Source organism: Candidatus Lokiarchaeum ossiferum (genome assembly GCA_025839675.1).
GTDB lineage: Archaea > Asgardarchaeota > Lokiarchaeia > Sigyniarchaeales > Promethearchaeaceae > Lokiarchaeum > Lokiarchaeum ossiferum.
On the sequence record CP104013.1, the window covers coordinates 4,323,548 to 4,381,218 of the forward strand.

Consider the following 57,671-nt stretch of genomic DNA (forward strand, 5'->3'; position numbering starts at 1 on the left):
GCTTCTGGGAATGGAATTGATATTATTGCACTCCAAAAAGGCCAAGCCCCTATTGAAAAAAGATACGAAATCACTGATATTGACATCCGTGACAATAAAATTGAAAATAAGAAAAAAAAAGTTTCCAAAAAAAAAACGACGAAATCTAAATAATTTTTTTCTTTTCACCTTTTTAGGGATTCCCCATGTATCAGATCCTGATTGATCTCAGCCATAACGAACAATTGGCCTCCTTACCGGATGAAATTTTTGTAAATCAAGATCTTTTATTTTCGTTTACTCGCCCCACCGATGATTTAACCAGTCTGGAATTTTTGCAACAATATGATATGATTTTTATGGGCAATCCAAAACCCGTTTCCGAAGATCGATTATTATTTACTCCCGATGAATTAAAAACATTAAAACAGTATGTTGCTGAAGGGGGAAATCTATTTCTGACTTCTGGAGCACGTGGCGATTATAATTTTTCTCATGAACTTGGTTCCTTACGGGTTTTTTATAATTTAACTGGAATAATTCAATATCATTATGCAGTGTTATTTCATACTGATCCCCAGATTTATCGAACAAAGAAATGGAATATTAAAATCTCTCAATTTCCGTCTCACCCCATTTTTACTAATTTTTCAACAAAAGATTATCTGGTTTTTGGAAAATCAACGTTTTTTTCCCTTGGGGAAGATCTTGATGTTGTACCTCTAATTCTTGCTCCTGAAAAAACACAAGCGCATTTTTATCAAAATAAACAAAAAACTCCCATTCGGCAAGAATCATTAATGGTTGCAAATGAGTTTCATAAAGGAAAAGTGATTTCTCTAAGTTCCTCTTCGTTATTTACGAGAAATGCTCATAATGGGTATTTAGCGGGTGCAAATCAGAAATTGATTAATGGCATCTTTGATTGGCTTCTTGATAAAGTTGAGTAACAATAAAAAAGCAAAAATAAATTAAAAAAGAAAGACTAAACACTTAGTTGGGCATGTAATGCTTGTTGAATGGATTGAATATCAATATCCAGTGAATCCGCATCTTCATCGCTTAACATTGCTTCTTCATCTTCATAGACATCTTCTTCTAATTTCTTTACCCATTCATAAATTTTGGCAACGGATTGATCATCATCACTGGTGATGCGAGTTAACCGTGAATAAGTATCTTCCAATTTGATTTTGGCACTTGAAGCCCGATATCGGAGCAAGCAAATGTTCGATATTTCCATTAAATTACGGGTGATGGCCATAACATCCATTGTTTTATTACGTTCTTCACTTTTGATTTTTCGCATCATATTGATTTCTACAAATAATAATTCAATCATTTTCGCCAGCAATCCCGTCAATTGACCTGCTTCATTGCACCAAACACGAATTTCCAATGTTGAACTTGATCCGTTGATATATATTCGGGTAATAACTCTTCCCCCTGTAACTTTAGCTTCACTGCTAAACCATGCTTCGGCTTCATAGTTTCCCGATTTATCATCTTCATAGGATGCCACATTTGTAACGTCAAATTGACCTACGGCTCGATGAGCGGCACTATAGGCCATTTGTGGAGGTAGATCTGCAATGAGAAATGCTCGAGCATCACTAGGTAGTGATTGGATGGCTTTTTGACAATCTTCAATGGTGTCCAAGCTTTTAATTAAAAGAGGGCATTTGATTTGGACATCTTTGGGATTGACATTCATGGTGTTTATTTTTCCCATGGCATCCTTGTAGATAACTGTGCCTCCAATTGTAGAGATCCCACATTCCGCAGGTTCTAAATAGAAATCCACTCCATGGGTGTTGCCCGGATCAATAACAGGGATTGTGATAAGTTCTCTCGCCCTTCGATAGGAGCTGGGCACATCTAATATAACTTTTATATCATGAATTGCCATATTAGATTTGTTGCGTACTACCACTTTGAAATGAAGTTGCCCCCCAACAAAATCATATTGACGGACTACTTCAACCTCTCCAATTTTGGAAGGCATTTGGGGAGTTGCTGAAGCGTTTGTTGATGTATGAGGTGCATGAGAACTGAAGGATGTCACCGGTTGTTTCCCATCAGCTACAAATTGTCGTTTGGCCATATCAATATAACCATTAATAGATCCTCGAGAAATTAAAGTGGCTAACCCCTCTTCAACACGTTGTTCGGTAATTGCCAGTTTTTTCGCCAAATCACCAATGGATATTGTTCTATAAGCACGGGCAATGGCTTTGATTTTTTCACTTAGTTTTTCTTCTGTAAGAAATTCGTGATTTTGGGTGAAAATACCGCGGATAGTTCCTTTTTGGATCAATTTAAATAGGGCTCTTCTTGCTAATTCAGGTGCAATTTGTAAATGGGTCGCTAAAGCATTAATCATGAAAATTCCATTTTTAAGACAGAAGTTTTCAATTTCACTCTCCAATTCTTGTTCGGAAAGGGTAATTTTTCCTCCATCAGCAAAAAAGGCGACAATAATTTTATTGCGCATCATGTTCATGATATAGTTTTTAACATTTCCTTCTGGAATTTCGAATTTCTGAGCCAGATCATAATGTACAACCTTTCCGTGGGTCTTGATCTCTTGCAGAATTAATTGAGTTAGTCCTTGTTCCAAATAATATCGTGTTTTTTTATGGTTAAATGTCCCACGAAGCTTATTTTTCCGGATCAATTCGATCATAATTCGGGTAGTAGTGGCCGTACTGGCACTCATATTCTGCTGGAGTTGATCTAAGTCTACAAATCCTTGAGATTGGAGATCGCTTACCAAACGAGCTTCCATTTCTGTAGTAAGAAAGATGAAGATTTGTTTTTTTGAATCTAAAAATCCCTTGATTTGGTTGCGTTTAAGTAACTCTTCAATGGTTATCTCAATTTCTACATTATTAAGACCATAACGCAATTGTAATGTCCGAAAGTTTGTTTCTATTGCTTCTTTCAAATCATTGGTGAAGCAATTTAAACAAAACTCTCTACCTTTACTTCGTCGCAATTTTTCATTGCATTTATCGGGGTGGCGAGCTAAACCGTATTTTTCCGCTTCTCGCTCAATATATTTTTCTGAAGTGCCCATTATGATGGGGGAATTTGTTCGAGAATTCCAAGAACATTTAGTACACTGAAGATAGAGTTGACCTGAAGGTAAAGTAGTATATTCAAGTAAATCTCCACACGTAGGACATTTACTTTTTTCTAATATATGGCATCTATTTTTCCGAATGCTTGCTTGAATGCGATTTAATTTAATTTGAGGATGTTTTTTACAAATATAACTGTCCGTGGAGCCTGTGTGGTTAAAACAAAAACTCTCGCCGCAATTGGGGCAATTATAATCTGTATCTGTGGATGAACAATATTTACATGTTGCGATTGTGGGTAGCCTCCGAAGATGAATGCTTCTATTCCTTATTAACTATAAGGATTCTTTCTCCTATTTATTTTATTTTTTTATGTTCTTTATGTTTTGGGGAGGCCAAAATATATGCGGACAATTTTTCTATGGACAAAGCATATCAATGTTTGTGCACCAAAATGAAGTTGAAAATTTAAAAATAAGCTTCTATTTGCAAATTTCATTGGCTATTTTCATAGTTGGTGGGTAAATCGCTGGTTTAATTTCTTCTACTACCACTGTTGTATGAGTATTCATGATCGGATACTTCTCATACAGATGTTTTAAAAAATTATTCAACCCTTTAAGCCCTCTAGTCCTTACAATGGCAAGTAAACCTGCTTCATTACCAGTTCGGTAGAGATCAATAATGTTAGGCTCTTTTACCAGTCTATTTGCTAACATCGTATACTGACTCATTTGTTCTGGTTGAATTTGGAGATAAAATTTGGTGGAAAAGTCCGGTTCTTTATAGATCCGTTCACCTCCAGAAATCAAGGCTCGTAATTTTTCATTATTTAGAGAAATCGTAAAATCTTGGATAATATTATCTACTTGGAATCGATTGAATTCTCGGGAAAGATTGATTTTATCCAATAATTGTTGTTCTGATTCTGTGAAAAAAATTTCATTTGGGCGATCAGGCCATCGTTTAATATTAAAATTTTTTTGTAATAATTGAAGTAAGCGCCATTTTTTTTCATGATCGTCCAATTTTTTAGTGGGGTGGGAACGTTCTAAAACAAATCCCCCCACTTTGAAGATATCAATGCATTCAATGATGCGATAGGATGAAAATAAGCTTTCTGAAATATTTTCATCAATTTGGGATAAAATTTCAGCGAAATTTTTCTTGGTTTGCACTTCAAATTTGGCTATAAGAGAATATTCGCCTAATACACCATCAATGGATGCCAGTTCATCGTTTTTTTTGATCTGTTCTAATATTTTGGGTTCACTCGGATTTGTTTTAATTTCCATGAAGAAATATTGGAGATTTAAAACGAGTGGATTAATAATAAATGTCGGACGATCAATTATATGTTTTTCCCAGAGATTTGTTCTTATTTTTGAAATGGTTTGACGAGAAAGGTGAAGTTTTTCCGTCAAATGGCTTGCTCGAACCCGGGAATTGCGATATAGTTCTTCTAATAATGTTAAACGATGCGCTTTATCAACCATCATCTAAAACTAAGCTTTTATGCTTAAAAAAGATAATGTAGAAATTGATGGATTTTCATTTATTTCTATAACAATAATTACTTTAAATTTCGTTTTCTGTAAGAAATGCTAACTTTTTTATTTTCCTCATTACTCTTTCTTGTTAATTATTCAATCTATTCATGGAATGAATTATTATGTTTGATATGTCTGGAATTAAAATGGCGTGGGAACCCGATCACAAATTACCCTATAAGGTAGAAGATATCGGTCTTGCGGATTGGGGACGAAGAGAAATCTCCATAGCAGAAAAAGAAATGCCGGGTTTGATGGCATTACGAGAAAAATACGGTGAATCAAAGCCATTAAAGGGTGCTCGAATTACGGGCTCTCTTCATATGACTAAACAAACTGCAGTTTTAATTGAAACTTTAGTTGCTTTAGGTGCCAAAGTGCGATGGGCGAGTTGCAACATATTTTCAACTCAAAATCATGCTGCTGCCGCAATAGCTGCTGCAGGTGTTCCGGTTTTTGCATGGAAGGGGGAATCTGAGGAAGAATATTGGTGGTGTACCAATCAAGCATTATTATTTGAAGAAGGCGGTCCTAATTTGTTGCTCGATGATGGAGGCGATGTTACTCTTTGGGTTCATTATCGCCGTCCTGAACTCTTAGATGAAATTAAAGGTGTATCGGAAGAAACTACCACCGGTGTTCACCGTCTCTACCAAATGATGGAAGAAGGGGAATTAAAAATTCCTGCCTTTAATGTTAATGATTCTGTAACTAAAAGCAAATTTGATAATCTTTATGGTTGTCGTGAATCCCTAGTTGATGGGATTAAACGTGCGACTGATCGGATGGTTGCTGGGAAAATTGTATGTGTCGCAGGTTATGGTGATGTTGGCAAAGGTTGTACACAATCTATGCTTGGATTTGGCGCGCGTGTTATCGTTACTGAGATCGATCCCATTTGTGCTTTACAAGCCGCAATGGCTGGATTAGAAGTTGTCACAATGGAAGAAGCAGCCCCAATCGCGGATATTTTCGTCACCACTACTGGTAATAAAGGAATCATTATGGCTGAGCACATGGCTAAAATGAAGGATACTTCGATTGTGTGTAATATCGGTCATTTTGATTGTGAAATTGATGTTGCTGGGTTAAATGCTTATCCAGGAATTAAGAAAGCCGAAATCAAACCACAAGTTGATCAATATTTCTTCCCTGATGGTCATTCCATTGTATTACTTGCGGAAGGTCGCTTAGTCAATTTAGGGTGTGCCAATGGTCATCCATCATTCGTTATGAGCGCATCCTTTTCAAATCAGGTCCTAGCCCAAATTGCCCTTTTCACAGAGAAACATGAGGTTGGTGTTTATATGCTCCCTAAGTACCTGGATGAAGAAGTGGCTCGGCTACATCTCGCAAAATTAGGTGTTCATCTTTCCAAATTAACCCAAGAACAAGCGGATTATATTGGAGTGAAAGTTGAAGGTCCTTACAAACCGGAACACTACCGGTATTAATATTTTTAATTTTTTTTTTTTCTCTCCTGAAGCATTTTCTCAATTCCCTTAATTTAATTGTTTATTTTTTTAACCTTTTTTCCTCACTCCTACAACGCGTTTAAATTGAGATTGTTATTTTACGATTTGATTTTTCCCTTTTCTTTTGCCATAAAATTAATCTTTCGTGGAAAATACAAAAGGAATTGTTAGGATCAAAGGCATGCATAGACATCCATCCCCCAAGGATGTTTCTACTGTCTGCTTAAGATGAAAACTTATATATGTTGCCGACAAAAATCTAATTACGGTTGACATCTCATGTCTGCCAATCCTGAAGGTTCTGGAGAACAATTGTTAATTTTTGTGATCCTATCACCGCTCATATCAAAAAAAAGTTTGTCATCTCTGTGCGTAATGCTCCTTGATTCCCTTCGAGGTGGATCAGGAAGTGTTGAGGTCAATCATCTTTCATGGACTTTAGTTAATCAATATAATGGATGGAATGTTGAAGTAGATCAATCATTTGCATCCAAGATTTTGAATTGGCTATTCAATTAAATATTGTCACGCCTTACAGCACATGGTGCAGTTCCTTTTGGGATTTTTTTCACTTTGGTGAAAAAGGCGGGAACAGACCGCAACAGGCAGAACCATCATAAGGAGTGGCAGAACTGTGTCACCGATAGAAAATCCTTTAATTCTCATCATAATTGGGGATAAAAGAAGAAATAAGGCACGTTGCTACAACAACATGCCTTAATACACGAATTCAGTAGACGCTGAATTCGGTGATCTAGCATGAGTCAAAATCCCTCAAAAACTTTTAGGTTACACAAAAAAAAGTGTAAATCCCGTGGATCTCTGCACCTCTCTTCGAATTCAACTTTTATAGAACAGATAATTCGCTTTGGAGTTGGAATGGATGTGCATCGAGACACAGTTGTTGTCTGTATCTGTGCCCAAACGGCACAAAATGAAATTATTGTGGTAAAACAGCATTCCTTCCGCAATGTCCCAACAGGTCTTCAAGAAATGATGAACTTTCTGAAAAAGTACCGTCCAATTTCCCACTATCTAATGGAATGCACAGGGATCTATCATCGCCCAGTGTATCATGCGCTAGAACGAGCCTTCCCACAAGAAAAAGAGAAAATTATCGCAATGAACCCCCTTTTAGTCCATCGTCGTTTAACAGATTTGGGAAACAAACATGACAAAGCAGATGCTCAACGTATGGCAGAGCTATCTTTTTATGATAAATTACTCCGCCCCAGCTACGTTGGCGATCCTCAATTCTTTCATCTCCGGGATTGTCTTCGGAGTTACACTCGAAGCCGACAAGATTCAACTCGCTTTAAAAACCGGATCCACCGTGTGCTTTGCAGCATTCACTTCATGTACAAATTCGATTTGGGCAAGGAATGGTCCTTACAAATCCTTGACTATTGGATCCACCATGGAGGGGTCTTCCAAAATGCATTCCAAGCCCTTCTTTTGCACATGATTGAAGAGGGAATGCCGATCTTGATATTGCAAAAGCATAGCGATGATTTTGCACCTTTTGCATCCGTTTCTCTGACACGGGAGAGTACATTTAATTTAGCACAATTATTGCAGCAATTTCTCGAAGTAGAACGCCATGCTGCCCAATACTTGTTGCAGACAGAGCAATTTATTCTCTCGGATGCCGAATTCACAACCAATTATCAAGCATTACTTACAATTCCATGCATGGGTCCCGTATCGGCCCTGCAAATTTTAACTGAAGTTGGAGATTTTCGTCGTTTCAGAGATTGGCGAGCATTCGCAAAGTTTTGTGGCGTTGTTCCAGAGATAAAAGAAAGTGGAAGTAGCATTAATAAGGGACATGTGAATAGATACACAAATGCCCACCTTCGGAGATCATTGGTCCAGATTGCAAATTTAATAATTAACGGAAAAGCTTCTGGAACAGATCTTGATGAATTTGCTACTAAACAGTACCATTCACGTAAGTTGCCGTTCAAAAAGGCATGCATGAAGGTGGCTTTTAAATTAAGTCGAATCGTGTACAACATCCTAGTGAAAAACATTCAGTATGACCCTCACTATGAGCAAACTCAACAAAAGATGCAAAAACTACTGCGACGGAAAGCACGAACAGGCACTTTACTGCAATCCGCACAAGTGCGTGCATTGCGAAAGGATATAGGACGGTTCTTTGTAAACCATCATGAACACCTCAATTCGAAAAGTCGTTTTCTATTGACACGGGGCTTTACACAGATGATTGACAAGGTGAATAAAAAGGATCTGAATGATAAGGATACGAAGTGAGTAAAACGTGTAAAGGTTAAAAAAATATAGACCTTAGTCCATAATGGGGGCTTCATGCCCCCTGGCTAAGGTTTTTTTTAATATTTTTATTAGAAGTTAGTATACAATAATGACCTGAAACTTGAAAATGATCGATATGTTTGAAAAAATACTTAAAGTTAAATGCAATATTTACGATGTTAAAATTAACTTATAACATTGAGACAAGAGCATTTATGACCATACCATTAAAACAAAATCCTTCAAAAATTTCTCAAAAAACCCGAAAAATGCAATTTTTTTATTTAGTAAATATTATACTAATTCTTGCCCTTCTAAGTGGTATAATCTCCTGTTTAAACGTCATAGTACCCAATCAAAATCGAACTGGCTCATATTCGGATAAACTTGAACCAGGAGATCTTTACTTGTATCCGATATTACCTCATGATAATGCTTTTTCAATAACATCTTCTTCACAATTAAATGCAGTTTTTATAGATCCTTCTCAATTATCCTTATCCAATTTTTCTTCAACTAAAACTACATATCAAGTCACAAGTGAAAGATCTCAAACGATCCGCTTCTATTGTCCTGCTGGGAGTAATATTATTTTAGATTTTATAACTGGACATTCTTCTCTTGAATATAAATTATCATCTGATAGGGCACGTAGCTCACAACCTTCACAAACAAAAACTGGTAGCATAATTGGTGGTTTTTTTTTACAAGTAGATAACGTCACAATTCCAATAAGTTCTTCTGCTGAACATACTCTTGAACTAAAGGCTCCCCGTTATTCATCACAAGATGGAAGGGAATCGGGAAATATCAAAGTAGAACTTATTATTAATCGTGCTCAATATAACATCTCCAATTTTGATGAATTACAAAAAATTTCAGGTAATGGAAAACATTCTTTGGATGAAAATGATATCGGAAAAACTCTTTGTATTATAAATAGAGGTAATTCGGATTTGACTTTTGATTTAGAGATATTCCAGGATTTAGGTATTTATTGGATATTACTTGGATTATCTTTAATTTTAATAATAGGGCTCTTAAGAAAAAATGAAATGATTCATATTCGAATAAAAACAATAAAATCAAATCAAAATATTGAAATGTTGCATGAAGTTCTTTCAGATTTGAACTATTTGACCTCTCAAGAGAATTTAGGAACTTTGAAAGATATTCAATCTATACTAATCGAAAAACTTAGCATCATAAAATGCACTTGTAAAAAAAAAAGAGAATATTCGAAATGGTTTACCACAAAAAAAGGTATTTCGGTATCTTTTTATGATTTCCATAAATATAATGAAAAAATCTCTGAAACAATAGCCAAACTCCTATATAGAATATCCAACAGGTCTCACGAACCTTTGATTCAACGAGTAAAATTCTGTCATCTTTTTTATAAGCATTTCCACGAAAACCTAGGCAAACCAATAATTACTAATGGATGGTTTGCTGAACCACTTACCCATATGATAGGTCTTGAAGGAATTAGTTCATCCGAAAATATGCATCTTATTGATGCAATTCTGGCAATTCCATGTAAATTGATGCAATTGCAATTTTCCGCATTAAATTCTCTTTTGACTGATCATTTTCAAGTTCTAAATAAAACGTACAATGAAGATCTCCCTAATTTATTAAAAAATTTCAAGGAATTTGCTGAGAATTATCCCAATGTTGTTCGAGTTTTTAGATTGGATATCAAAAATGAAATTAAAGTAATAGAAATTGCCATCAAACTCCAAGTAGCGATCCAAAAATTAAGTATAGAATTTAATCATGCACATATTTTAGAATTAGTTGACGAAACTGGATGTTCGGAATCCGTATTAGAATTAAACATACCTAGAATAATATCTTATAAATTGCTAGATATTAAATATGATTCCAAGTATAAAAGAGTCAAATTTAATTTTGATATACAGGAAGAAATTGATGATTTAGTTGAAAAATTTGAAGATTGGGGACGGAATGGCAAGAAAAAGATTTGATCTTGAAAAAATGAATTTTTCATATTTCCTTTTCAAATCCTAAATTGGTAATTTAATTAACCCTATAGTCACAAACCTGATCTACTATCCAAAAAGTTGACCGATTTGAAATTATTGTATCATGATTGAAGTCCACTGGTTTAGAGAGTAAATTTATATGATAATTGACATTAAAATAAAATAAAAAAAATTTACTTCTTTTTGGTTTTCAGTACAATTCCAACGATTGTTATCACCAAAAGTCCACCACCGCCTCCAATTAAATACCATTTATTTTCAATGGCAAAATCCGCGACATTGGATACTAATGATGATGTGACTTCAATTTTTACTTGAAAACTGACAGTATTATTATCAATATCATAGAATGTGAAGTCCATGGTATAATTTCCCACATCTAAATTTGGTAAAATCATCTCCATAGGTGAGTTCGTCCAAGTGGTGGTATTATATAATGAACCATTTAAATTTATCTCCAAAATTGCTGGATTTTCATCCGTAACTGTCCAGTTCAATTGTGGGGCGTCATCTAAAAGTTTTCTATATTGAATCGATGAGGGTTGTGCAATTATTGAGGGGAATGTAATGTCAATAGGACGGTTAAATGGATACTCGTCGAAGATTTGAATTGGTTCCAGCTCCCAAACTAAATAAGTTGATTGATTTGCTGGCTTATCACTCCAATAATTTCCAATTTTTTCGTAGGACCATAAATTCGTAACTGAATCTGGATTAATTGTAGGTTTGGAGACAATTTCAATGAAGTTATTCCAATAAATGATATTTGAAGTGGAATCTTGCAAAAGAATTGCAATATCACAATTTTTGAATGTGTTTTTTGTCAATATGTTGTTTGATGATCCATAGAGCCCTATTGCTTGGGAAAAATTTTCAATGTAATTGTATGATATTTCAAAATCTTGACATAGCGATAATATTATAGCTATGCCTGATTCTGAATTTTGTATAGTATTTTCGAAAATGGTGATTTCTTTGGAATCCACCATGAGAAATATTGGAGCTGAAGAGGGATCACTAACAATATTTCTTGATATATCAGATTCAGATACATTCGTAAATTGCATAATCATTTGTAATTTTTCAAAGGAATTTCCTTGTATTGATAAGAATCTACTATCATCTACTTGGACACCGTACATGCCATCAATAATTAAATTATCTTCTAACTCACATTTCCGGCTATCAGAAATTAGGACACTCTGCCCCCAATATTTAAATTCACTATTTTCGATTTTAATATTTTCGCACTTAACAAGTTGGAATCCTTGACCACTGTAGACTGCAGTGGATTGCAATAGTACATTACGAACTACCACGTATTTATCAATGTTCACCAAATGTATTGCAGAAGTTGGTCCCGAAATGATATAGTTTTCAATAATGTATGGATTATCAGCGGTTCCATTTCCTGGCCATTCCTCTGCTATTGCTTGACTTTCGAGTTGGGAATTATTTGTTAATGAAATCGAATCATGAATTTCCGAGGCCGCTATCCCGGGGATTAATTGAGCATTATCGCCTTGAGAGATCATCGTATTTGCACTATGCAAAGAATTATTCGTTTGCCATCCCAAAGAAGAAGTGAAAATAAATATAAAAACCACTGAGAAAACTGTTCTCATTTTCAATGTTTCGTTCATATGATTATTTTTTTTCGTAAAGATTAAAATCTTCGCTTTTCTAAGAAATAATAGAAGCTTGGATAGATTTCAAGTTTAATCTCGCTTTTTGTAATAGAATTGGTGATAAAAAATTAGTATTTATTTCTTGTAAGATTATGTGAAGGTCCGCTATCTCTGGCCCGTCGTTCAAATGCTTTTGCTGCTTTAGCTTGTTTAAGCATGGATTCTTCAGGTGTTTCAATCAATCCTTTAAAAATTTTGTCAAATCTGTCTAAAAATTCCTTAAACAGCTCTTTATTCATTTGAAAAATATCAAAGCGAGAAAAACGATTTAAAAATTGGAGTAAGGCTTCATTCATTACTTCTTTAACCTTTTCTTTATTGGTGTCCTTTTCCGCGATGGAATACATTCGAATCGGAAGTAATTCTTCTGTTCCAGGTTTTTCGATCTCGTGAGTAATCATGGTAATTTGAAACTCTCCCACGGCAAAATTCTCAATGGAATCATTAAAAGCATTTTCCGATAATCCCATAATTGCCGAAAGCAATGCAGTTCTCGTCTTTTCTCCTAAAATTTTCTTGCTGGATGAAGTATAGAAAATGTTGGTGAGAATCGTTTCTCCTTGGAATAATATGGATGTTTCATAAACAGTCAGTATATGTCACCTAAGTTATAGTTCCTCTACAAATGATACTCATTTTTCAACATTTGGTGGGGCGGATGTACTAATTATATCACGAAAGATTGAAATATCTCTCTAAGTTCTGAATATCAATTTATAAAATTGAGCCAAGTAAATAAAATTTTTTCATCCTAAAAACATGTCTTTTTCCAAACAATATACAATATTGGATTTTACCTATTAAACCTAAATAAAAAATGGAAAAAAGGAATATTTTGTTTGCTTTCAGCGGGTAAACCTTCAAAAGCTATTTATATGCTACCATCGAGAAGATAATTAATGCAAACCAAAAAAATTCTTTCATGGCTGGGCATTCTTCTTTTTTCGCTTGCGACTCCCCTTATTGTCTTATTTCTCTCTGAACAAGAATCCTTTCTTCAGAATGTCTTTTTATTCATATTATTGTTTATTATGGTTTCAACTATCCTTATTTTATTATGTCCTATGATTAATGGACCCATTGTTGAAAAATTGGGGCAAAAGTGGTTATATTATCCTTTTTTGGCATTCTTATTGATTTTTCCCTTGAGTAATTGGGTTTTTATTGAATATTTTTTCCAATATTCAAGGCTGCTTTGGGGAACCTTCGCTCTTTGGTATGTCGTTCCCGTTGTTATTATGACTCTACCGACGCTTTTCATGAAACTTGATCGCATTCGTCCACTATTTTTCATATGTGGTGTTATTATCTTGGCAATTGGCTTTGATAATCGGAATACAAATATCCTTCTAAATGGGTTTAATGATATTGGTTATATTTTTAATTCTTTATGGGTTTCTGCCCTCATTTTAGTCATTATCTCTAATCAATATGATGATTTTCCAGGTTTTTTTAATTGGGAAATTCAATCAAGGAAGTTTATATTGCCCCTTACTATTTTACTCTGTGTTGGAGTAGTGATCCTTCCAATTGGGTTATTGACGGGCTTCATTGTTTGGGCTCCGATGTGGGATGGTGTAGGGATGTTAATTGTCACCTTTTTAGGGATTTGGTTTACCATTGCCCTTCCCGAAGAACTCATTGCTCGGGGAGTCATTCAGCACCAACTCATGAAATTTTCTCGAGATAATGTTAAGAAATTTGAAACTCTTCAGATCACGGTAGTTATATTGATCTCCTCCTTTATTTTTGGAGTGTCCCATTGGAACAATACTACGACGGATTTTGTGTGGATCTACATTGGTCTTGCTACTGTTGCTGGGGTTGGATTTGGTTGGTGTTGGCAGAAATCAGGGCTTTTTTCGAGTATGCTTCTCCATACTTCAATAGATTTTGTGTGGGCCATGTGTTTCGGGGGATAGTATTTTTCCTATATTATCCATATTGGAATTATTTTAAAATCTTTTAATTCAGTTTGGCTGCATTTTGCCCCCATTGTGGTGATTCAACGGAAGATAAAAGAGCATTGATTTAATTTATCTTTTTTTTTTGATAACCGATTCTTGTATTTTTTATATTTTTTGGAGTCAATCGAAATATATCATTACGAATATTTTTGCTTGAATTAAAAATGTCATTAAATCCAAATAAACCTCAATCTTCTCCAATTCTGATGGTATGATGTAATTTCTATTTAAATGAGATATTTTTCAACTTTTTTGAAGTTGGTCCGATTGTGGAGAAAAATTGATCTCAAAATCTTTTTTGGATTTCAGTTTTGCTATACGTTCGGAAATCGCTGAAAATTAGAACCTTTTATTTTTCCCTTTTAAATTTTGTGCTCCAAACTTCCCCATGTTTGTGATTTTTTTTCCCCCTTTGTTAATTTTTCAAAAAATTTTATAAAGCACAAAGAATTGGTCTAAGACATTCAATTGTTATTATTATTTTTCAAAATTCTTATTAACTTTTTGAAAAACAATTGAGTTGTTGTTGGTTGAAAAACGTTCCCTTGGGAACACAAGGCGGAATATGAGTAAAATGCCGGAAAATACAAAAATTAAAAGACAAGCACTTCTTTTTCTCGCTTCGACTTGCATGGCAAGCTATAGCGGGACTCGACGACGATACGGTCGAGAATTTAAGAAAGAAGATGTACTCGAGCAAGGAACACGCTCTGCGATATTTGAGCTGATTCGGGAAAATGAAGGATTACATTTCCGTAAAATCTGTCGGTTGCTCGACAAAAAGATGGGTGTTGTCCAATATCATGTCAGTGTATTGGAAAAGCACGGATTAATCCGTGCCATACGCGATGGAAGATATAAATGTTTTTTTGCCACTAATGGCGAGAAAAACCGAATGGTTTCACCAGATGATAGGGATCCCAAAATGGAATCTCTTCGTGAAACAATCATTACTTCTCTACGGAGAAAGACGCCTCAAGTGCTCATTCAACACTTAGTTAAAGAGAATGTTGCGAGTCACCAAGCTCTTTCGAATGTTGCACAAGTATCTCCTCAGGCGATAACCTTCCACACACAACGGTTGCAATCCTTTGGGATAATCGAATCCCAAAAAGAAGGTAGACAAAAATTCTACACTTTAAGCGACAATGCACGCCTTATTACTGACAATTTGGTTCGACGTTAAACCTTTTTTGGCACTTCTTTTTTCTTCCCTTTTCTTTCTATTTTCGATTCACTTTAAATTAGTAGAGAACGGCAAAATATCAGAGACTGTTCAAGAATAAAAAAAAAATTCATGCTTCTTTCTTTGAAGGCATAAATCCAAGAAAAATTAAGATGTATCCTGCTCCCATAATTATCCGAGCAAAGATCACATATTTTAATAAATCAGTTGGGAGAATAGAATCCATAATTGCTCCTAAACCAAAAAAAGCCCACCCAAAAGCGAGTTGAGTGATTTTTTTGATTTCTTTTGCTTCACTATTTTGAGATACCAATTTTCTTCTCATCCAAAAGAAGCCCCCACTGATGACAAAGATCAAGCTTAAAATATAGAAAGCTGTCTGATATTTTATTATATGTTCCAAATTAATGTCTAATAATTGTCCGGGAAGGGGGACCTCCGCAGAAAACATCATGTCTGTATAAAAAAACATGGCAACCCAATAATCAATACATAAAATCGAATACAAAATGGTAATAGGTATGCGATATTTAGGTTGAAATACACTAAATCCAAGGTACAACACAACTACTGTTGCGATCGGTATGAACACATAGGAAAATTTGAAATAAAGTTCTGGATCAAGATTCTCTCCATTAAACATTAGAGAAATAAACGAAATCGCGGGACCTAAATAAAAAGTTCCCATACTAAAAGCCGCAAAACCTACAAGGGGGAGCAGTTTTCTCTTTTCTTCAAAATACATTTTGAAGTAAATAGTTGCAAAAATGCCCCCAATTAATACAAGGGCAAGTGCACTCCCGCCATTTAAAATTGTTACTATTGAAACTGCCATTCTCTTAATCACCATTAGTTAATAACATTAATAGATAGTTTGTTTTTCAACTATTTAATTATATTAAATTCTCGTTTATCTGAATTCTTATGATAAAACCATAGTCTTTATCCATTCTTCTGGGGTGGTCGACGAACTTTCCTTGAAATCATCCTTGGTTCCAAACAAATATCTAGAAACTATTGTCATGATGGCGAGTGGATTGGCGCTTATTTTTGTATCCTTTTTACTGGATCAAATCTGTACTTTCATAGCTGGATAGGTTTACTCTTCGATTATTTGACGTGGGGGTGGGCTCGTTTCATTATTTGCTGCTTATTTTGGATATTAAAACCCGCTACAACAAAATCAAAAAATTGATCTTATTTTTCCTTCAAGTAATTCTTAAAATCCTGGCCACTCCAAAATTTTACCTATTCCTCGATAAATTTCCCCTATGATAGATTCTCGCTGGGATTTTCCCGGTTCTGCATTCATCATAATGATACTCGCTGAACCTGTTTGAGGGAATGCAATGATATTGGCTTGAAAACCAACCCCCCAGCCATTGGATATTACCATTGGTTCCGGGCAATCACCATCTAAAAATACACCTAACCCGACATGTGCAAAACATCCTTGACTTGTGACCATTTCTTTGACAAGCTGCACATCCGTAAGAAGTTTCCCCTTTCCTTGAAGACTGAGGGACAATTGAATTACGATCTTGGCCAATGAAGTCGGGGAGATCCATAATCCCGCGGCGGCCATATAAGGATAAATAGGATACTTGTTAGTAATTGGGTCTCCTGTGGAATTATGACCTACAACTGATTTTGAATAATCCATGGTGAGGGTAGGATCATGATAAAAGGCATCGTGAATATTCAACGGTTGGAAAATCAGTTCCTTTATAACCAAGGCAAAAGGTTTTTGTAGAATGTCTACAACAATTTGTTCTAGGACACAAAATCCTCCATCGGAGTAATGAAATTTGGTATTCGGTTCACTTTGAGCATGCACTTCCCCCTCATGGTAGGATGAGACACCTGTCAGAATATCCAAATTGGTAGGGTAAGGTGTTTGTGGGTTATAAACATCAAAACTGCCTTCGGGATCGATGATTCCTGCTTGATGACTTAATAAATGGCGAATAGTTACCGGAGTTTTCTTAGTGAATTCGTTTTCTGGAAAGATCCATGATGTCAAGTAATTTTTAATAGGGGTATCCAAATCCAGAAATTTTTGTTCAATGAGTTTCATAACTGCCAAGGCTGTAATAAATTTGCTAATGGAGCAAGCATGAAAGATCGACTTCTTGTTAATTTTAAGATCTGTTGTTGTATCACTTTTTCCATAGCAAAGATGGTGTGTTTGAATATTATTTTGGAGCAATACTATTGAGATCCCTGAGATATGTAATTCGTTCATGCGATTATGGATATTATAAGATATACTGGTTTCAGATTCATTTCCGTCTTCTGATTTCACTGGAATTAAAGTGTTTTCCAATGTTGTAACGAAGTGATTTGCACTCGGGTTCATATATCAGCTAGGTAAAAAGGGAATATTATTTTTATGCTCAACAGTTTGATACTCACTGATTTGCCATGCTGGTGAGTTCTTCTTTATGCTCATCCTTAGATTCAATAATAAAAACTGAGGCGAGAACAATCATACTGCCGAGAATTGTTCGCCAAGTAATCGCTTCCCCAAGAACAATTATGCTCGTGATGATCCCTACTACTGGCAATAAAAAGCTAATAAGGGCGAGATTTTCCGAAGGGATGGTTTCATTAGAAAGAGCGATTGTATAAAATAGTGTGGCAATTCCGCTGCAAATGATGCATAAATATGCAATAACGACCCAATCAAGGAAAGTGAGTGTTGAAATTTGTTCAACTATTCCGAAACCAAAGGATAAAGGAACAAGTAATGCACACGTCCAGATAAAAACTGAAGTAGTGACTAGTAGAGGCTTCTCTTTTGTCGTTATGTCCCGATTAAGGATAACATAGAGTGACCAGAGAAAAAATGAAAGGAGAGTGAGTAAATCTCCTTTCAAGGTCGAAGCAGAGATCTGCATTTCATCATTTAACATAATGAGCAAGACTCCCAAAAATCCAGTGATCATACTTATGACAAAAAGTTTTGTGGGCTTGCGTTTGTACAGGATGAAATTGAGAAGCACGACAAAGAATGTGGTAGTATTACTAATAATGGTTTGATTAATGGCCGAGGTATATCTCACCCCAAAATATTGCACGATATAGGAACATGCATATAATGTCAATCCTAAGGCAAATAACTTCCAAAAATGGCGTTTGAACATTTTTCCCCATTCTTTAATTTGTTTTGTAGCTACCAAATACACGACACAAAATAATAATGCGAAAGACATGCGTAAAGCCAGAAAAACGATCGGGTTGATCGATTTATCAATAATGTATTTGGAAAAGGGGAAGGCTGTTCCCCAAAAGATCATGGTGATAATGGCCAGAAGATAGGAAGTCCGTTTTTGCATGTCACTTTAAAATATAATGAATCCTATGAGAAGTTTTTGAAATCAAATATCGATGATTAAAATAATGAAATGATACACTATTTCTGAAAGATAGGTTTTTTTAAAATCCCTTCGTTAACTAATCTGAGAAGTCACCATGGATTTAACAAAGATATTTCCTGTATTACATGTTAAAGGCACCAACTATGAAATGGGGTATTCGATTGGGAAAACATTTAAATCTCGAATAAATCATGCTCTGAATACCTGTGATCAATTACACCTCAATGCGGAGAAAGATAAAAGAAATCCTAAGTTTTTAGATTCACTCCTACAACATGCAAACAAACACCTCCCCCAATATATTGATGAAATTCAAGGGATGGCTGATGGTGCTAGCTGTGATTTTCGGTTACTTTTGATACACAATCTCCGTCATTCCTTCCAATCGGCGAATAATTGCTCCACAGTCATTTTTAAACATACCGATCACATGGTTTTTGGGCACAATGAAGATAATCTCAAATCCTTGGGGATGAATTCTTATATAATAATGGCTCACCTTGAAAATGGAGGGCATTATCTCGCTTTTACTAATGCGGGAAGCCTTAATGGGAATGCATGGGGGTTCAACTCTCATGGTATCGCAATGTCTGGGAATGCCATGCCAAATTTCTCCCCGAATGATACTTTCCCACGTATTTTAATTGATCGGAATCTCATGGAAGCCACGTCCATCAACGATGTGATTCATCGGATTTCAACAATTCCCAAAAGAGCAGGAGTATACAGTTATAATATCGCTTCGTTACACGAACATCGGGTGATTAACATCGAAACAATAGCCGATGATATAGCCATAACAGAAATTTCTGATCGATATTTCCATACGAATCATTATATTTCTCCCAAATTCAAGCATTTATCACAAAATGTGTCCGGGTCTTCCCTAACACGCTATACTGCAGGTCATGAAGAGATTCAAAAAGTACATGGGACTGCAGAAGATGTCAAGAATATCCTCTTTCACGAGAATATCCATGTCGAAGAAAAATCAAATGTTTCTGGGGATACTGGTTTAACTTTGTGTACTCCGGTTTTCGAGCTTTCGTCGAATCAAATTAACTTAAATCTTTTCTCGAATAAGGATAGGAATCTCCCCATTTTCCAAATGTCTTTGGATGAACTAAAGCATGGAGAAAACTAATTTTCTTTTTTTAAATTCTATTCCAAACACTGGCTTTTAGAAGATATTTTTTCTACAAATCTTTTATGGTAGAATTATTCTTATTTTATTAGTGCATTCCAAATGGAAAATGAACGTGTGATGCAACATACTGTGAGTAATGAGCAACGCTCATCATTCTCTTCTAATTTGATTTTTGATTCTGTTGAACTGGAAAATTTTGCCGAATTGAAAAAGAATAAGCGCTTATTGATACCCATTATTCTTGGATTGTTTTTCGAACTGATCATTGATTTAATTTTGATCCCTATTTTTGACACAAATCCAACGTTCGAAGTGAATCCCTTGCTTTTTCTTACCCTAATGAAAATGATTTCTCTTCGGATTTTAATTCCGGTATGGTTCCTGAAAATGCTTCAAAATGTTATAAATTACCGTAAGGTGTCTTCTTTTGAAAATAACAAGACGGCTCAATCTGCCTCTCCTCTACGATCCCTCAAAGAATCCCTAATTCATGTACCAAGTATTTTAATGATAAATTTAATTATATCCATTTTTGAAATTGGAAAAACCTTCATTTCTTACTTTTCTCAAGAAATATATGTGAATACTGCTTCTTCTTTTCTTTCAACTATATTGCTTATTGTTGCATTTTTAATTAATGTTGCATTTCTAATTTTTGAATTGTTTTTAAGCGTAGTATTTATTCACTGGATGATTTTGTCTGTCTACAATGAAGATCGCTTGGAACAATCATTCAAAGACTCGTGGAAGTATGTTCAATCCAATTTCAAACATATCATCAATCAAGGTATGATTCCGGTTTTGGTGACTTTGGTCGTTTCAATAATCATAGCAATTAATCCACTATTTTGGCTCAATGTGATTATAGTCGATCTCTGGTATTATTTTGTGATTTTCTTCGTGGTGCTTGTTTTTGGGGGAAACTATTTAAAGAATCAGTAGGTTTAGTTCCCTAATCTCTTTTTTATTGAATCTTAGCGCTTTTTTTTGATGGAATTTAATTTTTAACGATTTCAACAATTAGAAATTTTTTTTTTCTGTTCAAATTATTTCTTTCTTTTCTCACTATTTTGTTCGTATTTAAAAAATCGCAAAGAATAAGAAAAATGGCGCATTTTATAAGCTACATTTGATCAGCGTTAATCATCAAATGGCGCACTATAGGTGAAAAAGCATGGCAAATCAGAAAAATGCTAAGAAACAAAAAAATCAATCAAAAGGAAAATCATCCAATAACCAACTCGCACTTCCTAAAATGGAAGAAAAATTTAGCGAGTGGTTTAATGAGGTAATCTTCCAAGCCGATATTATTGACTACCGATACAATTTGAAAGGATGCGGGGTCTGGCTTGGCTATGGGTTTAAGGTACGTAAAAATACCTTCCAGGTCATCCGCGATCTACTGGACTCAACCCCCGTTCCTCATGATGAAATGTTATTTCCCATGCTCATTCCCGAACCACAATTCATGAAAGAAGCCGAAACAGTCAAAGGGTTTGAAGAGGAAGTGTACTGGGTCAAAGATGGTGGAACAACGCCTCTTGATGTCAAACTCGCATTACGCCCCACTTCCGAAACTGCTATGTATCCTATGGCTGCTAAATGGATTCGTTCTCATCAAGATCTTCCTTTAAAGACTTATCAAGTTGCGAATATGTTCCGCTACGAAGGTAAAAATACCCGTCCTCTAATTCGGGTTAGAGAAATTACCACCTTTAAGGAAGCTCACACCTATCATAAGAATGCAGAAACATGCGAAGAACAGATTCGCGAAGCTATGGAGTCCTATTCGCGCTTCTTTGATACTTTGGGTGTACCATACATTAAAACTCAAAGGCCAAAATGGGACACGTTCCCTGGTGCAAATTATACAATTGCCTATGATTGTATATTCCCACAAAAACACCGGGCTTTACAAATTGGGACGGTGCACAACTTAGGGACGACATTCGCAAAGACTTTTGACATTAAATATGAAGATAAAGAAGGGAATCAACAATATGTTCATCAAACATGCTATGGAATCAGTGAACGGGCTATCGCAGCATTAATTGCTTCCCATGGGGATGATAAAGGACTGAAACTTCCTCCAATGATTGCTCCTATTCAAGCCGTAATTGTTCCAATTCTCTTCAAAAATAAAGAAGAAGCGGTTTTAAAAGCTTCCGAAGAATTCTTCCAAAAAGTGCGAAAAGCAGGGCTTAGAGTGCACTTTGATAAACGTGATATGAGTTCCGGTAAGAAATATTTCCATTGGGAATTACGGGGTGTACCTATTCGGATTGAAATAGGACCACGGGATATTGAGAAGGGAAATGTTTGTCTTGTTCGTCGAGATACGCGAGAGAAAATTTTTATCGCTCAAACCGAAGCTATTACTAAAATCAATGAATTATTAGATTTAATCCAGCAAGAGATGTGGGATTCTGCGAAAAAACTTCATGCTTCTTGGATTACACGTACTAATGATTTGGATGAAGCTCTTGATTTTATAGAATCCAATCAAGGTATCGCAGAAGTTCCATTCTGTGGAAGTGAAGAATGTGCTGCTGAAATTGAACAACGTGTTGATGGATTAAAATTTTTAGGTATTCCTGATGAATATCTTCCCGCACTTCATAAAGAAGTTAAAGAAGAATCTGATATTTATTGTATCCATTGTTCCAAACCCGTGAAACAATACTGGCGAATTGGTCGCCCTTATTAAATTCATAAATTTCTTTTTTTTTATTTATGCCGATCAAGTTGAACAGCAAATAGAAGTAGAAAAAAAAATGTCAGCTCCTCCTCCTCGTTATGGTTTGCTTGTTGAAGATATGGCTCATGTGGGTGTTTATTTAGTGGATAAAAACACTCAATTATTGAAAGTTTTAGAATTAATGGATAAAAAGCAAATTTCTGCAGTAATAATTGAAGATTTAGATGATTTACTGCACTATTATATTATTTCACACACGGATATTGTCCGATTTTTAGTAAAAAATAGATCACATTTGGATTATCTAGGTTTGTTGGTCGGTGGAAAAACACTTATGCAAGAGACCAAAGCAAAAGATATAATGCGAGGACCCATCGAAATTATTCAGAAAGATACCCCGATTGATGAATTGATTGGAATCTTGCTGAAAACGGGTTTTAAACGCGCAATTGTTGGTAATGAGAAAAATCAACCGATTGGTATTATTACGACAAAAGATATCATTAAATGGAATTCCGTCTTGCTTCCTCCGGGTATTCCGTTTGTCTTAAGCGTTATGGAAATGGAATCTGGGTTAGTGTTATGTAAACACTTTTTTGAGCAAGATATTACCGATGGTTTTCTTTCCATTTTGGGTGGATCGATATCAGCCGTTTCAGGAATCACCTCCGAAATTTTAAAGCATTCAGGCAATGTTCGGTTGATTGAGAAGGATAATTATGAAATTATGCTAGAAACGGCTGGACAGATTGCTGCTTTTTTAGTTGTTGACCGATCCTCAATTACCTTACGTCGTAAACTCCAAAATTTTCTCCGCCAGTTTCGTGAAAAATATGCAAAGGAATTGCAAAGACGGAAAGATTCGCGTGGATTAACGCCCGTTAATGTCTTTAACATTCAAAAAATGGCTGAAATGTTCAAATAAGTAAAAAAAAAGGCAATTGATTATTTTTCTCGAGAAGTTATTGTTCCATCAGCTTGTCCAAAGAATGCTTTGATTGCCATGTTGGTAAACAATCCCGTTTCGACTACACCGGTCATCATTGTGAGTTTTTCATTAAGGGTGATTGGATCTTGAATTATCCCGAAATCAGCATCAATTATAAAATTACCATTATCAGAAATGATTGGTCCTGCTTTGTTTTTCGCCATTCGTAACGTAGGTTTTCCTCCCATTTTCTTGATCTTATTTATAATAGGGACATAGGCCATTGGCACGACTTCAATTGGGACTCCTTTTTTCCATTTTTCACCTAAGGATTTTGAATCTTTCCTATAATCTGCAATAATGACGAGTTGCTTGGATACACTTGCAACAATTTTCTCTTGGACTTGACAACCTCCTCCTCCTTTAATCAAATGTAATTTATCATCAACTTCATCTGCCCCATCAATATCCACATCAATTTCGGGATGTCTTGAGAGATCACCTAAAGTTAATCCTCCGTCAACTATCAACTGGATCGATTGAAAGGAAGTAGGGATGCAAATAACCTTTAAGTTTTCATTTTTAACTCGTTCAATCAAGCGTTTAACTGCATAAACTACTGTAGATCCACTTCCAATTCCCAATACCATTCCATCTTTAACAAATTCGTCCACAGCTGCATATCCCGCTTTTTTCTTAGCAAGTTCGATTGGTGTTTGACTCATATGATTATCAAACCATAACCCTATTTGATTTTTGTTTTAATTAGAAAATCATAATAGTGAATAAAAAAGGATTAAATTTTCCAAAAATTAACCATTAATAGATCAAATTTTAAGAACTGAAGAAAATGGAAAAATTAAATACTGGAAATTCAAAAAATAAGAAACTTATCACAAAAATGATTTCTCAGATCATCAAGACGAAACCATTAGATTTCAAAATGAATATAGGATCCAGAAAGGCTCTGATCGAAGGGGAAACGAATGATTTAACTCATCGATTTCTAAAATTGTTCCAAAATCAAAAAAAGTATTCTTTTAATTAATGGTGAATGCAAATGGTTGAAGCAATTATTCTTTCTTTCGAGACAAAAGAAAAAAGTTTCGAAATTCTTACACAATATCCTTCAGATTTTCAGATGATCTCCTCTTCTTTTCAATCCCTTCACGACCAACTTAAGGATCATAGCTCCAATAGGGTTTTAACATATAAGGATGATTTATATTTTTTCTCTGCTTATTCTTTTGGAAGTGACCAAGAATTTAGCGTTATTTTTGTCCATGAAAATCCTGAAGCTAATGTTAATTATGAAAAAGCTCTAATCGATCTTACCACCGAAATTTTGATAGGAATCGGACCTATTTTATTAAAAACACCTCAAAAGGTGCAATCCGATTCTAATCTGGTGCAAAAAATTGAAAATATACTCATTTCAAATTTTAAAATTGGTAGTCTTTATCTTTTCAAAGATCCAAATCTGCAGTTAATTTTAACCATGAGAAATCCTCTAAAACGAGCCATTTTTCAAATTCTTCGGAAAAATGGATCCATTGCAAAAAAACAGCTTATAGATCAATTACAAATTCAATTTTCCTCAAATTTTCTTAATGTGGATGCAGTTTTACATTTGCTAACAAATGATGGATTTATCAAACAAAAATATCATGATGATTTATTGGATGTTTATGTTTATCTAGTTAGCGATTTGCTTCTTTATAGAGTTCCTCCTCTAAATTTGGCAGATTCTTTACTAAAATCAGAAATAAAAAATGATTTAGAGAAGCAATATCTTCAAGAATTAATTGGCTTTTTTAAAAGTTATCAGTTCGATGAAAGATATGAACTAGAAACGGTTGTTCCTACCATTTTCAATTTAGATATTTATTCTATTATTCATAATTTACGAGTAAAATTATTCAAACGAATTGATTTGGAACATAAATTATATGGAGAATTTGGACAAGATTCTCTGAATCTGGTCTTACATCAGCTTTTCAAAGCAAAATTCATTACCATAATGAATGATGAAATGGGAAGAGAAATTATTGGCTTGATTAGTGAATTTAAGGGAAAGAAATTTACTCCTCTTTATTTATTGGAGATCCTTCAGTCCCAATATCAACAAAAGTATCAAGTTCCGCAAGTTATTTTACAACATCTTTTCTTTTTACTGAAAGAAGGTAATGAAATCGAAGGAAAGCTTAAAAAATTATATGATGAATTCATTATGACTTACCCTTCTTTAAAATCCTAAATATAGAGTGAAATATATGACAATTGAATGTTTAGATGAATGCAAATGGGTTTTAAATACCCAAAAAACTACATACGCTTTTGGACTCGGTGTAGACGAAATGCTAACCCATCTTTATTGGGGACCAAGATTGAGTTTTTCTTCTGATATTCCCGAACCGCTACGAACTTTTCATGCATCATTCAATAATATGCGAGATATGGCTAATTTGGAATATCCTTCTCAAAGTGGGATGGCATATCATGAAGTTTGTTTGAAAGCAAGACTGCACGATGGAAGCAGAGATGTCATTTTAAATTATGATTCTTATTCAATCGGTGACGTTGAAATACGCGAAGAAAAATGTCCTAAATTGACCGTGATCTTGAAAGACCCTCACTATTCTCTGACGGTTCATTTACATTATATAGTGTATGAAAAATATGATCTCATCGAGCGCTATAGTGAAATTATTAATACTGGCTCAGAATTAATTCAGCTGGATCAAGCTTTTTCTGCCGCTTTTTATGTTCCCGAAGGTTTTCCTTATCGATTAACAACAATTTCAGGGGGGTGGGCAGCTGAGTATACTTTGAACCAAGAAATGTTAGTTCCTGGGAAAAAAGTTATTGAAAGCCGTCGGGGCGCTACTAGTCACAACAGTCATCCATGGTTTGCTTTAGATCACGGAAATTCTCAGGAATGTTCTGGAGATGTGTGGTTTGGTGCGTTAAGGTGGAGTGGGAATTGGAAAATGTCATTTGAACATACACCAAGAAATCAGATCCGAATTCTCGCCGGTTTGAACAATTATGATTTTACTTGGGGATTGTTACCAAAAAATCCATTAATCACACCAAGTGTTATTTTAGGGTTTACAAGCCAGGGATTTGGACAGGCTAGCCGTAATTTACATCATTTTCAAGAAGATTTAATTTTACCGAAAAAACATAATAAAAAATTACGAAAAATACTCTACAATTCCTGGGAAGCAACTTATTTTGATGTCAATCTTGAAAATCAGACTTCTCTTGCAGAAAAAGCTGCTTCTATTGGAGTAGAATTGTTTGTTATGGATGATGGGTGGTTTGGTCAACGAAATACTGATATGGCGGGACTTGGAGATTGGTATGTCAATACTCAAAAATTTCCCGAAGGATTAGACCCCCTAATAAATAAAGTTAATGAGTTAGGTATGGATTTTGGATTGTGGGTTGAACCTGAAATGGTGAATCCAGATAGTGATCTTTATCGAGCTCATCCCGAATGGGTGTTTCAATTTCCCAATCGTGAAATAACTCGTGCTCGTCATCAGCTTAATTTGAATTTAGCTAAACCAGAGGTGAAGGACTTTGTTTTTCATATGGTAGATGATTTACTCAATAAATATAATATCAAATTTATTAAATGGGACTGGAACAAGTCTATTAGTGAACCGGGTTGGCCTGATGTCCCCAAAGAACATCAGCAAGAAGTAATGGTGCATTATATTAAAAATTTGTATGATATTTTTTCAAAATTACGTGTCAGTCATCCAAATGTGGTATTTGAAACATGTTCTGGGGGTGGCGGGCGAATTGATATGGGAATTTTGAGTTTTACTGATCAGGCATGGATATCTGACAATACTAATCCTTATGATCGTTTGTTTATCCAAGAAGGCTATTCTCACATCTATTGTCCGAAATCCATGGTCTGTTGGGTTACCGATGCTGGGGACGATAATCTATTTTCGCTAAAATACCGGTTTTATAGTTCTATGATGGGAACGTTGGGAATTGGGGCAAATCTTAACAATTATACTGAAAAACAATTAAAAATTGCAAAAAAGCATATCAAAAGATATAAAGAAATTCGTCCGTTAATTCAAGAGGGAGAAATGTATAGATTACTCTCCCCTCGAGCTGGAAACGTTTCTGCGGTTCAGTATATGAATGTGGAAAAAACCGAAGGAGTGGTATTTATATTCTTGCAATCTTCGAAATTTCCCGAAAATCGGTTCCGCTTGATATTTCAAGGATTAAATCCTGAATCACAATACAAAATATCAAAAATTTCTCAAAAATTGAGCGGAAGACTACTCATGTCCTTAGGGGCCTTGATAACTTTGGATGGACATTTTAAGTCTGAGTTGTTAAAAGTTACACAAATAGAATAGAAGTATTTTTTTAACTTTGTAAAAAGCAAATTTTTTCTGATTTCTTTTCTTTTTCTCCCTATGGATTATATCTTGGGGTTAGCTCAGTTCTTTGAAAAGCTACTTGAAAATAAAAATTTAACTTCTAAAAAATTATCAAAGTTCATCAAACCTGCCAAGAAAGGTTTGAAAATTGATTTTGCGATGAATTGTTTTGCATTAAAAAGAGATTTAAATAAAGATGGTCCTGAAATTGCCCAGGATATTATTAATTTAATCACTGAAGATGTATTGTTGCACTTTCCATTTATCGCTGCCATCGAAGGTGATGGTCCTTATATTAATATAATATTAAACAAAGCAAGTATGGCTGCCGATATTTTTCCTCAAATTCTCTCCGATGTGCGCACTTATGCAAAATCTCATTACTTAAAAACTCAAAAATCCGCTCGATTGGTGGTAGAATATCCAAGTCCGAATACTAATAAACCACTTCATTTAGGTCACGTTCGTAATATGCTATTGGGACAATCACTATCATTAATTAATCAAAAAGTTGATAATACTGTTTTTCAAACAAACTTGTTTAATGATCGGGGGATTCATATCTGCAAAAGTATGTGGGCTTATCAAAAATTTGGAGAAAAAAAGACTCCTGAATCTGAAAACCGTAAATCTGATCATTTTGTGGGTGATTTTTATGTCAAGTTTGCCCAAGAAGAAGCTCGACTAAAAAATGGGCTGGAAGACCAAATTGCACAATTGGAAAATGAACGTAAAAAACCACTTCCAGATCAAAATGTTGCCTATATCAATCAGCTTACTCGTGAAATTGATGCTACAGATTATGGAAAGATGCAAAAAGAACTAAAACAGATGTTAGTTGATTGGGAAAATAAAGATCCAGAAGTCCGTGCTCTCTGGCGAATGATGAATGATTGGGCAGAGATGGGTTATAAAAAAACCTTTGAGATTTTTAAAATTAAACATGATAAAACCTACTTTGAAAGCGAGATCTACAACAAAGGAAAAGAAATCGTTGTGCAAGGATTAAAAAAAGGTGTTTTTGAAGAATTAGAAGATGGAGCAATCATTGCTAAATTCAAAAAGAAAGGTCTTCCCAAACAAAAAGTATTCGTCCGAAGAGATGGGACCACTCTTTATGCAACTCAAGATTTATATTTAGCTTATTCAAAAATGGCCGATTTCAATTATGATCGATCCATCTATGTTATTGGAAATGAACAAAACATGCAATTGAGAACGATTTTTGCTGTTCTTAATCGATTGGGGATGAAAGCAGAAAATTTCCATTATTCCTACGGAATGATCAATTTAACAACAGGAAAAATGAAATCTCGAGAAGGAACTGTTGTAGATGCTGATGATATATTAGAAGAGTTGGAGTTATTAGCATTAGATGCGATTCGGGAAAGATATGATGATTTGGACGAAACTGTTGTTGTTGAACGTGCTCATGTAATTGCGATGGCTGCGTTACGATTCTTTATTCTGAAATATGATTATGCGCGAGATTTTCTATTCGATCCGAAACAAAGTATTGCATTTGAGGGCGAAACTGGACCCTATATTTTGTATTCGTATGCTCGAATTTGTTCCGTGTTTAGAAAAGCGATAAAGGAAAACATCCATGTTCCATTTGATCCCATTACTTCTGAAAAAGAGATGCTTCTAACCTTTGATTCAAACTTAGTAAAAGAATATACAGATTCCCATGAACAATCTCTAATTGAATACTTACAAAGATATCCAGAAGTGATGACTGATTCTGCCCGTCATCTAAAACCTCATTTACTAACCCGATATCTTTATGAATTGGCTCAAGAATTCACCAGATTTTATCATGCATGCCCTATATTGCAAGAGAATGTTGAAATTCAAACCGCACGTTTATGGTTAATTGAAGTGGTTCGGATTGTACTAAAAGATGGGTTGCAAACCTTAAATATTGAAGTTTTAAACGAAATGTAGGTAAGATGTCTAAATCGATTTTTTTTTATTGATATTTTTTTTTTTTAATACGTACCTATTAATATTAATTTTTTTCCCATATATTAAATGGGTTTTTTATGCGATGATAACAATGCACTTGGGGAAACTAAAACAACGCGCATGATTTATTTGGAACTGAAAAACTCTTGCAATTTAGAACATTCACTATCTTTGGTTCTTAAATATTTACAACAACTTACAACCATTGAAGCTATCAGCATTCGACTACATGAAGATGGAGATTTTCCATATTTTGTCTATAATGGATTTACCAAAGAGTTCATTCAGCACGAAATGTACTTATGTGTGAAAGATTTTTCTGGAAAAAGAGTCAAAGAACACGATAAAAATCAACTTTTACTTGAATGTATGTGCGGGAATGTGATTCGAGGTCGTACTAATCCTGAATTTCCTTTTTTTAGCAAAGGGGGAAGTTTCTGGGCAAATCATACAACAGAACTTCTGGCAAATACAACTGAAGCTGATCGGCAAGCTTCTACACGTAATTATTGCAATAGATGTGGATTTGAATCAGTTGCCCTTATTCCCATCCGAAATGAAGGAAATACTTTAGGTTTAATACAATTGAATGATCATCGCATTGGTATGTTCGATTTAGATCAAATCGAGTTTTTAGAAATGATCGGCGATATTATTGGCTCCAAAATTATTAGGGATAAAGAATTTCATCCCCCAAATTTCAAAGAATTTAATGATTTGATTGTAACCGTTTGCTCTTTTTGTAGAAGTGCAAAAGTTAGCGATATGGAATGGGTTTCTATCGAAAAATTCTTTACAACAGTAGAAAAAATTGATAAAATATACTTTTCCCATGGTGTATGCCCAAATTGTCTTCCTTTATTAGATCCAGAATATCAAGGGTCGATGGAAAAAAAAAATCACAAGTAATGTTCGTAATAATCTAATTCTGTATTCTTTTTGATTTTTAGTTTCATAAGAACACTTTGGAAATTTGAATCCCGTTTTAGGGCCCAAAGTCCAATTTTATCTATTTTCATGGTTTTTTTTAAGTAATTAAAGAGTTCACGGAGAATCATTTCTTCAATTCCATTTTTAAATGCATTTTCTTTTCGAGTCACCACATCATGAATTAAACAATGTTGGTTTCCAAGAAAATCCGTCCAAATTGTAAAGAAACCTGCTCCAACTAGAGAATTTCCATCTTTTGCTAGCACAATTGAATTTCGATTTATCAACGATTTAGAGCGCTGATCTATTTCTTTGGAAAATTTGTCTAAATCGACCTTCTCACCTAATTGATCTAATCTGTACTGAAAATCTGCAATCAATGCTTCTAAATCCGCTTTATCCTGTCGCGGATTATATCTAACTAATTTTATTTCCATTTTTTTTCTCACTTTTTATTTTAAAGTTCTATATATTGCCTTATTGATAATAATTTTAAAAAATGTTGCCATTAACCCTATCTTATGAAACTGCAATTGCCTATCAAAAAATGGAAGGATGATGCTATTCTCCCCAAAATTGCTACAAAGGGAGATGCTGGAGCAGATTGTTTTATTAATGGATTTAAACGAATAATAAATGGGGATGCAAAAAAACTCGACGAAATTTCTGATGATGAATATCTCCTCCAACCTCTCGAAAGAGTGTTATGTCCTCTTGGTTTCGCAACTGCTATTCCGGCAGGCTATTATGCTGCTGTTGTTCCTCGAAGTGGATTGGCTTTGTGGAGTGGGGTATCTATAGTCAATTCCCCTGGAACTATTGATGCGGGTTATCGTAATGAATGGGGTGCAATTGTTGTCAATCTTTCCAATACACCAGTTACTCTTCATAAGGGTGATAAGATTTGTCAATTCATTTTAAGAAAACTGGATGATTATGAATTTGATATCGTTGAAACTCTTCCCACTTCGGAACGTGGTTTGGGTGGATTCGGTTCCACAGGCAAAAAATAATCTTAAGATTATGATTACTTTTTTTTACAACAATTTTACACCCCTTTGGGTTTTCCATCTTCATAGAACGCTTGAATTTCAATTGTATATTCCATCGGATCTTCATAAAAACCATTATACAATTTGAATTGGGGTGTGTGGGCCGGTTCTTTAATACATTTTACCCCTTTCTTGATTAATTCGGTGTGCCAATCATCAACTTCTTTAATATTTTCAACAACTAAAGTTAAGCACACTTTTTTCTGGTTTTGAATGTATTCATCGTAATGACTGCAAAATCCCCAATAACTGAAGTGATTTTCAGTACCAATTTTATACAAAATGCATGGACCTTGTTCCAGTGCAACGGGAAGTTTTAATATAGTTTCATAGAAATGGCGATTTTCTTCTAAATTTTTACAAGGAAGAAAAGTGATTGGATATTGGAAGTTTGAAACCATAATATAATGAGTAAAGATGGAAAAAAAAGGCTTTAGTTTCTTCTTGAAATTCGAAAGTTCACACTTTAACTTGAAGTTTTTTAGCATAACCCATTGAAAAACTTACAGGCACCATCACCAAAGTGATCATTAAGAACATTTGTGGTAAAATATTCAAGAATAGTCCTATGAGAACAACTGGGGTGAAAAACAATATTATATATGCAAATTTTAAACTCTTGCTGTGGTTTTCAGCCCATTTAAGGGTAAGGGCATTATATTTTTCAATAAGGAACCCAATTTTTTGTGAAACTACATTTCTTTTATCGGTTATCAAAAAGACATAGAGTATTGAAATTGCAATAAATATTATCAGTGTAAAAATTGTCGATTTTGCCGTCAAATATAGGTAAATATAGCAAACCCATAGGATAAAAAGGAAATCTATATGGGAAAGAGGGGATTTGTCGTTTTCTGTGAACATAAAGGATAACTTCCGTTTTTACTAATATACTAAATTGGGTCTGAATATATAAACACTTTCATTTGTCATGGGGTCTTAAGTTCATTTTTTTTTGAATTTTTGCTATCCAATAAGTGTCTCATCGGTTATCAAGATAATTTAGATTAATTTTTTTTTTCCTTTTCAATAAAAATAAAATTTCAATATTATGAAAAATAAAAGGACTCATCTGAGATATAAGTAGTTTGAAAAAAATCCAAAATTTAATCGAATCTCCGACATGTTTCAATAGTTTTCACTATAGATTCTCTAACTCCACCAGTACTGTATTGCAATCTTTCTTTTTGATCTGAGAGCTCAATGTAGAAGTTATCTGTAAGAATATCTGAAAATAAGTAGTAGGAATCTAGACCTTCATATATCTCTTTTCGTTTCATTTTCCATTTTCTTATTTTCCCAACAATCAAAAATATCCATTTTGGAAGAGAAATGACTTTCTTTTTCTTACCATATGTTGAGAACATGATCGTAAGCATTTCTTTCCATGTGATATTTTCATCACCAATCACATAGTGCTGGTTTTTTTTCCCATTTTCCATGGCGTCAACAATTGCTTCTGCTACATGTTCTACGGTAATCATTGTTGATCCACCTTTTGGAAAAAAAATGATGTTCCAGTTTTTGAACCGGTCGATGAAAACGCTTTTCCATAGAGGTGCTCTGGCACTTTCAGGCATTGTTCCAAATATATACGGCAATTCGAGAATCATTGTATCTATTTGTTCTCCTCCTGCTTCAATTGCATATTCTGCTTGTTCAATTCGACATTGAATATAGGGGTGATGAATTGCCAGTTTTTTCTTGGGATATTTTCTGTCAAAATAGGCAAAGTATGAGTTTAAAATTACTGCACGTTTAATTTTCGCTAAATTTGCTGCTTGAAAAACTTTTTGGGTTGTTAAAGCTAATTTTTCATGAAAAAATTCATAAGGAGGTCTATCTGGAGTGGTTCTATCATCAGGTCCTATAGCATATACTAATGCATCGAATCCGGATAACATTTCAACCATTCTTTCTTGTTCCATTGAAAAAATATCTCCATATTGAACAGAAACTTTTGATGGAAACCATTTTCCTAATTTTATATCTGGAATTGCAATGGTGCTCACTTCATGTTCTCTTTTCAAAAATTCTAGAGTTGCATGATATCCTATAAAACCTGTTCCGCCTATTATAAACACTTTCATTTGTTTGATCAACCCTTTTTGTGTTAAATATGTTATTTCAAAAATGAAAAGAAAAAATCATGAAACTATCTTATTTCCACATGCCACGCAGAAATTACTACCGTCAGGATTTTCTGTACCGCAATTCGGACATTTTATCGCATTTTCAGACATTGTTTCTTCAAATTCATGAAAATCAGGAAAATGAGCTTCAATTTTTAACCGGAGGTTATCTTCACGACGTTTAATATGTAACATCTTCTGGATATATTGCTCATATTTCTCCCGAATGATCGGAAATATGACTCCGTCTTTAATATCATCCCATAAAGACAAAGTTTCAAAGCTTTCATATCCAAATGACATTTTACACCATGAAACTGGTGTTAATCCTTCTGATTCTATCAAAGTAAACATTTTTTGTAATGTAGATTGATCGATCGAATAGGGAGTGATTTCTTGGGATAAATCATCAAGATTATCGGATAGGATAAATAAATTGGCTGCTTCTTCATCAACACACATGATACCGCATATTTTACCCTTTTGAAATCTCGGATCTTCAACAGAATCTGCAGCAATGTCTAAAGCTCCATGAGAATTTGGATTTGTTAAAAACTCTATCGTTTTTGCTCTTCCAAAATAGCGCATTTCAATCCAACTATCTTGCGTTATTTTAGGAAATTCAGTATCTGTCCTTCTTTTATGGTGAATTTCTATTAATTTTTGAATTTCATCACCGGGAAGTTCTAGTTCTTCAAACACATTATCTTCAAAACCATTTCCTTCTAATTCTGTAAGCCCTAAAAATATTTGATTATTTCTTCGAATGCGAATAAATGCTTTTTGAAGCATATCTTCCAATTCATCGGGAGATTCAATATCTTTTTCATCCATTGCGATGAAGTCCTTTATTTGAGGGTTTCCTTCTACTTCTTCTTGGCTCCAAAAATTTGCCCACATTTGCATTCTTCTTAATTCTGGAATCATCCAAATATTTCTGCCGACCCCCATTGAGATCATGCAAACTGAACCGCCAATTTGCATTCCTTCCTTATTTGCGTAAGAAATAAGTGTTGGTGGGGGGTAAAATACTCTACTGATTGCTTCATCCTTCTGAGCAAGATCATCCAACTCGGACATTGCTGCAAGCGATGCTTCTAAATCTTTAAATATATCTTGCTGTGCCATAAGAGATGGATCAATTGAACCAAAATCTCCAAAATCACTTTCCAACGCAGCAGTTCCTGCTTGAAGGATTTTATCCATATTGTTTGGATCCATGACTTGATTGTCATTTTGATTAAAATTCACGTCGCTTGGGGATCGATTGAAGACATCCTCATATTCTTCTTCAGAAGGTTGTGATTCAGATAGTTTATTTGGAGTCGTTTTTTCTATTTTTGGAATTGCAATTGTTTTTAACGGTTTAAGGGCAATTTTAGCTAGTTCTGGTTTTTCTAGTTGTGAATTGGGTGTAGATTGTGACTCCGTTGTAATTTTAGTTAAATTTAATGGTGGAATTGCAATTTTTTCAAGTTGCGTTTGAGTTTTTTCTGTGAGATCTTTCTCTCTTTCTTGAGGTTCATTTCTTTCATCATGAGCCAACATTTCTGAAACTTTTTCTAAATTAAATGGATTTGATGGGATTAATGTATCAACATATTCAAAGTGTGATGGATTTCCTGCCATTAAATCTTTCAAGTATTGATTATACTTCAAGATCGGTTTTGAAAATTGTGGTAAAATTTCCATAGAGCGCCATTGTGGAAGATTTTGGAGTGCCCAAATGCCATAATCTAATTTAAATCCTCCTGTTGGAGAAAATTGTTTCATTTTAATGAGTTGTTCAACTGTATCTCTTCCTTTTTTATCAAGACTTAATGGTTGGAGTGTTTTTTCTTTAGTAATATTTTGTGATAGGATGACAAACTGAAATCTTTTTTTGGATACGATATTAGTTCCAAAAATTCCACACAAACTCCCTCGAAAATATGCAGACATTTGAGAAAGTTGTTGTAATTCAAGTTTTTCCAAAGAATCTGATTGGCGGAAAAATTTTTCTCCTGTTCCAATGAATTGAGTGTAGATCGAATTTGTTTTCTTCTCCAAATCGGGATATATCTCATTTTGGTGATAATTTGAGGGCATATTTTCAAAATATTTTGTCTTTCTACGAAACCAACTTCTCTCTTCAGTGATTTGCTTGTCAAATGGTTGAGGACCAAGATGTAAAAGACCAATAAAAACATAGCCTTTTTTAATAATATATTCAAGTCCCTTAACGATCTGGGTGCTGATCCATGTGATATTTTTGGGATCATCAGAAGGATCTTTTTCCAGAGTAATATATTCCAATTCTTTATCAGAAACTTGAGTCCAAAACGATCTCCAGATCGAAGGATTATATAATTCTTGCACAATTTCTATATTTTTTTCCGGTGTTAATGCAAGCATGCCTACAGAATGATTATATTTAATCAATTCTGCCGGATCGGATTCAAACATTACTGGGTAGGGATAAAATAATTTCACTTTGATATACCTTTTGATTTTTTTTTTTAAATAGTTTTATGGTCAATATATGCGATACGGTTCTTCTTTCTCCTTGATTTTAATTAGTTCATCCATATATTTTTTATAATTTTCGAGAACTATTCTTAATGTGTCATATTGTACAGCGTCTTTCCAATATGGGTGTGTATGTAAAGTATCTTCCCCCAAATTAATTTTAAACCAACATAAAGGTGCCATATTTGTTTGGGATAAAGTTTCAAACATTTCGTTTAATGTTTCGGAGTCGAATTTAGTTCCATAATCTTCAAATGAGTTCGATAAAATATAAAAAGATGTCGATTCTTGTGTTGTACAAACGATTCCTGCAGCAAAAGTATTGTCATAGGCAGAATCTACTTTTATTTTTTCTACAATATCTAAAATACTTGGGAAAGAATCTGCAAACGTAAAATAATGACTTCCCTTACCATACCACTGAACTCGTATATGTCCATCTTGGAGCTTTGGAAATTTTCCGTTTCTGATTTTGGTGTGATAATATTTTTGTATCCGCCTTAAATTTTTATCATCAATTTCAAGTTCTTGAAATAGACTAAATTCAAAACTATTTGATTCCAACTCTAACATCCCCAAAAAAGCTTCCGAACCTTTCATTATGTGCTGGAATGCTTGGATATAAGTGTCACGAAGTTGCACTGGATTTTCAAGTTCTAAAAATTGTTGATCCTCTTGAATATCATAAAAAACATTCTCATCAGTTTCCTTGGTGTTATCATCGTAGTAATATTCCCCCCAGGATAAATTTTCTCTTAAATCGAAAATGCAATTTATATTTTCACCAACATCAATCGAAAGAAGTGTCAAAGCACCTCCAATAACTGCTCTTTTTTGATCTCCGTAGGCAAATAGAATTTTTGGTGGATTATAAAGTAAGCTGACAGCTCTATCTTCTTCAGCTAATTCATTCACTTTATTGAGGGCTTCCATGATTGTTTCCAGATCTTCTTCAATTTCATCTTCCGTCATATTTTTAATTGAAATTGGTTTGCCAAGATCTTCATCCAAAATATTTTCTACGGTCTTTTCTTCTCGCTTTATAATTAATCCTCGAACATAATCTAAATATTTAGAATGAGCTTCTTGAACATCAGGTCGGTCTTTAATCTCATCATATCCATCCAATTGTTCCAATCCGGATAATCCTAAATCTACCTTAAACCATGAAATTGGTGCGGCTAAGACTCCTTTTTTTAGAAGTTGAAACATTTGATTTAAATTGTTTTTATCAATATGCACTTCAGCGGTTTTTTCTTGCTTGAATATATTATCTGTTAGAAGAATAAAATTAGCTGCACCTTGGGCGACGGCTACTATCCCAGAAGCATATCCTTGATACGGATACACCATTGCGGCAATATCGTTGAAATTCTTCTTGTTTGGGATTGTAAAAAAAGCAGATGTTTCCCCAAAAAAGTTGATTTCAACAAATGAGTTTCCACTTCCAGCCGCCTTATATAAATTCGGAAATTCATTTTTTACACGACTAGATTTATATAAGTTCATTAATCGGTTTTGATCTTCGAGCTCTAATTCGACTTCATCAAATACAAATGTTTCAAATGCATTTCCTTCAAATGATGCTACTCCAAATAATATCAATCCCCGTGTCCGAATTCGATTCAAAGATGAAATTATACGACTTGCAAGTTCATTTGAATCATAAAGAGCTTCCGAATCTTCATGTTTGATATTAATTTTCTCAATTTGATCAGCGATCCGGATATTTTCTTTCCCTTTCCAAAATTCTCCTTGGCTCAACTCTGAAAAAATATCCGAAATTTTTATGAATTCTTTTTCCTCATCCATCGCTAAAATGCATTTTGCTCCCGCTAGTTCAACACTATATTTATCACCTTTTGGTAATAACGCTACGGGAGGATTATAAAGTCGCATCAAATTCACCAAGTTTTATAAGTCAATCATTGAAAAATTTAAATCTAAGGTATGCAAAATCATTGGTAAATCATGCAATTCTTCACCTTTCAATAGATCTGTACTCGCGCCATAGTTTGCTCGATCAGGAGTAATTAATCTGACCGTGTTCCACGTATCTAATGGTTTTTTTAAACCTGATCGAAGATAGAGACCTAATGAGCCTTGAGGTGCTTCCACAACATCAATAAAATGCTGATTCGGTTCCCACTGAATACCATTTTCCATAATTTCAGATTTAAGATTCCTTCCATATGAAGATAATCCATGTAGAATGTGCTTGCAGATAGCAATCGATTCTTTAATTTCCCATAATCTTACTTGAGTTCTTGCAAAACTGTCGCCTTCTTTAAAAGTGATAACATTCCATACTTGAGATATTTCCCCTAAAGTATATGTTAAGTACGGATCATTTAAGCGAACATCAATTGGGATTCCACTTCCTCTAATTGAAGGTCCCGTTAATCCGCTCTTAATTGCATTTTCTTGTGAGATTTTGCCAATATGCGCAAGATTTTGACTCACTTTTTGAGAGTATGTGAAATTATAAATATCATCAAATATCTGGTTTTCACTATCCCTAAAATAGTGATATAAATTTTGAGCCGCTGTCATAGATATATCTGTGGCTGATCCATAGCTGATGATGCTTAGCAAGTTTTTTGGATCCATGTGATTTTCTAAATGAATGGTGAGTTTCAAGTAATTTCGATAAATTTTTTTCGCCGCTCGTTTCATTCCAAATAAATCTGCAAGATTTGTGAACCACAATAAATGAGAAAAAATTCGTTCCAGCTCTGCCCCAAGGGTTCGAATAAACTTTGCCTTTAATGGGACTGATTTCTCATTGATGAATTCAGACATCTGAGTATATAATAAATAATTATGAAAAGCATGATTTTTTGACAGTTCACTTAATACGGGGGCAAAACCATTGATAGGATCGGCGTTTTCTAAACGAGGTTGAAATTTTTTGTAGTTCCAGCCGTCCCGAATTTCAACTTTCTGAACAATATTTTCTTGAATATTGAGATCAAAATAGTTTGCAGATTTATGAATCTCATCATAAATACCCGTTTTATCTTGAAACTGGGTTTGGGGCTTGAAATCAAAATTAGTTGGTGTACAGTAAAGATCTTCGTTTGATATTGCTTTATATGCAATATTAATAAATTCTATTCCCATTCGATGAGTTAACGTAGTTTCATGAATTTGGGCGTTCTTATATATTAAAGCAATTGAATCCAATTCTAATTTTTTTTTAATGACTAACTGGATGATGATTGATGATTTGTGAACAAAAGGGCGATTATGGAATAAGTAGTTTACTTCAAGTGAATCTCCGATGTCAGAAGCAAAAATAGAAGACAAATTGAACTTTAAATCCCTGAAATACTTTGCAATATCTTTAATTCGAATTCTATTGACAAGTATCATGTTATTATTCTCAGTTGAAATCCTTTTTAGAAAATCTAAGCCCAAAAAATTCTCGAGATTCGTGATTACTGCCTCAATACTAAGTTGCACGTTACGATTAGGTAAAACCTCACTTTGATGCGTTCTTACATCTGAATTTAGGGATATTTTTGGTAATCTACTTGATTCTGGGCCTTCCATATTGGGTTCCTTTTATTCAATTAATTTTAGAAATGGAGAAATGCAGATTTCTCCTACTTAAACATTGGTTTTTAAACATTTAATGCTTTTGAGGTATGAAAAGGTAATTTTGCAGTTGGCGCCAATTAATAATAGAGTGATGAAAAATAATTTTTTTAGAAATCCCAATCCAAAGTAATCCGATAAGTCCTATTATTTCAGTACTATACACGAGTGGATTATTAAATAAAGTGTAAAAAAAATCTTCAATTTTCGATTCATATATTGTAATTGGTACTATAGGCCATAGCCAAGGGACTGCTGGAATATCTAATAATAAATGAAACAAAGTTCCGATTCCAAAAGACGAAGCTACATTCTTGTTTTTCGTTAGTAGAAATAAAATCAAGCTTATAATTCCCAATAAAAGCGGGGTATGGAAATATCCTCTTCCTCCAGCAATCCCAAAAATGAGAAACAATGGTTTATCTATAAGATCTGGAAAGATAGATCCTACAATAATCCAGAATATATGTATTTCTGGTTTTTTTTCCTTTTTAATCAACAATAATATTTCAACACAAAGTAATGGGACAAATATATGGAATAAGATGAACATTTGTTAAGCTAAATAATGAAGCGTGATAAATAAACAAAAGCAACTGCCATAAAAGTAATGATTCCACTCATTTTCAGTGCCATTTTTAATAAATAATTGTAGGATAAGGGCTTTGGGGTGAATTTATCTGTTTTTTGCAAAATAGAATCAATTTGTGGTAATCCAAAGCCTTGTGTATATTCTGGAAGTTGCAAAATCATTGAATTTTGTTGAAATAAAGACACTAAATCTGTTGAAGTACAATTTGGGACAACTTGTAGGAATAATGCTGCAAAACCCGCAAAAATGGCCGCCGCACTTGATGTTCCTGATATTCTAGAACTTGTTGCAGGAACATTTTTTCCAGGAAGGACAAATGTTGGTTTTAATTGTGAGGATTTGTTAAATGAAGCGCTTGAATTTCTACCTGAAAAGAAGAGCTTTTTATATTGTTGATCGACTGCTCCAATACATATTACGTTTGGATTCATACTTGGATTACCAATATTCCCCGGATCTGGTCCTAAGTTTCCTGTTGGTGCTATTAGAATTATATTTTTTGAGGACAATAACGGTAAATAATGGCTGAATAAATCATCTGAAACGCCTTTAGAGCCTGTAGAACATCCAAAAAGCAGAATATGGGGCATTTCTTCTTGTGGTAAATCAAGTAGGTTTTCTAACCCTTGTATTATATCACTTAAAGTTGAAGATCCATCAGAATCAAAAACTTTAATGTCGATTAGTTTAATATTGGGGGCAATTCCCGCAAATAAATTTTGAGAGTTCTGTCCCGACCCAACAATGATACTGGCTAAATTCGTTCCATGAAGGTTATAGTGATTTGAATCTCCAATCGAATCTCCAATTTGTTTGATCTGTTTTTTAGAATATCCTAATTTATTAGGATCAATTCCTGAGTCTAGTATTGCAATGCGAATGCCTTTGCCGGTAATTTCTTCATAGGAATTATGAATTTCTTCAAGATTTATTTCTTCATTAAATTCTTCTCCACATAAATAGATTGGATAGTTACCATATATTCTAATGATTTCGTGGTTATCTGATAACTGGTAACATTCCTGGTACGTCGATTCTAACAATGCTATAGGAAAATGATGAAATTCTGATAGTATCTTCAATTTTACATTTGAATCAGCCTGAGAATTTTTAATATTATTAACAAACTGTTCCAATTGTTCCAAATCTCCAAATTGGACGAGATAATTAATGATTATTTCGTTTGACAACCTTTCCAAATCGAATTCATTTTCCAGTAATTCAATCGGAGAATGTTTCGCCACCCAAAGCTCAATGGGATCAAAATTTTCATGGAATTTGGATATAATCATTAAAAAGAGACCTCAGTAAATAAAATAAGATGAAGACCTTTAAAAATATACAAGGTAAAAGATTAATTGTGCTCTCTGATTTTATTCAAAATATCTTCTAAAGCAAAATCTGCCATACCTAAGCTTGTGTTTGCATTGAACAGAAGCACTACGTATATTGGGGTATGAAAAGTCTCAATAGAAACGACTTGAGAAAAAATCAATTTATCGCCACCTTGCCAAATGAATTTAGGATTAGAGACGATTTCTCTTCGATTAGCCTTCGATCGTAGCTCTATTTCCCGCAAACTGGTTTCCAAATCTTCTAGTGGCAATGAAGAATAGTAGATTTCCCCTTTTAACGACATTAGTGCTGCAGCAAGAAGATCTCCTCTGGATATTTCCCCTTCAAAAATATGTTTTAATGATTCGATGTTTGTATCACTGTAATCATCTTGGAAATTGAAAATTTCATCAATACGATTCTCTGTATCTTCATCGTCCAAAAAAATATTCGTGTCCAATGCCCGTTGGATTTTATCAAGATCAACGGCTGAAATTATTCGATCCATTCTTTCATCTAATAAAAGAGCACTCGAATCACTCGAAGTAATTACTATGAAAATAAAATCTCCATGATGACGAAAGAAAAAACGAAGGCTTCCCATTTCCAAAATATTAAGTTTTTGATTAACAATTGTACTTGAAAAAGCCATTATTGCCCCAAAAAAAGAAGAAAGTAGGGTAAAATCCGTTTTTATTAGTTCCTCGCTGAAATTTTTGTGATAAATTGGAATTCCAGAATTGTGGAGTATGAAAAAACTATGAATTTGCATTGCGAGTTCTTATTCCTGTGTTCGTTCCATTTGTAATTTGTAGAGTACAATCCTAAATCGTAATATATCCTTTAAAATTTTCTCAGGATGAGGTGTTTGCCCAGTAATAATAAAGGAATCATTACCTTCTAACGGAAAAATAACAAAATTCTTCTTTTCACCAAAGTTATAAGATATATACTTTAGAGGATTTTCTTCTTCATTGGGAAATAGTTTCAAAATTTGATATCGAATGAAATATTCACTCATTTTAGCATTGTATCTTTTTGATTGCTTATGATCCTCAAGGTAGTTTTCTGAGAAAACACTCATGATTTCTAGTCCTTTAATCTTTCCAGTTACTCCGACTAAAGCTAAAAAAGAAGATTGAGATTTTTTAAGGGTTGATTCAAATTGCTGTTCTAGCTCCTTTATTGCTTCAATTTCTTGTTTAGAAAAGAATTTTGAAAGAATTCCCATTATTATTTCAATCCTTTCTAACTCATTTCACTCTCAAAAATGCATTTTTTGCATCCATTGGCGATAAGTTCTTTTGGTTCCATGTAAAATTGTTTGTCTGGAAACGCAAGTTGAAGGGCTGTATCAAATAATCCTTCTGTATAGTGGCAGAAAAATTCCATATCTTGAATGGGAAACCCTCCTGCTTTTTTATAAGGGCATGCATCTAATTCGATATCAATTTTATTTCCATTTAGTTTTACTGACCCCTTATTTTCACCGATAACCGGTTCGATTACCTCAGACACGAGTAAATTGCAAAATTCCTCTACTGTAGTATATTTTCCTTTAAATTTCCGGAAAATATCTTCTGCAGCGGCTTCACCAACTCTACGGAAAATCATCGTTAACGTTTCAAAGCCAAGGGTATCTTTAATCTCCTTTAAACTCATTTGAAATATATTTGCAATAAATTTTAATTGTCTAACTCTTTTTGTGACCATTCTTTTCACCTTATCCAAAAATTTCATTCAACTTCTCTGCTGCATCTTCCAGTTCCAAACTAATCAATCCTAAGTTTGGTTCTTGTTTAGTCAATACAATTAAGATCACTTTTCCTGTGAAAAGTAAGAAAACATTCCCAGTTGAAATTTCAATATTTAGCGATTTAAATTCTCCTTTTAGTAATTCTCCAGATGCTCGTTTGGAGATACTGTATAAAGCCGAAGCCATAGCTCCTAAAAGGCGTTCTGATTTTTTATCTTGGCTGATAGTTTTTCGTAGAGATAAAATAATCAAACCATTTGTTCGAGCAATAGCAAGATCATTTAAATCTGGAGCTCTGTTGTGTAGATCCTCCAGTAATTTTCTTGCTTCATCCATCCTACTCATTTTTTTCTCCCCTCTCTGTCCTATTTTAAATATCTGTTTTGTTCCATCAAAAAAAAGGTTTGTTGTAAACATAAAATTTCTCTTTACGATATGTATGGGAGAGAAATTTGTATTGTGATAAAATGAGTTTTTTTAACTTAAATTATTATGGTCACCAAACTTCGTTCATTAACAATTTAATCTTTTATTTATATTCTTTTTTCTTCTGCTTTAAAGCATGAAAAAATTCACTGCATAGATATCGAAAATAAATTTAGATTCTGAAGAGAATCTTCAATTCATATTAATGGTTCAAAACATGTTCAGGAGGGGTGAAACAAATGAATTCACCATGAAAAATCTCTTCTTCACTACGATAAACCATTACTTCGACAATCCTTTTTTTTCTTTCTTTCTGAACTTTGATGGCCTCTGCAATAAGGTAGTCTCCAACACTCACAGGTTTCATAAACTTGACATTTGCACTTCCTAATACGACATTTGGATGATTAATTGCAATCATTGCTGCATAATCCGCAAAACCAAAAATAAATCCCCCATGTACTAAGTTGTATTCGTCGACAGCCATTTCTGGAGTTAAAGTCAAGGCGATTTGACACCATTCAGTATCCATCTCCAAGATTTCTCCACATAATTTTGGATCAATTTTATGGTGTGTTTTAGGAATTATTTGGGTCATATCAAAATTTAAGGGAATAAGGAGTAAAAAAGGTATGGAATGATGGAAAGATTTTTCCAAAAACCATAAATCTCAAATTCTAAACAAATATAAAAAACATTAAGATCAATATGGGGAAAACCATACGTGATACCTTTTATGGCATATAAAATAACTACCATTTAATCGGAAATTTTCCAGATCAATATTTTCACGCTCGATATTTCGATATATGTGCAGAAATTATACCTTCAAATTCATTTTGGCAAAATAAGATTCCCTCTTTAGTTGTTCAAAAAAACAGATCTAGGAAATTTCCGATTCTTGAAAAAAATTTTATTTTTCTGTTGAAAATCGTTTGAATGTTATCCAGTGGATAATTGAAAAAGGGATAGCTAATAGATTCCAACCAATTATTAGAGTAAACCATAGAACATCATCCAACCGATTGAACAAAGCGACGATAGTTGTTGCTGTCACTTGTGAGGCTCCTGCCATCAGTGACCACATCCAAGGGAGAAATGAAAGTTTATCCTTAAATTTAGTTTGTTTTTCTTCTATAGATAACTCATGTTTATCTACATTGTGTATCATTTTTTGTTCTATATTTGGAAAAGGTGTTAATTTTTTAACCAATTTTTCCAAAAAATTCAATTTAACTTCCGCATCACTATCAAACCCAAAGGAATTAACAATGCTGTTATGTTTTGTTTTTGCTGTTAATTCATCATTTTGTAGACCTGCACGTAAATGTTTAAAATATCTCGCTTTGACACTAGTATGATAAAATAAGCCAATAAAATTTGATACAAGAGCTAAGGCTAAGTATAAAAAGACAAGATTCGTTCCTAGTCGAAGATATTGTTCGATGGCGATTGCAATTAGAACTGCTAAAACACCTACCCCATCACCAACAGCATCGAACATGGCTCCAAATTTCGAAAAATTCTTGGTCAATCGTGCCAAAGCTCCATCAATACAATCAAAATAATGACGTAAAAAGAAAAACAACGCGCCTAAATAGACATGTCCTAATCCAAAGAAAATTGCTGCAATAAAAGCACAAAGTAATGAAATAAATGTAATAAAATTGGGTGTTAGACCTAGTTTGGCTGAAAGGTGGACCATTGGATAGGAAAGAGGGCGATATAGAATATTATTGATCATTTCTCCTTGTGTTTTGTTTCCTTTCTTGTATTCTTGGATAAAAGTTTCAAATTTACCTTTCATAATTTAGTTAAGTTAAACCTTAATTTCTTTTATTGCTTTTTAATCAATTAATACCAAATCATTGCGATGGCCTATGGTTGAAAAAACAGATTATTTAATCATTGGAGGAGGTATCGCTGGTCTTTCCGCAGCCATCTCCTTGCAAAAATATGGAAATGTACTTATTTTAATGAAACGCAAGTACAATGATTGTAATACATATTATGCTGCGGGTGGCATTGCTGGATCTGGTCCCTGGAGTACTGATTTTGAAGGACATATTTCTGATACCCTTGAAGCTGGAGATGGTTTATGTGATCCTGATGTTGTTCGCTCCATTATTCATAAAGGGACATCCTGCCTTCAAGATTTGATGGGTTGGGGGATTGAATTTGACCGTGATGAAGAAGGTATTCTGGATTTAGGAAGAGAAGGAGGTCATCACACTCGTCGGGTGTTGCATACAAATGATCTGACTGGTCGTTCCATTTTACAAACTCTTCTTCATAAAGCTCATTCTTTTCCCAATATTGAATTTCGAGAAGATCATGTAGTGGTTAATTTAATCGAACGCGAAACTCAGTGTGTTGGAGCATATGTATTAGAAAAAGAATCGGAGGAAATTTATACAATAGAAGCTAAAGCAACAATACTTGCAACTGGAGGGATTGGAAAAGTTTATCTATACACAAGTAATCCTGATGTTGCATCTGGTGATGGAATTGCAATGGCTTCTCGAATTGGAGCGCGAATAAATAACATGGAGATGGTCCAATTCCATCCGACGTGTCTTTATCATCCGATGGCAAAGAATGCTTTAATTACAGAGGCAATACGTGGTGAAGGGGCAATTCTTCGTGATCAACGTGGAATACGATTCATGGTGGATGTGCATCCCTTAAAGGAACTTGCCCCTAGAGATATTGTTGCTCGAGCAATTGATTCCGTTCTCAAGGAGTCTGGAGATGATTTTGTATATTTGGATATTTCTTTCAAAGATGCGGTTTTCTTGAAAAATCGATTCCCAGGTGTTTACCAAAAGTGTCTGGAATTTGATATTGACATCACAAAAGAACCAATTCCCGTGGTTCCAGCATGTCATTATGCTTGTGGAGGGATTGAAGCTACTATCGAAGGAAAAACTAATGTTGAACGTCTTTTTGCGATAGGTGAGTGTGCGTGTACTGGTTTACATGGGGCAAACCGTCTAGCAAGTAATTCCTTATTGGAAGGGCTTGTCTGTGGGTCTGAATGTGGAGAATATATCGGAAACAATATTCAGAATTTCCATGTATTACATTCTTCCCTTCCTGAATGGTCCACCTATGGGGCTGTTGATTCAAAGGAAGCTTTTGTTATCTCCTTTAATTGGGCTGAAATTAGGCAAACAATGCAATATTATGCGAGTATAATTCGTTCCGATAGTTATTTACTCCGGGCTCGTCATCGTATTACTCTGATCCATGAAGAAGTGGATCACTATTACTGGAATTTTCGGATTAATAGTGATTTAATAGAGTTGCGAAATTTACTAACAGTTGCCCGTCTTATTGTGGAAAGTGCCCTTGCTCGTAAAGAAAGTCGAGGTGCTCATTATACACTGGATCATCCGAAAAAATCAAACGTTGTTCGAAATACAACAATTCAACGATATTGGTAAAAAGACATAAAAAAAAATAATGAAGAATTTCATTTTTCGTATTTTAATCCTTTCTTTATGAAATCCATAACTATTTCAATAATATTTTGAGATGCTTGTGCAAAATTAGGCATCAAACTTGAACGATTTAATAGTTCGTCTAGTAATCCTGTCATTAATGTGCCTATCGTCATGGCTAATATTGGAGCAGATAAATCTTGCCTAATTGTTTGATCATCTATAGCCTGTTGAATTGTGAATGTCCATATTTTTACGAATTGCATTTCGTGCATCTCAAAATTTTGAAGAATTTTTTTTAATCTCTCCATTTTTAGTTGATCTTTTTCACTATTTAATCTCTCAATCTGAATATTTATTTTTTTATAACTTTCTCCTGCATAATCGAGTGCTTTTCGGTAAAAGAATTGCTTAGTATGAAAATCAATAAAGGCATACCCTAAAGCTTCGACATTTTCTATTCCTGATTTTGATTTTACAGTTGCTTTTTCAAATTTTTTAGTCAAAATATCATAAGCCTCTATCCCAAGTTTAATAAAAAGATCTTCCTTCGATTCAAAATAATTGTAAAGGGTTGCTCTGCTGAGTGCTGTCCTCTCGGCTAGTATGTTCATAGTCACATTTTCTGCACCAAACTCATCAATTATCTCTTTGAACGCAAGTAAGATTGTTTTTTTTACTTTTGCATGTTTAATTTTCCTTTTCTCAGACTTAGAAATTGACCTTTTGAGTGAATTCACCATTATTAGAAAAATACCAAGATATAATTATAAATTTTACGTAATACCATTTTTGTATAAATTTTAGACAAAAATTGGCCTTTGTATACTTTTAGTATCATCATGGATTTAAATGAAATATGTCTATTCGCAACAATGATGATACGACAAAAAAACAAGTAAACGCTTTGGTTGTTTATTATTCGCTTACCAACACTACAAAAACAATTGCAGAATCGATTCAAAAGGAACTTTCCTGTGATATCTTACGAATACAACCTGTCAAAGAACTCAATCCTGAAGGAGGTGCCAAATTTGTTTGGGGGGGAATGCAAGCAACAATGCACACTAAACCAAAAATTGAACCTCATTTCCTAGAACTCTCAAATTATGATTTAATATTCATCGGAACTCCAGTATGGGCATGGACTTTTGCACCTCCAATACGAACTTTTCTTGCTGAGAACAATTTACAAAATAAAAATGTGGCTCTTTGGACATGTGCTGGAGGTGTTGAGGAAAAAGCCTTACTTCGTTTAAAAAAGCAAATTAAGGATTGCAATTACATTGGTGGTATAAGATTCATTCAACCAGCGGATAATAATCATGATGCTAACATTGCTAAAACAATAGAATGGGTCAAATCCATAAAATGGGCTCAAAGTTGAAAGGGATGTAATCTGATGCAAACAGAAATTAAAGTAAAATCTAAAACTAATTTGGGTCTCCGTCAGAAGATTCGAAAATCTATCCTATTTCTATGGTTAGTAGTGATGCCTATTACTTTCAATCTATTTTCCCCTATCTTGATTATTATGGCGGGATTTGAGGCAACAATTAACATGAGTATTATTATATTTGCTATTTGGTTTCTATCCTCATTAATCTTTGGCCGTGCATATTGTGCTTATGGATGTCAATGGGGGGCTTTACAGGAAATTTTTGGGGAAACAATGAAGAAAAAATTGGATCCAAATAAAAAAACAAGAAATCGGAAAGTGAAATTTCCAGTTTTTATCATTTGGATTGTGGTTGTATTTTTGGGACCCATTTTAGCTGGAGGTTATTTTAATGGAATTAATTTCTTTTATCCAAATGTCGCTGAACAAAATCAATGGTGGTCATTTGACGGAAGGGCTCCAAGTTCTTTGATTTTTTACTTCGGAATTCAAATTTCAGTGATATTAATCTTTGTTTTAATACCTGGAAATCGTGGTCTATGCGCCTATGGATGTCCGATGGGAGTTCTTGGGATTCTTGGCACAAAAATTAAAAATTTCTTCAAGTGGCCGAGCCTACATTTGGAGTCTGATTCGAGTAAATGCATAAAATGTAAGAAATGTTCCAAAGAATGTCCAATGTCGATAGATGTTCATACTCTTATCCAATCGGAAAATATAGAGGATATGGAATGTATTTTGTGTGGGAGTTGTGTTGATGTTTGTTCTCACGATGTGATTAAATTTGCTTGGAAGTGGAAAAAATAATTTTTTTTAGCTCGTTTATTCGCTGGAATTTACATTAACGATTAATCTTTTAGAAGAATCGAAAGCGGACACGATTATACCCATTAAGGAAAATTCTAAAAAAATTTAACTACTTCAATCTCCTTGAATATCGCTCCATATCTCTGGATATTTGAAAAAAATTTGCTTTTGAATGGCGGAGAATTTGCTTTTAAAAAGAATGAAATATGTTGTATTATAGATATAATAAATAAGAATATAATAAGAGTAAGCCTAAATTCTCTTGATCCATGGTAAAATGATATTACATCAAGAAAATTCTACAATTGGAATTTGATTAGCAGCAGTTTCTAAATACAATCTATTTTTGTTCTCTATATTCCTGTCAACTAGGATTAATTCAATATTTTTATTTTTAATTACATTAAGAATATTTTTGGAATGTGCTGTATTTCCCAAAAAAATTGTTTTAAATTGTGGGTTATAAGCATTCTTAATTGATTCTGTATATAAATGCAAATGAGATTGATTTTTTTCATCCAATTTGATAGTATTCAGTGTCTTTCTTATTTTTGGAAAATGTATTGAATCTTTCTTGACAATTAATATATTTCGGTCAAGATTTTTTCTCCTTTTATTTTTTTTGAGCCTATATTTTAAGATTTTCATATTTAAATTGCTTTCGCTTGCTTTCTTATTTTTTTGACTGGATTTCATAATATCACCATTAAATTAATTAAAAAAAGATGGGAGTATAATCATTGGGTAGAAAATCCAAGCTATTGGCAGTTTATTGCGAAGAATTATCTTTTTTAGTTTTAAATATATATACATTCAAACTAATTAGGGTTATACTAATGAATACCATAGTGATAATCCTTACTGGTAAACTAACTCCTACAATCCCTGTAATTCCAAAAAGAACGAAAAGAGATAAAAATCCAGACATAAGACTTAAAGAAAATAGTGCCAATTTTACGGATTCTTCCTTCTTCATATGAAATGAAACAGGGTACCCGGAATACGCTCTAACTGAAAAATTCTGAATATTGCGCACCTCCATTTTTTTTTACTATATTATGAAAGAAAATATTCATATTTATATGTTTCCATAATTTGGATTAGTCTTTTGTATGGACACATTTAAATTATTGTTTCACGTCTATTTAAATAGTGGCAATTATGAGCTCAAAATCTTTATTTCTCAATGATATTATTAAATATTCGATCCTCTTTTTGATTTTCCAAAGAGGAAATAAATGCAATGCAAAACAAATTCAAGATATTTTGGGTTTTAAAAAGCAAACGACATATAATTATCTCAAGGAATTAATTAATTCTGGTGATTTAATCGTTTCGTCACACTCTCACGAAACTAAAAAGCACATTAACGTATCTTATTATCAAGTGTCTAATCCTTCCAAATTTTTCGAATTTAAGCAAATTGAAGCCCTTAAAAACATGATCGACCACCAACAGAATGATGAACTTAGTAATATCGATCCTGATAAAATTAAGCAAGAATTCCGCCGATTTATGTTATTTAAGATTGCAAAAAATCTGAAATTTAATCACTATCTCCAGTTGGTAGAAAATCAAGATTTTATTGAAGAAATTATGCAGAATCGAGACAAATTACCTTCAAAACAAGAAATTGACAATTTATTTTCTGAATAAATAGGGAAAAAAAACAAAAGGAATTTAATCATCAGAGTAGATTTCTTTATATTCTTTAATTTGGCCTTCAGTTAAGTTTTTTTCATCTTTCTTATCAAATTTGAACTTAGTGAGTTGAATCCCAAGAGCGAAGACGATTGCTGACAATCCACTAAGAACCCATCCAAAAATGTTTTCATTGGTTAAGGATAACAAAAATGTTCCGATCAGGGGAGAGATAATTTGGGAAAAGCTATCCAAAGACGAAGTTAATCCGTTAATTTTCCCTTGATTTTTGTGATCAACTACTCGCGATGCGAATCCCATCAAGATTCCTCGCGCCGAAGCTCCACAAAAACTTATGAAAAATACTGTCAAAGTAAGTTGCCAAGTAGTTCTCACCAAAGTTAGAAGGAAGAACGCAATTATATAGCCTCCCATTCCCATCAAGGCGGTCCATGTATCTCCAAATTTTTTCCGTATTCGATTAAAAAACAAAGATCGGTAGAAAATTTGAAAGACTCCCATTAAGGTATAGATGAGGCCAATATTTTTTTCATTTAGCCCCAACCTCAAAAATCCAAAAACGCTTAGCGTACTTTGGAACATGGTGGCTCCAATTACTAAAAGGCCATAAACCAAAAGTATATACATTGCTTGTTTATTTTGTAGGATTGAGGAAGATCCACCTTTTTCCATTTTTTTTGATTGTTTCACTTGCCAATCTGCTAAAGTACCTGTTTTTAAGGGAAGTGTTTCTTTAAAATATACTGCTGTAAAGATAATTGTTATTAGGGATAATGTACTGGCGAGTAATCCGGGGCCAATAATTCCAAAATCTGACAATAAGGCCCCTGTTCCCGGTCCAATCAATGATGCTAACGTAAAGGCGATTCCAATATTCGTCATTTGTTTTGATCTTTCTTTTGGGGGCACTACATCTCCTATGACGGCTTTTGAGATGGGAAATTGTCCTCCAAAAATACCATCTACAATCCTCGCAATAAAGAGCATAGTGATATTCTGGGAAAACGCCAAAATTAGAAATCCGATGAAAGTTCCTAATTGAGAAATTAGTAGCAACTTTTTTCGCCCGAATTTATCACTTAAGGATCCTAAAATTGGTCCGCAAATGAATCCAAAAATGGCATTTGAGCTCAATAGAAGTCCAACTATTAATGGACTGCTGTTGTACTCGTTTACAAAGAATGGTAGAAACGGAAGAATGATGCTGAATCCAAGAATATCAACAAAAACTGCAATCCACAAAGGTGTTAATCGAGGATATTGGAGATTTAGTTTTTTCATATCTACGACAAAATTTGTATTCCTATAAAAAATTGAGCTATGAAGAAATAATTTCTTGCCCAAAAAAACGAATAAATTATTACTATACTATGATCCAAAAATTAATGCTAATAAAGCTGCAAGTTGGGCCATTTTTAATAGAAAACTGGCGTTTTTTTGATTGCTGGGATTTATTTTATCTTTTATTAATAATCCATTAGCAGTAATAACAATACCATCTTGTATAATTATGAATATAAGAAACCAAATTGACAGATCATAGAGAAAATACATGAGATTGAAGCTAAAAATCCCCAACAATGAGAACACAATTGTAAAGATCGTTGCACTTGTATAACCCATTGTGTTTGCAATAGTTTTCACGCCAAATTTTTGGTCGCCAGCAACATCCTGCATTCCTTTGACAAATTCTCTGGAAGTTAATAACACGGCCGCCCCTAACATTGTATACCAGATTATTCCCGGAACATTTGAGAATGGTTGAAGAAATAATGATGCAAATGGAAATCCGACAGCACTGGCAATTCCAACCATGATGTTCCCGGGTAATCCCGATGCTTTTGCTTTCCAAGAGTATACAAATCCTACTCCTTCGAAAAATAACACGATAAGGGGGATCCAAATCCCATTAACTGTAATTGCTCCAATGACTCCTGCTAAGACCAATGCAATTCCATTTAGAAGTGCATAATATCGTAGTGCCATTTTTTTGGAGATCTCACCCCTAGGAAGTGGACGATTAGGACGATTCACCAGATCTGCTTCAATATCAAAGTAATCATTTATAGTGTTAGTTCCTCCTGCGACTGTAAAGAAGATAATAAATCCCAAGATTGTCATGATCAGATTTTTAGGAGTGATCAGAAAAGTCCAAAAGGATTTTTCTTCATGGGAAATCATTAGCCCGATCACAACCGAAATTCCACCAAAAATCGCATTAATTGGACGTAAAATTTCAATTCTCGTTTTAAATTTCATCGGTCTACAAAACTATTTTGCTGATGAACAAAATAAATCATTTTGTTTTGATGGTGCGGGGTGAAAACAGATTACTAACATATTTAAAGCTAAAATCCAATTTTCTTCCATATCAGTGTTAAAAATGCGGTAAACCAAAATGGAAAATAGCAAGATGACCGAACTATCTGAATTTAAAAAAAAATTTCAAAATCATCAAATCTCCGATGAAGGTGTGGAAATACCTCTTATTTTAGAAGGTCAATATCGGCGTGCTTATGATATATTAACTGATGCTTATAATGCTGGGCTCTATGCTGGAATTGTGGGTCCAGTCGGATCCGGAAAAACTGCTCTCTGTCGGAAATTTGCCGAGGATCAAAAGCTTGGCTTTTCTTGGGTTACATTTTCCGATTTAATTCGCCCAAGTTCATTGATAGGTACATTTGATCCAACATTAGTATTCAAGTTGGGATATAGTGTGGATTCCTTTATCCCTGGACCTTTCACCTTAGCTAGCATTGAAGGTAATATTTTCTTTGCAAATGAAGTAAATCGTGGTGAAGAGTATGTTTTGAACACATTGCTTGATGCGTTGGAAGAAAAGCGCCTCTATATACCACAATTAAAGACTTGGGTATCCTTAGATGATCAGTTTTATTTTATTGCTTCAATGAATCCAAGTGACCTTCGCGGGACACGCGTATTACCCGAAGCATTTAAGGATCGGATACGGGTCTGGATCACCCTCGATTATCCTACCAAAGACGTTGAAAAAAAAATCATTCGAATGAATTGTCCTGAATTGAGTTTACGAGAACAAGATATTGATAAAATTATTGAAATTGTGGCTCAAACACGTCAATCTCCTTTGATAACTAAGCCAGCCTCCATTCGAACTTCTATTAGTTTTGCGAAATTGCTTGGACAAAGATGCAGTCGGTTAAATGTTGAACCTTCTTTAGATCTCTTTGTGGATATTGGTCGTTTAGTTTTAAATCAAAATTTAGAATCTAGTCCCGGAATTACTGTTGAAAAGATTGTTGATGAGATAATTTCAGCTGTTTTTTGTTAAACATCTAGGAATTTAGATATGCAAAAATTGGATAAATAAAAATGTTTGGAATCGCTCTTGATCTTGAAGAATTTATCTCTACTTTTATCCGTCGGATGCGGCAACATGAGAAAATTCGAAGTCCTCCGAGTATTCGTCAAGGGATTGCTCTTTTTAAACTTCTAAATTCTCGTTTCCATCGATCTCCTCCCCTAAACATGCAAGATCTTTTGGAAGCAGCTATTATCACCACTTATTACTTGGATCAACATATAGCTTCTGAAATTGCCCAAGATATCATCATCAGCACTTTGAACGAACGCATTGCAGATTCTCGGGAATTCCGAAGCTATGGAACATACGAAAATTTACTTACCTTAGGCAATTTTGGGGCGGATTATTTGAAAGATATCAGGGTCTTGGATAAATTAATGAAGGCGGATCCTTCTGTCTTCCAAGATACTTCCAAGTTCTTAGATGAAATCTATGATGCCATAAAACAAGACTTAAGTCTTCAAGATCTACAATTTCTCGAAAAACGTGATAAATTAGAAGAAAATCTTGGTGATATTACTGATCCTGAACTTTCCATGTATGCTAATAAACTTCTTGGGAATGATAATCAATGGAAATCCCAGTTGGGTGAAATAATGCAAGATTTATCGAAAGATCTGCAGAAAATATTTAAGAATTTAAATGAATTGGGTGTTTCTAACGATGAAATTGAACAAATGAAGCAAGAATTTTGTATGGACGATAAAGATGGTAACTCACAATTCAAAAATTCTTCCGATTCTCGAGATTTTTCAGATTCTCATTCCGACTCTCTCACTCAACAGATATCAGATTCGATCGCCTCCAATTCTTTATCGCAGGATTCATCACGCTCTGAACTTGATCCAGATCAAATGGATCCTATGAATTTTTCTCAATTAAAAGAACTGATGGAAAAAAGCACAAAAATACCTCCACAGTCTTCCTGGGATTCCACAAAATTTAAACAAGCTCTTGAAGAGATAAGATCAGCTGCGAAAGATCTATTGCAGCAAAGTACGACACAAGAACAATTTTTCGAACAATTACAAGAAATGATGGAAAATTTGGTTCCTTGTGATATTCAAGATATTCAGGACATTGCCAATAATTTAGGGGTGGATCCATCTCACCTCGATACAATACTTAATCAACCCTTGAATAATTTGCATGATCTAATTGAAAAAAATTTAGGAAATATGGGGCAATTTTCCAATATGATTCAACAATTGGGTCCAGATTCAAATATGAGCCGTGATTTGATTCAAAAAGGTATAGAATTTCAAAATTCCGAATTTCTGGGCTCTATGGCTCAATTCTCGCTAGAAGAAACTGCCAATGCTGTAGCCAAGAAAAATAGTGATAGGTTGAATGCCTTGTTTTTACAGGGGCTTCGAAAAGCTTCTGGGGATAACCTCCTTCATTCGTGGTTTTTTCATCAATCCAAACTGTCTACCTCCATACGTGTGCTAATTAAACAATTTCTTCAACAACTCATTATTGATAAAGCCTGTTTTGTTGTAAAACATCAAATGGGGAAGTTGAAACATGGTTTGATGTTCTCATCTCAAGATTTGCGATATTATCGTCCTGGAGATCCCATTTCTCAAGTCGATTTGGAGGCAACCTTTGAACATTTATTAGATCAAGGGAAAAATCTCTCCACATTGAATCAAAATGATATCCTATGTCGGAAAGAAGGAGGAAGCTCAGTGAAATGTTTTCTTATTCTCGATAAATCTGGTTCTATGGAAGGAACGAAATTAAAACTCGCAACCTATTCAACCGCGGTGTTATCTTCTTTTCTCAAACGGGAAGATTTTTCAATAGTTCTCTTCGATAGCGATGCTTATAAATTCAAAACCTTCACTTCGCATGTAGATCTCGATACAATCGTAAGTTCCTTATTGGATCTTTCGGCTGAAGGTGGGACTCAGATCGAACAAACTCTAAACTATGTTGCTCAAGAATGTGCAAAATGCCCCGCGAATCAAAAATTTCTCATCTTTCTTTTTTCGGATTTGGCTGTCTATGAACAACCTGCCGAACTAAAGACCATTCTAAATCAAATGCAAAAATATCAAATTGATATTCATTTATTTCATCCTGAAAATCCCAATAAACTAATTTTGCAATGTTTAGAATCCATTTTACCCGTCTATGTTCATCACATTACTTCATTAAGCCAGATCCCTCAAATTTTAACTCGAGCTTTTCATACGGCTTTAAAATAAATGCCATCAATTAAGATGATGCGTATTTTGTGATTTAAACCATGAAAAAAGCCTTCGTGTGTTTCTATCACATCAATGTAGCTGTAAGAAATCTTTTTTAATCCATGATCCCATAAATGGTTATAAAAAAAGTGATTTATTGTGAAACTTAAAGTAAATTTTGCTCGAATTGGTGCCCTTTTGTTGATTATCAGTTTTACTGGTAATGTTTTGGGTTCATTGGTCCAATTTGAACCCGCCTCTTTTAATGTAATTCCTCGATCGAGCCAAAGTGTTCCGATAATTGCTGATCATACGATTGTTGATCAAGTTCGGTTAGATCTTATCGCTGATGTTGATATCATTAACGCTAAAAATTCTCTTCACATTGCTTACGGCCACACTTCGCATGGGAGTCAAGTTACAGAGGGAATGGCTCCACTTTCTGCTTTTAAAGAAGCCAATGGAGGGACCGAGGGTTTATATGATTGGCATGATGGACCGGAAACGGGATCCTTAGATTTGGATGATTACTTCATGAGTGGTGATCTGGGCCATAACGGTGATCTTGCTTGGGCCACTTCAACACGTACATATCTTGATAACAGTGCAAATTCTGATGTCAATGTAGTAATGTGGTCATGGTGTGGAGGGGTGTCTGATAACACCGAAGAAGGCATTAATATTTATCTCAATGAGATGAATACCTTGGAATCCGAATATCCTGATGTGCAATTT

Annotated in this window: 52 protein-coding genes (2 of these 52 running past the window's edge); 24 read left to right on the forward strand and 28 right to left on the reverse strand. The window is 34.2% G+C overall.

Features of this window, described 5'->3' with window-relative positions; all coding sequences use genetic code 11:
- A protein-coding gene (locus NEF87_RS18500) for an Ntn hydrolase family protein (protein WP_371802948.1) crosses the window boundary here: on the forward strand, positions 1–153 show its end. The gene continues 621 nt to the left of window position 1, outside the view; 153 of the gene's 774 nt are visible here — the last part of the coding sequence; its start codon lies off the left edge, out of view; its stop codon occupies positions 151–153.
- A gap of 32 nt (positions 154–185) precedes the next feature.
- The gene (locus tag NEF87_RS18505; RefSeq protein ID WP_457916985.1) at positions 186–929 is read left to right on the forward strand and encodes a hypothetical protein; all 744 of its coding nucleotides are present in this window, start codon (positions 186–188) and stop codon (positions 927–929) included.
- Positions 930–964: 35 nt separating this feature from the next.
- Here the strand turns inward: NEF87_RS18505 and NEF87_RS18510 are convergent, their stop codons facing one another.
- Together NEF87_RS18510 and NEF87_RS18515 are read right to left on the reverse strand one after the other, a co-directional pair.
- Entirely contained in the window at positions 965–3,058 is a 2,094-nt protein-coding gene (locus NEF87_RS18510; RefSeq protein WP_457916986.1) for a PCI domain-containing protein, read from the reverse strand.
- Between the two features lie 486 nt (positions 3,059–3,544).
- Positions 3,545–4,558 (reverse strand): Lrp/AsnC ligand binding domain-containing protein, encoded by a 1,014-nt coding sequence (locus NEF87_RS18515; RefSeq protein WP_457916987.1) that lies wholly within the window; start codon positions 4,556–4,558, stop codon positions 3,545–3,547.
- 200 nt (positions 4,559–4,758) lie between these two features.
- On the opposite strand from NEF87_RS18515, the gene ahcY reads away from it, so the two are divergent.
- The 4 genes from ahcY (at position 4,759) to NEF87_RS18535 (ending at position 10,355) form a co-directional block, all read left to right on the forward strand.
- The gene (ahcY, locus tag NEF87_RS18520; RefSeq protein ID WP_371806861.1) at positions 4,759–6,066 is read left to right on the forward strand and encodes an adenosylhomocysteinase; all 1,308 of its coding nucleotides are present in this window, start codon (positions 4,759–4,761) and stop codon (positions 6,064–6,066) included.
- A 300-nt stretch (positions 6,067–6,366) separates the two neighbouring features.
- Positions 6,367–6,606, forward strand: a complete 240-nt coding sequence (locus NEF87_RS18525; protein WP_457916722.1) for a hypothetical protein — start codon at positions 6,367–6,369, stop codon at positions 6,604–6,606.
- A 240-nt stretch (positions 6,607–6,846) separates the two neighbouring features.
- Positions 6,847–8,364 carry an IS110 family RNA-guided transposase gene (locus tag NEF87_RS18530; RefSeq protein ID WP_457916988.1) on the forward strand — a complete coding sequence of 506 codons (1,518 nt, stop codon included), beginning with the start codon at positions 6,847–6,849 and terminating at the stop codon, positions 8,362–8,364.
- Positions 8,365–8,579: 215 nt separating this feature from the next.
- Complete coding sequence (locus tag NEF87_RS18535) at positions 8,580–10,355, forward strand: hypothetical protein (protein WP_457916989.1); 1,776 nt, start codon at positions 8,580–8,582, stop codon at positions 10,353–10,355.
- Positions 10,356–10,546: 191 nt separating this feature from the next.
- Here the strand turns inward: NEF87_RS18535 and NEF87_RS18540 are convergent, their stop codons facing one another.
- Complete coding sequence (locus NEF87_RS18540; RefSeq protein ID WP_457916990.1) at positions 10,547–12,016, reverse strand: right-handed parallel beta-helix repeat-containing protein; 1,470 nt, start codon at positions 12,014–12,016, stop codon at positions 10,547–10,549.
- 113 nt (positions 12,017–12,129) lie between these two features.
- On the reverse strand, positions 12,130–12,546 hold the full coding sequence (locus tag NEF87_RS18545) for a hypothetical protein (protein ID WP_371802953.1): 417 nt from the start codon (positions 12,544–12,546) through the stop codon (positions 12,130–12,132).
- 414 nt (positions 12,547–12,960) lie between these two features.
- Here NEF87_RS18545 and NEF87_RS18550 point away from each other — a divergent pair, with 414 nt between their 5' ends.
- On the forward strand, positions 12,961–13,983 hold the full coding sequence (locus tag NEF87_RS18550; RefSeq protein ID WP_457916991.1) for a CPBP family glutamic-type intramembrane protease: 1,023 nt from the start codon (positions 12,961–12,963) through the stop codon (positions 13,981–13,983).
- Positions 13,984–14,593: 610 nt separating this feature from the next.
- Entirely contained in the window at positions 14,594–15,214 is a 621-nt protein-coding gene (locus tag NEF87_RS18555; protein WP_457916992.1) for a winged helix-turn-helix transcriptional regulator, read from the forward strand.
- Positions 15,215–15,323: 109 nt separating this feature from the next.
- Here the strand turns inward: NEF87_RS18555 and NEF87_RS18560 are convergent, their stop codons facing one another.
- The 3 genes from NEF87_RS18560 to NEF87_RS18570 all read right to left on the reverse strand — a co-directional run bounded on the left by NEF87_RS18560 (position 15,324) and on the right by NEF87_RS18570 (position 18,552).
- Positions 15,324–16,049 carry a hypothetical protein gene (locus NEF87_RS18560; RefSeq protein ID WP_371802964.1) on the reverse strand — a complete coding sequence of 242 codons (726 nt, stop codon included), beginning with the start codon at positions 16,047–16,049 and terminating at the stop codon, positions 15,324–15,326.
- A gap of 384 nt (positions 16,050–16,433) precedes the next feature.
- Positions 16,434–17,573 (reverse strand): serine hydrolase domain-containing protein, encoded by a 1,140-nt coding sequence (locus tag NEF87_RS18565; protein WP_371802965.1) that lies wholly within the window; start codon positions 17,571–17,573, stop codon positions 16,434–16,436.
- Positions 17,574–17,625: 52 nt separating this feature from the next.
- Positions 17,626–18,552 (reverse strand): DMT family transporter, encoded by a 927-nt coding sequence (locus NEF87_RS18570; RefSeq protein ID WP_457916993.1) that lies wholly within the window; start codon positions 18,550–18,552, stop codon positions 17,626–17,628.
- A 136-nt stretch (positions 18,553–18,688) separates the two neighbouring features.
- On the opposite strand from NEF87_RS18570, the gene NEF87_RS18575 reads away from it, so the two are divergent.
- From NEF87_RS18575 to NEF87_RS18590, 4 genes are all read left to right on the forward strand, one after another.
- Complete coding sequence (locus NEF87_RS18575; RefSeq protein WP_371802967.1) at positions 18,689–19,738, forward strand: C45 family autoproteolytic acyltransferase/hydolase; 1,050 nt, start codon at positions 18,689–18,691, stop codon at positions 19,736–19,738.
- Positions 19,739–19,840: 102 nt separating this feature from the next.
- Entirely contained in the window at positions 19,841–20,683 is an 843-nt protein-coding gene (locus NEF87_RS18580; protein WP_457916994.1) for a hypothetical protein, read from the forward strand.
- 313 nt (positions 20,684–20,996) lie between these two features.
- Complete coding sequence (proS, locus tag NEF87_RS18585) at positions 20,997–22,448, forward strand: proline--tRNA ligase (protein WP_457920134.1); 1,452 nt, start codon at positions 20,997–20,999, stop codon at positions 22,446–22,448.
- Between the two features lie 67 nt (positions 22,449–22,515).
- Positions 22,516–23,364, forward strand: a complete 849-nt coding sequence (locus tag NEF87_RS18590; RefSeq protein WP_371802970.1) for an HPP family protein — start codon at positions 22,516–22,518, stop codon at positions 23,362–23,364.
- 20 nt (positions 23,365–23,384) lie between these two features.
- Here the strand turns inward: NEF87_RS18590 and rpiA are convergent, their stop codons facing one another.
- On the reverse strand, positions 23,385–24,092 hold the full coding sequence (gene rpiA / locus NEF87_RS18595) for a ribose 5-phosphate isomerase A (RefSeq protein ID WP_457916995.1): 708 nt from the start codon (positions 24,090–24,092) through the stop codon (positions 23,385–23,387).
- 335 nt (positions 24,093–24,427) lie between these two features.
- On the opposite strand from rpiA, the gene NEF87_RS18600 reads away from it, so the two are divergent.
- From NEF87_RS18600 to NEF87_RS18615, 4 genes are all read left to right on the forward strand, one after another.
- Entirely contained in the window at positions 24,428–25,624 is a 1,197-nt protein-coding gene (locus NEF87_RS18600; protein WP_457916996.1) for a hypothetical protein, read from the forward strand.
- 16 nt (positions 25,625–25,640) lie between these two features.
- Complete coding sequence (locus NEF87_RS18605) at positions 25,641–27,761, forward strand: alpha-galactosidase (RefSeq protein ID WP_457916997.1); 2,121 nt, start codon at positions 25,641–25,643, stop codon at positions 27,759–27,761.
- 60 nt (positions 27,762–27,821) lie between these two features.
- On the forward strand, positions 27,822–29,732 hold the full coding sequence (gene argS, locus NEF87_RS18610) for an arginine--tRNA ligase (RefSeq protein ID WP_457916998.1): 1,911 nt from the start codon (positions 27,822–27,824) through the stop codon (positions 29,730–29,732).
- Between the two features lie 87 nt (positions 29,733–29,819).
- Positions 29,820–30,662, forward strand: a complete 843-nt coding sequence (locus NEF87_RS18615; RefSeq protein ID WP_457916999.1) for a GAF domain-containing protein — start codon at positions 29,820–29,822, stop codon at positions 30,660–30,662.
- Here the strand turns inward: NEF87_RS18615 and NEF87_RS18620 are convergent.
- Positions 30,653–31,120, reverse strand: coding sequence for a hypothetical protein (locus NEF87_RS18620; RefSeq protein ID WP_457917000.1), 468 nt, complete (start codon positions 31,118–31,120; stop codon positions 30,653–30,655). The two genes, NEF87_RS18615 and NEF87_RS18620, sit on opposite strands and share 10 nt — an antisense overlap.
- An 84-nt stretch (positions 31,121–31,204) precedes the next feature.
- Between NEF87_RS18620 and dut the strand changes: the two genes are divergently transcribed.
- Positions 31,205–31,696, forward strand: a complete 492-nt coding sequence (gene dut / locus NEF87_RS18625) for a dUTP diphosphatase (protein ID WP_457917001.1) — start codon at positions 31,205–31,207, stop codon at positions 31,694–31,696.
- Between the two features lie 35 nt (positions 31,697–31,731).
- Here dut and NEF87_RS18630 read toward each other — a convergent pair whose 3' ends face one another.
- From NEF87_RS18630 to NEF87_RS18695, 14 genes are all read right to left on the reverse strand, one after another.
- Entirely contained in the window at positions 31,732–32,136 is a 405-nt protein-coding gene (locus NEF87_RS18630; RefSeq protein ID WP_457917002.1) for a VOC family protein, read from the reverse strand.
- A gap of 58 nt (positions 32,137–32,194) precedes the next feature.
- Positions 32,195–32,599: a hypothetical protein gene (locus NEF87_RS18635; RefSeq protein ID WP_457917003.1), complete on the reverse strand. Its 405-nt coding sequence runs from the start codon at positions 32,597–32,599 to the stop codon at positions 32,195–32,197.
- A 242-nt stretch (positions 32,600–32,841) separates the two neighbouring features.
- Positions 32,842–33,825, reverse strand: a complete 984-nt coding sequence (locus tag NEF87_RS18640) for an NAD-dependent epimerase/dehydratase family protein (RefSeq protein WP_457917004.1) — start codon at positions 33,823–33,825, stop codon at positions 32,842–32,844.
- Positions 33,826–33,882: 57 nt separating this feature from the next.
- Positions 33,883–36,339, reverse strand: a complete 2,457-nt coding sequence (locus NEF87_RS18645) for a zinc ribbon domain-containing protein (RefSeq protein ID WP_457917005.1) — start codon at positions 36,337–36,339, stop codon at positions 33,883–33,885.
- Between the two features lie 42 nt (positions 36,340–36,381).
- Positions 36,382–38,274, reverse strand: a complete 1,893-nt coding sequence (locus NEF87_RS18650) for a hypothetical protein (RefSeq protein ID WP_371802982.1) — start codon at positions 38,272–38,274, stop codon at positions 36,382–36,384.
- A 15-nt stretch (positions 38,275–38,289) separates the two neighbouring features.
- On the reverse strand, positions 38,290–39,930 hold the full coding sequence (locus NEF87_RS18655; RefSeq protein WP_457917006.1) for an NADH-quinone oxidoreductase subunit D-related protein: 1,641 nt from the start codon (positions 39,928–39,930) through the stop codon (positions 38,290–38,292).
- A gap of 79 nt (positions 39,931–40,009) precedes the next feature.
- Positions 40,010–40,528 (reverse strand): metal-dependent hydrolase, encoded by a 519-nt coding sequence (locus NEF87_RS18660; protein ID WP_457917007.1) that lies wholly within the window; start codon positions 40,526–40,528, stop codon positions 40,010–40,012.
- An 8-nt stretch (positions 40,529–40,536) separates the two neighbouring features.
- Positions 40,537–41,859, reverse strand: coding sequence for a S8 family peptidase (locus tag NEF87_RS18665; protein ID WP_457917008.1), 1,323 nt, complete (start codon positions 41,857–41,859; stop codon positions 40,537–40,539).
- Between the two features lie 62 nt (positions 41,860–41,921).
- Positions 41,922–42,554 carry a hypothetical protein gene (locus NEF87_RS18670; protein WP_457917009.1) on the reverse strand — a complete coding sequence of 211 codons (633 nt, stop codon included), beginning with the start codon at positions 42,552–42,554 and terminating at the stop codon, positions 41,922–41,924.
- Positions 42,555–42,683: 129 nt separating this feature from the next.
- A complete protein-coding gene (locus tag NEF87_RS18675; protein ID WP_457917010.1) occupies positions 42,684–43,133 on the reverse strand; it encodes a hypothetical protein in 450 nt (149 codons plus the stop codon).
- Positions 43,134–43,150: 17 nt separating this feature from the next.
- Positions 43,151–43,615, reverse strand: a complete 465-nt coding sequence (locus NEF87_RS18680; protein ID WP_457917011.1) for a hypothetical protein — start codon at positions 43,613–43,615, stop codon at positions 43,151–43,153.
- Positions 43,616–43,625: 10 nt separating this feature from the next.
- Positions 43,626–44,003, reverse strand: coding sequence for a roadblock/LC7 domain-containing protein (locus NEF87_RS18685; protein WP_371802989.1), 378 nt, complete (start codon positions 44,001–44,003; stop codon positions 43,626–43,628).
- Between the two features lie 283 nt (positions 44,004–44,286).
- Positions 44,287–44,682 carry a hotdog domain-containing protein gene (locus NEF87_RS18690; RefSeq protein WP_371802990.1) on the reverse strand — a complete coding sequence of 132 codons (396 nt, stop codon included), beginning with the start codon at positions 44,680–44,682 and terminating at the stop codon, positions 44,287–44,289.
- Between the two features lie 315 nt (positions 44,683–44,997).
- Positions 44,998–45,828 (reverse strand): CDP-alcohol phosphatidyltransferase family protein, encoded by an 831-nt coding sequence (locus tag NEF87_RS18695; protein ID WP_457917012.1) that lies wholly within the window; start codon positions 45,826–45,828, stop codon positions 44,998–45,000.
- 136 nt (positions 45,829–45,964) lie between these two features.
- Here NEF87_RS18695 and nadB point away from each other — a divergent pair, with 136 nt between their 5' ends.
- The gene (gene nadB, locus NEF87_RS18700; RefSeq protein WP_457917013.1) at positions 45,965–47,530 is read left to right on the forward strand and encodes an L-aspartate oxidase; all 1,566 of its coding nucleotides are present in this window, start codon (positions 45,965–45,967) and stop codon (positions 47,528–47,530) included.
- A gap of 29 nt (positions 47,531–47,559) precedes the next feature.
- Here nadB and NEF87_RS18705 read toward each other — a convergent pair whose 3' ends face one another.
- Complete coding sequence (locus tag NEF87_RS18705) at positions 47,560–48,270, reverse strand: TetR/AcrR family transcriptional regulator (RefSeq protein WP_457917014.1); 711 nt, start codon at positions 48,268–48,270, stop codon at positions 47,560–47,562.
- Between the two features lie 116 nt (positions 48,271–48,386).
- On the opposite strand from NEF87_RS18705, the gene NEF87_RS18710 reads away from it, so the two are divergent.
- Together NEF87_RS18710 and NEF87_RS18715 are read left to right on the forward strand one after the other, a co-directional pair.
- Complete coding sequence (locus NEF87_RS18710) at positions 48,387–48,914, forward strand: flavodoxin family protein (protein WP_457917015.1); 528 nt, start codon at positions 48,387–48,389, stop codon at positions 48,912–48,914.
- Between the two features lie 15 nt (positions 48,915–48,929).
- Entirely contained in the window at positions 48,930–49,733 is an 804-nt protein-coding gene (locus NEF87_RS18715; RefSeq protein ID WP_457917016.1) for a 4Fe-4S binding protein, read from the forward strand.
- 288 nt (positions 49,734–50,021) lie between these two features.
- Here the strand turns inward: NEF87_RS18715 and NEF87_RS18720 are convergent, their stop codons facing one another.
- Positions 50,022–50,381, reverse strand: coding sequence for a hypothetical protein (locus NEF87_RS18720; protein ID WP_457917017.1), 360 nt, complete (start codon positions 50,379–50,381; stop codon positions 50,022–50,024).
- A 121-nt stretch (positions 50,382–50,502) separates the two neighbouring features.
- The gene (locus NEF87_RS18725) at positions 50,503–50,775 is read right to left on the reverse strand and encodes a hypothetical protein (RefSeq protein WP_457917018.1); all 273 of its coding nucleotides are present in this window, start codon (positions 50,773–50,775) and stop codon (positions 50,503–50,505) included.
- Positions 50,776–50,894: 119 nt separating this feature from the next.
- On the opposite strand from NEF87_RS18725, the gene NEF87_RS18730 reads away from it, so the two are divergent.
- Positions 50,895–51,389: a hypothetical protein gene (locus NEF87_RS18730; RefSeq protein ID WP_457917019.1), complete on the forward strand. Its 495-nt coding sequence runs from the start codon at positions 50,895–50,897 to the stop codon at positions 51,387–51,389.
- Between the two features lie 24 nt (positions 51,390–51,413).
- Here NEF87_RS18730 and NEF87_RS18735 read toward each other — a convergent pair whose 3' ends face one another.
- Both NEF87_RS18735 and NEF87_RS18740 read right to left on the reverse strand, forming a co-directional pair.
- The gene (locus tag NEF87_RS18735; protein ID WP_457917020.1) at positions 51,414–52,676 is read right to left on the reverse strand and encodes an MFS transporter; all 1,263 of its coding nucleotides are present in this window, start codon (positions 52,674–52,676) and stop codon (positions 51,414–51,416) included.
- An 87-nt stretch (positions 52,677–52,763) separates the two neighbouring features.
- On the reverse strand, positions 52,764–53,654 hold the full coding sequence (locus NEF87_RS18740) for a UbiA family prenyltransferase (RefSeq protein WP_457917021.1): 891 nt from the start codon (positions 53,652–53,654) through the stop codon (positions 52,764–52,766).
- Positions 53,655–53,793: 139 nt separating this feature from the next.
- On the opposite strand from NEF87_RS18740, the gene NEF87_RS18745 reads away from it, so the two are divergent.
- From NEF87_RS18745 to NEF87_RS18755, 3 genes are all read left to right on the forward strand, one after another.
- On the forward strand, positions 53,794–54,708 hold the full coding sequence (locus tag NEF87_RS18745; protein ID WP_457917022.1) for an AAA family ATPase: 915 nt from the start codon (positions 53,794–53,796) through the stop codon (positions 54,706–54,708).
- Positions 54,709–54,749: 41 nt separating this feature from the next.
- A complete protein-coding gene (locus NEF87_RS18750) occupies positions 54,750–56,954 on the forward strand; it encodes a vWA domain-containing protein (protein WP_457917023.1) in 2,205 nt (734 codons plus the stop codon).
- 141 nt (positions 56,955–57,095) lie between these two features.
- Positions 57,096–57,671, forward strand: the 5' portion of a protein-coding gene (locus NEF87_RS18755) for a hypothetical protein (RefSeq protein WP_457917024.1). The gene runs 549 nt beyond the window's last position; 576 of the gene's 1,125 nt are visible here — the first part of the coding sequence; it begins with the start codon at positions 57,096–57,098; its stop codon lies off the right edge, out of view.

Coding starts and splice junctions, on each gene's coding strand:
- NEF87_RS18505 (WP_457916985.1), top strand. CDS start 186: ATGTATCAGATCCTGATTGATCTCAGCCATAACGAACAATTGGCCTCC.
- NEF87_RS18510 (WP_457916986.1), bottom strand. CDS start 3,058: ATGGGCACTTCAGAAAAATATATTGAGCGAGAAGCGGAAAAATACGGT.
- NEF87_RS18515 (WP_457916987.1), bottom strand. CDS start 4,558: ATGGTTGATAAAGCGCATCGTTTAACATTATTAGAAGAACTATATCGC.
- ahcY (WP_371806861.1), top strand. CDS start 4,759: ATGGCGTGGGAACCCGATCACAAATTACCCTATAAGGTAGAAGATATC.
- NEF87_RS18525 (WP_457916722.1), top strand. CDS start 6,367: ATGTCTGCCAATCCTGAAGGTTCTGGAGAACAATTGTTAATTTTTGTG.
- NEF87_RS18530 (WP_457916988.1), top strand. CDS start 6,847: ATGAGTCAAAATCCCTCAAAAACTTTTAGGTTACACAAAAAAAAGTGT.
- NEF87_RS18535 (WP_457916989.1), top strand. CDS start 8,580: ATGACCATACCATTAAAACAAAATCCTTCAAAAATTTCTCAAAAAACC.
- NEF87_RS18540 (WP_457916990.1), bottom strand. CDS start 12,016: ATGAACGAAACATTGAAAATGAGAACAGTTTTCTCAGTGGTTTTTATA.
- NEF87_RS18550 (WP_457916991.1), top strand. CDS start 12,961: ATGCAAACCAAAAAAATTCTTTCATGGCTGGGCATTCTTCTTTTTTCG.
- NEF87_RS18555 (WP_457916992.1), top strand. CDS start 14,594: ATGAGTAAAATGCCGGAAAATACAAAAATTAAAAGACAAGCACTTCTT.
- NEF87_RS18560 (WP_371802964.1), bottom strand. CDS start 16,049: ATGGCAGTTTCAATAGTAACAATTTTAAATGGCGGGAGTGCACTTGCC.
- NEF87_RS18565 (WP_371802965.1), bottom strand. CDS start 17,573: ATGAACCCGAGTGCAAATCACTTCGTTACAACATTGGAAAACACTTTA.
- NEF87_RS18570 (WP_457916993.1), bottom strand. CDS start 18,552: ATGCAAAAACGGACTTCCTATCTTCTGGCCATTATCACCATGATCTTT.
- NEF87_RS18575 (WP_371802967.1), top strand. CDS start 18,689: ATGGATTTAACAAAGATATTTCCTGTATTACATGTTAAAGGCACCAAC.
- NEF87_RS18580 (WP_457916994.1), top strand. CDS start 19,841: ATGGAAAATGAACGTGTGATGCAACATACTGTGAGTAATGAGCAACGC.
- proS (WP_457920134.1), top strand. CDS start 20,997: ATGGAAGAAAAATTTAGCGAGTGGTTTAATGAGGTAATCTTCCAAGCC.
- NEF87_RS18590 (WP_371802970.1), top strand. CDS start 22,516: ATGTCAGCTCCTCCTCCTCGTTATGGTTTGCTTGTTGAAGATATGGCT.
- rpiA (WP_457916995.1), bottom strand. CDS start 24,092: ATGAGTCAAACACCAATCGAACTTGCTAAGAAAAAAGCGGGATATGCA.
- NEF87_RS18600 (WP_457916996.1), top strand. CDS start 24,428: ATGGTTGAAGCAATTATTCTTTCTTTCGAGACAAAAGAAAAAAGTTTC.
- NEF87_RS18605 (WP_457916997.1), top strand. CDS start 25,641: ATGACAATTGAATGTTTAGATGAATGCAAATGGGTTTTAAATACCCAA.
- argS (WP_457916998.1), top strand. CDS start 27,822: ATGGATTATATCTTGGGGTTAGCTCAGTTCTTTGAAAAGCTACTTGAA.
- NEF87_RS18615 (WP_457916999.1), top strand. CDS start 29,820: ATGGGTTTTTTATGCGATGATAACAATGCACTTGGGGAAACTAAAACA.
- NEF87_RS18620 (WP_457917000.1), bottom strand. CDS start 31,120: ATGGAAATAAAATTAGTTAGATATAATCCGCGACAGGATAAAGCGGAT.
- dut (WP_457917001.1), top strand. CDS start 31,205: ATGAAACTGCAATTGCCTATCAAAAAATGGAAGGATGATGCTATTCTC.
- NEF87_RS18630 (WP_457917002.1), bottom strand. CDS start 32,136: ATGGTTTCAAACTTCCAATATCCAATCACTTTTCTTCCTTGTAAAAAT.
- NEF87_RS18635 (WP_457917003.1), bottom strand. CDS start 32,599: ATGTTCACAGAAAACGACAAATCCCCTCTTTCCCATATAGATTTCCTT.
- NEF87_RS18640 (WP_457917004.1), bottom strand. CDS start 33,825: ATGAAAGTGTTTATAATAGGCGGAACAGGTTTTATAGGATATCATGCA.
- NEF87_RS18650 (WP_371802982.1), bottom strand. CDS start 38,274: ATGCGACTTTATAATCCTCCCGTAGCGTTATTACCAAAAGGTGATAAA.
- NEF87_RS18655 (WP_457917006.1), bottom strand. CDS start 39,930: ATGGAAGGCCCAGAATCAAGTAGATTACCAAAAATATCCCTAAATTCA.
- NEF87_RS18660 (WP_457917007.1), bottom strand. CDS start 40,528: ATGTTCATCTTATTCCATATATTTGTCCCATTACTTTGTGTTGAAATA.
- NEF87_RS18665 (WP_457917008.1), bottom strand. CDS start 41,859: ATGATTATATCCAAATTCCATGAAAATTTTGATCCCATTGAGCTTTGG.
- NEF87_RS18670 (WP_457917009.1), bottom strand. CDS start 42,554: ATGGCTTTTTCAAGTACAATTGTTAATCAAAAACTTAATATTTTGGAA.
- NEF87_RS18675 (WP_457917010.1), bottom strand. CDS start 43,133: ATGGGAATTCTTTCAAAATTCTTTTCTAAACAAGAAATTGAAGCAATA.
- NEF87_RS18680 (WP_457917011.1), bottom strand. CDS start 43,615: ATGGTCACAAAAAGAGTTAGACAATTAAAATTTATTGCAAATATATTT.
- NEF87_RS18685 (WP_371802989.1), bottom strand. CDS start 44,003: ATGAGTAGGATGGATGAAGCAAGAAAATTACTGGAGGATCTACACAAC.
- NEF87_RS18690 (WP_371802990.1), bottom strand. CDS start 44,682: ATGACCCAAATAATTCCTAAAACACACCATAAAATTGATCCAAAATTA.
- NEF87_RS18695 (WP_457917012.1), bottom strand. CDS start 45,828: ATGATCAATAATATTCTATATCGCCCTCTTTCCTATCCAATGGTCCAC.
- nadB (WP_457917013.1), top strand. CDS start 45,965: ATGGTTGAAAAAACAGATTATTTAATCATTGGAGGAGGTATCGCTGGT.
- NEF87_RS18705 (WP_457917014.1), bottom strand. CDS start 48,270: ATGGTGAATTCACTCAAAAGGTCAATTTCTAAGTCTGAGAAAAGGAAA.
- NEF87_RS18710 (WP_457917015.1), top strand. CDS start 48,387: ATGTCTATTCGCAACAATGATGATACGACAAAAAAACAAGTAAACGCT.
- NEF87_RS18715 (WP_457917016.1), top strand. CDS start 48,930: ATGCAAACAGAAATTAAAGTAAAATCTAAAACTAATTTGGGTCTCCGT.
- NEF87_RS18720 (WP_457917017.1), bottom strand. CDS start 50,381: ATGAAAATCTTAAAATATAGGCTCAAAAAAAATAAAAGGAGAAAAAAT.
- NEF87_RS18725 (WP_457917018.1), bottom strand. CDS start 50,775: ATGGAGGTGCGCAATATTCAGAATTTTTCAGTTAGAGCGTATTCCGGG.
- NEF87_RS18730 (WP_457917019.1), top strand. CDS start 50,895: ATGAGCTCAAAATCTTTATTTCTCAATGATATTATTAAATATTCGATC.
- NEF87_RS18735 (WP_457917020.1), bottom strand. CDS start 52,676: ATGAAAAAACTAAATCTCCAATATCCTCGATTAACACCTTTGTGGATT.
- NEF87_RS18740 (WP_457917021.1), bottom strand. CDS start 53,654: ATGAAATTTAAAACGAGAATTGAAATTTTACGTCCAATTAATGCGATT.
- NEF87_RS18745 (WP_457917022.1), top strand. CDS start 53,794: ATGGAAAATAGCAAGATGACCGAACTATCTGAATTTAAAAAAAAATTT.
- NEF87_RS18750 (WP_457917023.1), top strand. CDS start 54,750: ATGTTTGGAATCGCTCTTGATCTTGAAGAATTTATCTCTACTTTTATC.